Raw genomic sequence first — 57,671 nt, 5'->3', positions numbered from 1 at the left:
ATGAAGGATTGGATGAACAAGTCTGGCGGCCATGTGGGTGGGGACCCGAGCCGGAATCAGGATTTCGATTCGGACGGCAGACGATTCGGGACTGAATTGCTGCTGTCAATTCTTGAGAACGCAAGCACGCAGCAAGCGATCAGGCAGCTCATCAAGGAACTGCAGCGGTGCAAAGGTACGGTTCTGGTCGATGTCCAGGCTCAGGACGGTACGAAAGTGTTGATTAAATTGTAGGCAAAGCTTTTAATTACAGCATCATCGTGCTAGAGAGAAGTGGCCTATGCTGAATCAAAGCACGTAAGACGACATGAGCATATACGCGTAATAGCCGCGGCGCTGCGGCTTTTTGTGTTTTAACAAGATATGATTTTTCAAAACCGAAAGCAAAGAACAAATATCACGTTGACGAGAAAAAAACATGGAGCTTATTTGGTTAACCATAATTAAGTTATGTTAACTAATCACAATTAGCGAAAAAGGAATTTTAGCAAAGTGTTTTAATAAATTAATTACCTTGACAGTCACAGTAGTGAATTGTATTATGCAGATATGGAGGTGATTGTATGAGTGACAACAAAATCACATCCGACCTGCTGCGAGGCCATACCGACACGATGATTTTACGATTATTATCCGAAGCGGACCGCTACGGTTATGAAATTGTCAAGCTGATTGCCGAACGTTCGGGAGGTGAGTACGAACTAAAGGAAGCCACGATGTATTCCAGCGTCCGGAGGCTTGAAGGGGACGGAGATATCGAGTGGTATTGGGGCGATGAATCGCAGGGCGGACGGCGCAAATATTTTCGAATTACCGAGAAGGGCAAGGAAACGTACGAGCGCAACAAAAGCAACTGGGAGTACGCCAAGCGTGTGCTTGAGAACTTGTTATAAGGGGAGTCGATGGGATGAACGAGAAATTGACGAACTATCTGAATGGGGTTTTTGCACCGTACGACGGGGTGAAGAGCGTCAGCGAATTAAAGGCGGACCTGCACTCCGATTTACAGGAGCGGTTCCGTGAATTGAAAGCCGAGGGGAAGGACGATGAAACGGCATTGGAAATGACCATCGACAGCATCGGCGACATTGAACAAACCGTACTGGAGGTGGCAAACCTCTCCCGGTCGCTCGAGCGGAAGGTGCTGACGAACCTCAGTGCGAGCAACTTGAAGGATAGCGACTTTGCGGGTGTTACCGCCCATCAGGGTAATTTTACAGCAAGTGCGCTCCGGGGCTCCGACTTTACGAACGCGGACTTGACCGGCAGTTCTTTTAAAAACAGCGACGTGAGAGAAGCCCGTTTCGACGGTGCCAATCTGACCGACTGCAATTTATCCACCCTGGACCTTGCGAATGCAAGCTTCAATAAATCCATCCTCGTGCGTACGAACTTCAGCAAATCATGGCTGGCCGGAGCAAAATTCACAGGCGTTCATCTGACTGACGTCAACCTGACGATGACCGCTCTTACGAAAACCGTTTTTGAAAACTGTGTATTCGACGGGGTGGACTTCACGTCCTCCGATCTGACAGGGCAGCGCTTCGATGGTCAAATCTTCGTCGGCGTCAAGTTCGATAAAGCTGGATTGAAAGAAGTTTCATTCAAGGGCGCGACGCTCAAGAATGTATCTTTCCAAGGGTCTCTTTTGACCAAGAAGTATTATCGTGCCATCAAAACCGTTTGCTTTGACGGGGCGACGATGGATAAGCTGACCTTTGCCGCACTCAAAGGCTTCGATGCTAATTTGTCCAAGGTTACGGTGATCTAGTACATATCGCGATTGGATACCCGGAACAGGAGGTGAGCCATCTTTTACTTGCCGATATTTCGTCTCGTTGATGCAGCTAATATACCTTTTTGACAAAGGGCTTTAAAGCATGAATGACAAGAGAGAAACATAGGGCTGATAACAAGTAAAGAGAGGTCATCCAAATGGAAAAGATGATATCGGGAAAAAGCAGCAGCGGCTTCTCCGAAACCGGGCTGCAAAGAATGCGCGACGTGCTGGCGCGGCATGTTGAATCGGGGAAAATTCCCGGGCTCGTCGCCCTGGTCAGCCGGAACGGTGAAACGCACGTCGAAGCGATCGGCACGATGCGCCATGACGGAGGCGCGCCGATGCGCCGGGATACGATCTTCCGGATGGCGTCCACTTCCAAGCCGGTCACGATGGCTGCGGCGATAGTCCTGCTTGACGAGTGCAGGCTGCGGCTGGACGATGTGGTAGATCCGTGGCTGCCCGAACTCGCCGACCGGCGGGTGCTGAAGAGAGCCGACGGCCCGCTGGACGATACCGTGCCGGCGCGGCGTCCGATCACCGTAAGGGACATTTTGACTTCCACATTCGGGCTTGGTATGGATATGATGTCGCTGGGCACGCCGATCATGAACGCGATTTTCGAGCAGGGGCTCACGCCTGATCTGCCGGAACCGATGCCCGAGCCGGATGAGTGGATGCGCCGTCTTGGTGCGCTTCCACTGATGCACCAGCCCGGAGAGCGCTGGCAGTACCACATCAGCAACGATCTGCTCGGCGTACTCGTGGCCAGGGTCACGGGTCAATCATTTGAGACATTTCTGCGCGAACGCATCTTCGATCCCCTCGGCATGAAAGACACCAGCTTCCATGTGCCCGCCGACAAGATCGACCGTCTGCCGCCCCTTTATGCCCCCAACCCGCAGACCGGTGAGTTCAACGTGTGGGACGAAGCCGAAGGGGGACGCTACAGCCAGCCTCCGGCGTTCCAGGGCGGCGGAGGCGGACTTTGTTCCACTGTTGATGACTACCACGCGTACTTTCAGATGCTGCTGAATCAGGGGATGCGCGGGAACGAACGGATCCTGTCCCGGCCCGCCGTTGAGCTGATGACCACCAACCGCCTTACGCCCGAGCAGCAAGCCGCCCGACACGCCATGGCCACGAACAATGTCCACGTGTCATTCGGTCAAGGGCAGCACGGCGGCTGGGGCTTCGGGATGGCGGTGCGCACCTACCGTGGTGACTACGCGCCCATCGGCCAATTTGGCTGGGACGGCGGAAGCGGCACCTCGACCTACGCCGACCCGCACAACCAGCTCACGGGTATTCTTCTCACCCAAGTCGGGATGTCTACTCCGGATTCAGCGCGGCTTATCCACGACTTCTGGACTACGGTCTATCAGGCCATCGAAGACTGACACCTCGGTAACATTAGCCTCGATGTACCACCTCAAGAAAGGGTACAGAGCCTTTCGGAAAATTTTCCATCCATTTGAGATTCCGGGAATCGATCAGCATATTCAATAATGAAGCAGGTTAGAAGGCGGCCGTCATGATGATCGGCTGTCTTTTTATTTGCACGTACGTATCACACTTAGAAGCCGCATCATTGCGGTTATTTGTTTTTTTACGATATACGTTACCGGACAAAACCGAGGACCAGAACAAATAGACGGATGTAGGGAGTAGAGTACTTTTTGGTGCCTATAGTACTTCAAAGTGCGTACTTTCCTTCTCTGTTTAAATGCTTCATAATCTATCTTTGTCAGACGAAAAAATGACATTTGTTGATTTGAATAGGCATTAGTTTCCATATCGATGCACTATCAAATTGAATTATATATACTAGGAGGACATCTTAGATGAGAAATATACTGCAAGGAAAAATTGGATTTGGTACGGCGCCGCTAGGCAATATGTATCGCAATATCCCGGAGGAAGAAGCTATAGCCACTGTAGATGCAGCTTGGGAGAGCGGCATCCGTTACTTTGACACAGCTCCGCTGTATGGATCTGGCTTGGCGGAGATTCGTCTGGGTGAAGCACTGTCGAAAAGAAACCGGGATGAGTACGTTTTAAGTACAAAAGTAGGCCGAATTATTTCGGATGAATTGGAAGATCCATCTGCACGTGATTTAGGGGAAAAAGGGGGACTTTTCGAATTCGGCCGTAAGAATAAAATCATCAACGACTACAGTGCGGATGCGACTCTTCGCTCGATCGAGGATAGTTTGAAACGTTTAAAAACAGATCGTCTGGACTTTGTTTATATCCATGATGTGGCGCAAGACTTTTATGGTGATGAGTGGATTTCGCAATTTGAAGCGGCCCGAACCGGGGCATTCCGTGCGCTCACACGTTTACGTGAAGAAGGAGTCATTAAGGGCTGGGGACTTGGAGTAAACCGGGTAGAGTCGATCGAACTCATGCTGGAATTGGAAGAAGCCAAGCCGGATGTATCTTTGCTGGCTGGTCGGTACACCTTATTGGACCATGAGCGTGCGCTGCAACGAGTTATGCCTGCGGCAGTAAAACATCAGATGGACATTGTTGTCGGCGGACCCTATAGCTCAGGTGTTCTTGCTGGAGGTACCCACTTCGAGTATCAAAAAGCGACACCGGAAATTGTGGCAAAAGTTGAGAACATCAAAAATATTGCAGATCGTCATCAAATCAGCATCAAGGCGGCTGCTTTACAATTTTCGCTGGCTAATCCGGCGGTTGCAGCCGTCATTCCCGGTGCAAGTCGTCCTGAGCGGATTGCAGAAGACAAAGCTGCATTGAATACAGTCATTCCGGCTGCTTTCTGGGAAGAAATGCGCGAACAAAAACTGGTAGCACCCCATGCACCGCTGCCTATCGACATGAAATAAATGGGGGAGTAATGAACATGGCACATACGGCTGTCTGGCAGTTTCACCCCGGCAGGGGTCAGTGATCAAGAGGCTATTGATCTGTTCCATGGGATCTGTCAAGACGGCTTAGAGGCATTACGACAAGCATTTTTAGATTGAAGATTTAATAAGTAAAAGAGGCGTGTATCCGAGGCGAAATTTGAACTTGGATACACTCTTTTTTTGTTCGCTCAAATACAGAAGCGTTCATAAAATATGCCCAAGTATGATTTGCTGTGCTCAAGGTTCGAACTTGTGGGTCATATCATCCTTTCCATAAAAGCAGGAAAGTGCATGAAGCAAGAGGAATACATAGACAAATCATCAAGCTAAGGAGGTCATGAAGTGGCGTTTCCGACACATATCGTATCTGCAGGCGGTATTGTAGAAGATGGAAAGGGAAATATCCTATTAGTTAAAGCGCATGACGACGGTTGGGTATATCCTGGGGGAATCACTGAAGTTGGCGAAAACCTGATGGATGGCGTGATCCGTGAAATCAAAGAGGAAAGTGGAATAGACGCCACGGTTAGCCATTTAATCAGTGTGGTTTCAAATACAGCGATCCATAAGTGGTATGACGGTGTAACCGATGTTCCTACGAAGGTCATGTTTGATTTCGTGTGTACAGCTGTGGGGGGAGAGTTAGCGACTTCTGAGGAGACGAGCGAATGCCGGTGGGTACCAAAGGAAAATGTTCTGGATTTGATTACTTTACCCGCAATCCGCATGCGCTACGAGGCTTATTTGAATTTTAACGGCTCCGTGAATTATATGGAGTACGTCACTGCAACAACTTCCGAATGTCAGGTTAAACTTCAAAGAAACATTTAGTTGTACGTGCCATTAAATCCTTTCATTTGAATAGCCGCATGATTGCGGCTTTTTGAAGTTTTCCTCCTATTGTGCCGGCGCGGCGGCTAAGAACTCAAGGCTAATGTTGAAAAAAGCATCCTACTTTCTACATTCCGGAATAATAGGATTTAAACTGTGAAGGCGTCATATTCATATAGAACCTGAACCATTTGGAAAAATAACTGACATGCTGATAGCCAGACTCCAGAGCAGCCTCAAGCACATTGTACGATCCTGTGCTCAGCAAATTAGCAGCTTTGTTGATGCGGATAAAATTCAGAAATTCCATCGGCCGCATCCCGGTCTGCGTTTTGAAAAATTTGCAAAAATGGGAGCGGCTGAGAGAAACTACACCAGCCAACTGATCCAATGCTAGCTTTTCGTGAGAATGCTCTTCCATAAAAGCCAGCACTTTTTTAATTTGCTGGTTATATTCGTTTCCGGGGCTGTTTCGCGGCTCTGCTCTTTGTTCCATCATTCTGAACTGGCACATATCTGCAATCAGTTGCAGGAGAAGGCCCTTCAAGCTCAGCTCGTAAGCGGGTGAACGGTTCTCGTAACGAACAAGGATCTGTTTTATATAGCTCAACAATTCGGGAGGCGTGCCGCCTGAAACCGATAATAAGTCGGGAAGTCGGAGTTCCCCAAGCAGGATTGGCCCAAGGAACAGCTCCTGGATTCGATCCGCTTGGAGCGAAGACAACCAGGATAACTTAAATACGATCGAGTAATAGCATATCCCCATATCTTGATCGTTAATTCCCGAATGGAGTTCGCCTGGGTGAACGACGAGCGCTTCTCCTTCACGGATAGCAAACTCCCGGCTTTCGATTCGGAATGTGGCCGTTCCCTTGGACAAATAAATGATTTCCATCTCATTATGCCAATGGACGGGGAGAATGGAATGAACCCCGGCTTGATGCTCCACTTTGTATATATACAGGGGGAAGCCGGGAACTCCGTGCAGCTTGTTTTCTCGGTACCGGTGCTCGTACATTTGGGCTCTCCTAAAAATCGTAATATAGTGACGATAGTACGCGATTAAATGCTAGATCATTCAAAAACAACAATAATATCATTATATTAAATCACATCCTTAGGGAAAGGAGTAGTGATATTCATAAAATTCGGGTTTCATACATTTTTATGGTATGGATCATAACCGATGGAAAAGAGGTGACCGGTTTGTTTACCAACTTTCGCCTTGATGAAGTAAGGTTGACAGACAGTTCCTTTGCATTTCGCAGACAACTTGTAAAAAAGTATATTGTTGAATTTGATCTGAACCGGCTTATGCATACGTTCAAAATGAACGCCGGGCTTCCGTCCAACGCGGAGCCCTTGGGCGGGTGGGAAAGCGAAGATAGCGGTCTCCGAGGACATTTCGTCGGGCATTATCTGTCTGCCTGTTCCAAATTTGCCTTTGCCGATCAGGACGAAGGGTTGAAATCAAAAGCAAATGAAATCGTCGATATGATGGAGTTATGCGCTAAGCCTAACGGATATTTGAGTGCTTTCGAAGAGGAGAAGCTCGATACGCTCGAATTCGAGGAAAATCGAAATGTATGGGCGCCGTACTACACCCTGCACAAGATTATCCATGGGTTGGTCGACTGCTATGCGTATCTCGGCAGTGAAAAAGCTCTGGCTCTTTCCGTAAATCTGGCCCACTACATTCACGGACGTTTTGAAAAGCTTTCCTTCTGGAAAATCGATGGGATTCTCCGTTGTACGAAGGTGAACCCTGTAAATGAGTACGGAGGGATCGGCGATGCCCTGTACACCTTGTATGACATCACCGGCGATGCCAAAATATTTGAGCTGGCCCAACTCTTCGACAGGGATTATTTCCTGGATCATCTTGCGGACGGCAAGGATGTGCTTGAAAATCTGCACGCAAACACTCACCTGCCGATGATTATAGCGGCAATGCACCGGTTTGACCTTACGGGCGAGGAAAAATATCGAACGGCGGCCTTGAATTTTTATGATTACTTAAAGGGAAGAACTTTTGCCAATGGAAACAACAGCTCAAAGGCCACCCATTTTATCAAAGGCGGAGTTTCCGAAAAATCGGAGCACTGGGGAGGCTACGGACAGCTGGCAGATGCATTGACCGGCGGCGAAAGCGAGAGTTGCTGCGCGCATAATACGGAAAGGATTCTGGGGCGGTTGTTTGAATGGTACGGGGCGGTTGAGTATCTGGATCATATGGAATCGCTGAAATACAATGCGGTGTTGAATAGCGCCAGCGATGAAACGGGCCTTTCGCAATACCACCAGCCGATGGGCAGCTGCGCGATCAAAAAATTCAGCGATCCGTACGATTCCTTCTGGTGTTGTACCGCCTCAGGCATCGAGGCGATGAGCGAGCTGCAGAAGAATATCTGGTTTAAAAGCGGGGATGCTCTGCTGATGAATGCCTTTATTCCGTCTGCTGTGGTTTGGAGAGAAAAGCATGTCACAATCACACAGCATACGGAATTCCCCGATGGGCTTACGTCCAAGCTCGTGGTTGATGCAGCTGGACCGTCAGCTTTCAAATTAATGCTCAAGGAAAAAGCAGTTAAAGCTGTAAAAATCAATTCCGCTCCGATCGAACTTATCAGGGAAAACGGGTACGTCGGGATTCAACGTGTTTTTCAGGATCAGGATACGATTGAAATTGAAATAGAGGCTTCCCTGCATTTGGTTCCGCTCCAAGGTTCAGACCGTTTGGCAGCGGTGATGTTTGGCACCGTGTTACTGGCTCAGATCGGGCAAGGTTCGCTTTTGCAAGGGATGTCAAATGCAAATATCAACGAAAGATTCGTCAGGGCGGAAAAGAAGCAACTGGAGTTTGCCCTTGACGATGACCAAGTCAAACAAGCGAAATTCATACCGCTATTCAGAGTTGAGGAAGAAGCGTATTCGGTATATTTGGACTTAGAAGAGGATTCCAGCCTCAACCGCCGTTTTTCCTTTGCTAAAGATGGCAGCTCGGCGTATGAAGAAGCGTGAAGGCATATTTAAAGGAGTGAACGTTTATGATGAAAAAACAAGGGCTAAACCCTTATCTTCCATCGTGGGAATACATACCTGACGGGGAACCGTACGTATTTAACGACAGAGTTTATGTATACGGCTCGCATGACCGCTTTAACGGACATGTGTTTTGTTTAAACGACTACGCTTGCTGGTCGGCACCCGTGAATGATCTTGGCGACTGGCGGTACGAAGGCGTGATCTACACCAAAACGGATGACCCGCTAAATCCTGATGGCAGAATGTGTCTTTATGCGCCCGACGTCACCGTCGGACCGGATGGTCGTTATTATCTTTATTATGTCCTGGATAAGGTTCCGGTTGTATCGGTTGCCGTCTGCGAAACACCTGCTGGAAAGTATGAATTTTACGGATACGTAAGGTACGCGGACGGTACACGTTTGGGCGAAAGAGAAGGAGACGAGCCCCAGTTTGATCCGGGTGTATTGACAGAAGGGAAGAAGACGTACTTATATACCGGCTTCTGTGCACCCAAGGATAAATCCAGACATGGCGCAATGGCCACGGTGCTTGGTGAAGATATGCTTACCATTGTGGAGGAACCTGTATTTGTCGCCCCAAGTGAACCTCACAGTATGGGAAGCGGGTTTGAAGGACATGAATTTTTTGAGGCTCCCTCTATCCGTAAGAAAGGTGATACCTATTATCTTGTTTATTCATCGATTGTCATGCATGAATTATGTTATGCCACCAGTAAATATCCGACAAAAGGCTTCGTTTATCAGGGCGTCATCATAAGCAACAATGATCTTCATATCGATTCCTACAAACCGGCGGACAAGCCGATGTATTATGGCGGTAATAACCATGGCAGCATTGTGGAAATGAACGATAGATGGTTCATTTTTTATCATCGCCATACCAACGGTACGGCTTTTAGCCGGCAGGGCTGCATCGAACCGATCGTCATTCGGGAGGATGGAACGATTCCTCAAGTGGAAATGACCTCTTGCGGTCCCAATGACGGCCCGCTTTTGGGTCGCGGTGAATACCACGCCTACTTGGCATGTAATCTGTTCTGTAAAGACGAAGAATTGTATACAGGCGGTTTTGGCTCAGGGGCATGGATGGACAGCCGTTTTCCGAAGATCACGCAGGAGGGAAGAGACGGAGACGAAGAGATCGGATACATCGCTAACATGACAGACTCCGCTACTGCCGGTTTCAAGTATTTCGACTGCCAAGGAATCCGGAAGGTGAAAATCAAGGTGCGTGGTTATTGCCAGGGCAACTTTGAAATTAAAACGGCTTGGGACGGCCCGGCACTCGGAAAAATACCCGTTAACTTTACGAATATATGGACGGAATATTCAACGGATCTCGTCATTCCGGATGGCATACAGGCTTTATATTTTACGTACACAGGCAGCGGAAGCGCGGATCTGGCTTCGTTTATTTTAGAGTAAGCCGCCCGCCCGGGAACCAGCTTCCCGAAAAAAAACGCAAGCAGTTCCGAGCATTTTCCGGAACTGCTTTTTGGTTTGTGTGATCTTTTAATGATAAAGCCATGGGGGCCGAGTATTAAAAAATGACAACGCTTTCTTAAGAATGTTGGCTTACGAGCAGGTGGGTCAAGAAGATAGACTAGCAATAAAGGAGGAGCGCATATGGATTTGGATGCACAGTTTACGAGAACTGCGGATCACGGCGGCCAGCAGCACCAAATATGGAAGCGGTTCAAAAAGCAAAAAGTACTGCATGTATTTGTAGGGCTGGGTATGATCTTTCTGCTGATTTTCTCGTACACGCCGATGTTCGGTATTCTTATGGCGTTTAAAGACTACAGTATTTCAAATGGTATCAAGGGGATCTTTACCAGCGAGTGGGTCGGTTTGAAATATTTCGATGAATTCATCCATGATTATCAGTTTGCCACGATTGTACGCAACACGCTTGTCCTGAGCTTAATGAAGGTCATTTTCGCTTTTCCCGCACCGATTTTGCTTGCGATCCTGTTGAATGAAGTGAAAAATATGGCGTTCAAGCGATTCGTTCAGACGATCAGCTACCTGCCGCATTTTATTTCCTGGGTTGTTGTCGTCGGAGTATCCTACGCCTTCCTGTCTGCGGATGTTGGCATGGTAAACCGGGCCCTGGTCGAAACCGGGCTGATTGACAAACCGCTCAACATTTTGACGAGTCCGAACTATTTCTGGGGGCTTGCCGTCGGCAGTGCGATTTGGAAGGAAATGGGCTGGTGGACGATCATCTTCCTGGCCGCCATCACGGGGATTAATCCTTCGCTTTACGAAGCTGCCGAGATGGATGGTGCCGGAAGGCTGGCACGGATCCGATATATCACCCTTCCGGGAATCAGAGGAACGATCGTCGTCGTGCTGGTGTTGACCATTGGCAGTATTCTCGGAGGCGGCCTGGTCGGCTCCAACTTCGAACAAGCCTACTTATACGGCAACAGTATCAACAATCCGACATCGGAAATTGTTCAGACGTACGCATTCAAGGTTGGTCTGAGTGACGGGCGATTCTCCTACGCGGCAGCAATCGATCTCATTCAGTCCGTTATCTCCGTCATTTTGATATTTTCCAGTAACTTCATTGCCAAGCGGGTGTCGGGATCAAGCTTATTCTAAAAAGGAGGGCTGGTGGTGCTGAAGAGCCAAAGACAGAAGGATGTTATTTTTGATAGCTTCATTTATATTATGTTGTTTATATTGATGCTCATCATGCTGTATCCATTCTATTATGTATTCATCGCCTCGTTCAACAAAGGCTCCGATACGCTCCTGGGAGGCATTTATTTGTGGCCCCGAAACGTAACTCTGGAAAATTACAAAATTTTTCTGGAAGATCCGAAGTGGTATCGAGCCTTTTTGGTCACGGTTGCCCGGACGATATCGGGTACGGCATTGGGACTGCTGCTGACAAGCCTGGTCGCTTACGCCCTTTCGCACCGTGATTTGTTGTTCAGCAAAACGTATTTTACGGTCATCATTTTCGCGATGTACTTTTCCGGCGGATTGATTCCTTATTATGTCGTGCTGCGCTCGATCGGATTGCTTAATTCATTTGCAGTATACATCGTGCCGTCCATGCTCAACACGTTTTTCCTGCTCATTGCCATCTCGTTCTTCCGCGAAATCCCGGGCGAACTCAAAGAATCGGCGCATATCGACGGCGCTGGCGAACTCAAGATCTTTTTTCGGATCATCCTGCCGGTCTCGACGCCGGTACTCGCCACGATGGCATTATTTATGGGCGTCGGCCAATGGAATTCATGGCTGGACTCCGCCTATTTCGTGCAATCGGAAAACTTGCGAACGCTTACCTTCCGGATGATGGAAGTGATCAACAAGAGCAACACGCCGCTGGATTCCATCGCTGTAGCAAACAGCGCCTCGGCTTCGGCCGGCGTGACGAGCTTCTCGCTGCAGGTGACGGCGATGGTCATCTCCATCGTGCCGATCATATGCGTATACCCTTTTCTGCAAAAATATTTTGTGCATGGAATTATGTTAGGATCTGTAAAAGGGTAAATCGTTGTTTCTATATTTAACCGCTTACATTAAAATACCAGTAAATCCATTGGAGGGGTACACTTGAAAACAATGAAGAGCTATAAGCTGCTCGCTGCGGCACTGTCTGCGGTTCTTGCCTTTACAATGCTGTCTGCCTGCGGCGGCAACGGTAACGGCGGGGACTCGGCCGTGAAGCAGAACGGTGATTCGTCGGCATTATCAGGCGGCGTGAAGGAATTATCGCTGTTTATCGATGCGCCGTGGTATCCCGTTAAGGAATGGAAAGGCCCGGTAGCCGAGAAGATCACCGAAAAGACAGGAGTCAAGCTGAATGTCACGGTAGCAACCGACGATAAGCAGCTGCCGCTGATGATCGCTTCAGGAGATTTGCCCGACCTCGTCTTCACGTATGCTAACATCGATCGGCTGTCGGACTCGAAGCTGTCCTATCCCTGGAATGAGTTGATCGAAAAATATGCGCCCGATTTCAAAATCGACAAAACGAGAATCGCGATCCATACGATGGACGACGGCAATTTCTATACGGTGCGGAATTCCTTCGCTACGCAGGAGGAAATGGCTCAAAACAAATATTCGATTGGCAGCGACGGCCATCCAGGTGTTGCCGTTCGGGAAGATATTCTGAAGGAGCTCGGCAATCCGCCGATCCAATCGCTGGACGATTTTGTAAAAGTTTTAGGCATGGTCAAGCAGAAGCACCCGGAGATGGTTCCGCTGGTTCTGGATAAGGAATGGGTTGAGCAGTACTTTATGCAGCAGTTCGGCACAGAAGCGCTCATTGACGGCTGGTATGAACGAGACGGCAAAATCGATTATGCGATCAGACAACCGAAGATGCTGGAGTATTTCAAGTTTATGAACAGCTTATATCGCAACGGATACATTCTCGCGGAAAATTTTGCTTTTGCGAATGATCAGATTGACGATCAATATGTGACAAGCGGCAAAGCTTTTGCTCACGGCTACACCGTTTCCGCTGCGGAAGCGGACAACAATAAAATCAAGAGTAACGGGGGCGCCTTTACGTTGAAAATGCTTCCGAGCGCTTTGTCGAAGGATGCCAAAGCCGTGAGTACGGGCCTGGGATTTGCGGGTACCTTCATCACGAAGAAAAATAAGGATCCGGAAGCATCCATCAAGTTTATTCAATACCTGGCAAGCGACGAAGGCAAAAAATTGACCATGTTTGGTGTCGAAGGCGAACATTGGACCTGGAATGAAGCGGGTTATCCAAATCTGAAATACGACCCATCGGATGCCGATTTCGTTAACGGCAACGGAATCAAATGGTGGTACTTGTACAATGACGGGGTCACCGAAGGCATGTTGTCCTATGTTCCCGGAGCGCAGAAAACACAGGCTTTAATGGAGACGAAGGCCATCACGACCTATAAACCGGCGATCGGTCTTATCCAAACGCAGCCGGATTCCAAAGAAAAGACGCTCAAAACAAAAATCGACGAGATGATCAAGAATGAGAAGGTCAAGATTTACTTGGCGAAATCCGAAGAAGAGGCGGTTGCCAACTACGAGAACATGGTGAAGACCGCCGAGAATATGGGCTTGCAGCAGCTTGTCGATTGGGCAAATGAGACATACCAGAAGAAGAAAAGTTTGTTTGAGTAACACGATGCCATTAAAAACCGGTAGGGACGTAAAATCTCTACCGGATTTTGCTTGCTCATGGTACGTTTAGTAGAAATAAACCGGCAGCGGGGGGATTCAAGACCGTGAGTATCGTGCGCAAAATTATTATCGGATATATTTTCTTTGTCTTTATCCCGGTCGTTACGTTTGGATATTACTACTACGTACAAATCTACGGCAATCTGACCCAGCAATTCGTAGAAAGCCGGCAAAAGATCCTGGAGCAGGCCAAGGCAAATATGAAAGCGGATTTGACCCGCATCGAATCCGTCCATCGCTTGCTGCAATATAACCCGTATGTCACGGACTACCTGGGCGGAGTTTATGGATCCGACGCCGAAAGCATATATGCCTACAACCGTTATATCAGTCCGATCATGACACAATCGCTATTTGCCAATCCGGAAATCGAGTCGCTTCGAATCTATAAAACCAAGAAACAAGCGCTTCGAATTACCGACCGGTTTCTCGATATGTCCTCTCTTGATGCACAGGGCAAGAAGATAGCAAGTTCATTAAAACCCGGTCAAGGAGGATGGATTGTCCAAAGTCCGGAGGCTCAGGAACCGCGGCTTGCTTTTTATCAGAACATTTATAACCCGGAGTTTACCGAAATTGTTGGGCTTCTGGAGCTGCGCATTGGCGGCAGTCTTATGCAGAAATTTTACAAGGCTATCGGCATAGAAGGTGACTGGGAGGCGATCCTGTTACCGTTTGGTGAGGAGGCAGCGGAGGACACGGCTTCCGGAATGGATGAGGAGACGCTCAAACTGCTCGGCGGAAGTGACAATAAGCCTTATTTCATTAACCGGAAAACGATCGTGAATCAGCTCTCCTTTGAGGAGCTTGGGGTCAGAGTTGTTGTGATTGGAAAAGTAGACGTCGTGTTTCACGCGATCAAGCGCAAAGAGATGATTCTGATCTCAACCGTCATCGTTTTTTTGGCGGCATTGTCGCTAGCGTATTATGTACTCGCTTCCACAATCACCAAGCGCATTCTTCGCCTGGCCAGACACATGCGTAACCTGGACGACAACAATATGAGACCGTATATCAGCAAGCACGACAGTCCGAACCGTCTGGATGAGATTGGCTTTCTGATCATGACTTACAATTCGATGATTCAGCGGATGGACGAATTGATTAACAATGTCCACCGGGCTGAGCTGCGAAATAAAGAAGCAGCCTATAAAGTGCTTCAGGCTCAAATCAAACCGCATTTTCTTTATAATACGCTCGAAACGATCAGAATGCTGGCCGAGTCCAATAACGATAAGGAGGTAGCCGACATTTCCTTTTGGTTCGGGAAGCTGATGCGTTACAGCTTGTCCTCCAAGGAGGATCATACGGTTCTCGCCCAGGAAATCGAGACGGTCATCTTCTATCTGAAGATTCACAAGATGCGGCTCCGAAACAGACTGAGCTACGATCTGGACATCGATGTGGATGCAGATCGGATTGATTGTCCCCGGTTTATGCTCCAGCCCTTGATCGAGAACAGCATCGTCCACGGAGCTGCAGCAACACTTCGGCCCGTCTATATCAGGCTGCGTGCGTATGAAACGGCGGACGAAGTTCGGATCTCCATATCTGACAGTGGGGCAGGCATGCCGGAGGACAAGCTGTCCAGGCTACGTTCACTGCTCATGGGGGATAGTGACAACTATTCCAGCAGAGAGACCGAGGGCGGTGGTGTGGGCCTGATTAACGTCAGCGAACGGGTGAAATCCTTTTTCGGCGGTGATTCACGGCTGGTTATTGATAGTGAGCAAGGAGTGGGAACATGTCTCACAATCATCATAACGAAAGGGGCGGCGGTTAACGATGAAACTATTGATTGTAGATGATGAGCCGATTATTCTTGAGGGATTAGTCAAGGTCATCAAGGACGCGGCTCCGCTCGGTACGGAGGTGCGAGAGGCAGGCAACGCTTTTGAGGCTCTTGAAGTCATGAAGGGTTTTATGCCGGATGTCACGGTAACGGATCTTCATATGCCGGAAAAAAACGGGTTCGAGTTGATGGAGGAGGCGAAAGGGAACGGGCTATGTAAGCGGTTTATTATTCTGACTGGCTATGACGAATTTGAATACGTAAGAAGAGCACTGCGCAGCGGCGTCGTGGATTATTTACTTAAGCCGCTGGACAAAGACGAAATTGCTAAGCTGCTAGCACTTATCGATGAAGAGCTGCCTTCCGAAGCCGACTCCGACTGTGAACGGCACACGAAACGCATTCTTGCTTACACGCAAACGAATTTTATGAACGATCTTTCCTTGGATCACCTTGCCGATTTGATGAACCTTCATCCGAATTACATCAGCAGCCTGTTCAAGAAGGTGACAGGAGACACGTTTGTTAATTATTTGAACGCATTTCGGATCAAGGAAGCGCAGAAATTGCTGAGGACGCATCGGCATCTTTCCGTAAGCGAGGTCGGTCGGCGGGCGGGGTTTGAAAATAAACATTATTTCACCAAAGTCTTCAAAAAGTATACAGGGATCACACCGGGTGCCTACCGTGAAACAGATGATATGGATAATATAGAGGTGGATTCTAAGGAAAGCTGCTAAACTGGGAGATGACTCATGGTCATTAAAACGTTGATTGAACTGGATTGAACACACCATTTTTTCGCCAGTGAGGCGGATTGGAGGAAAAGCATGACGAATACGAATCCCACGGAGACCGTGGAACAGAAACAGCGATTATGGTACCTCAAGCCTGCCGCAGAGTGGAACGAGGCACTGCCGATTGGGAACGGCCGGCTCGGCGCCATGATCTTTGGTGGAATAACCGAGGAGAAGCTGCAGCTGAACGAAGATTCTGTATGGTATGGCGGTCCGCGTGATCGCAATAACGAAGACGCCCTGGCGCATCTGCCGGAAATCCGCAAACTGATTATGGAGGGACGCCTGAAGGAGGCGGAGGCACTTGCGGGGATGACGATGGCGGGGCTGCCCGAATCGCAGAGACACTACTTGCCGCTCGGCGATCTTCTGATTTCGTTCGATCATCATGAGAAGGCCGTGGATTACGTACGGGAGCTGGATTTGGAGCGCGGCGTATCCCGGGTCAGCTACCGGATCGGAGATGTCCGGTATATCCGTGAGCTGTTTGCCAGTTACCCGGATCAGGCGATCATGATGCGGATTTCCGCTGACAAGAAGGGGGCACTTTCCTTAAAGGCAAGGTTTAACCGCCGAAACTGGAGATACATGGAGAAGACGGAAAAATGGGGCCAGCAGGGACTTGTGATGCAAGGGGAATGCGGCGGCAAAGAAGGCAGCTCGTTTTGCGCCATCGTGAAGGCGCTTCCAGAAGGCGGAGTGTGCAAGACCATAGGCGAATATTTATTGGTTGAAAATGCGGATGCGGTTACGCTGATGATTGCCGCGGGTACCACCTTCCGGCATCCCGATCCGGTGCTTTACGGCAAACGACAGTTAGAGGAATTGAGCCAGGTTTCCTATGCCGAGCTGCTTGCCCGGCATGTGAAGGATTACTTTGAATTGTTCGGGCGGGTTACCCTGAGGCTGCCGGAAAGTCCAGGCAAAAACGCGCTGCCGACCGATGAAAGACTGAATCGGTTCCGGGAGGGCGAAGAGGATAACGGGCTGCTCGAAACGTATTTTCAATTTGGCCGATATTTGCTTATTTCCTCCAGCCGGCCGGGTTCCCTGCCTGCGAACCTTCAAGGGATCTGGAACGATAGCTTTACTCCGCCTTGGGACAGTAAATTCACGATCAATATTAACACGCAGATGAACTACTGGCCGGCGGAAAACTGCAATCTGTCCGAATGCCATGAGCCATTGTTCGATTTGATCGAAAGGATGCGTGAGCCCGGACGGGTCACGGCGAGCGTCATGTATGGCTGCCGGGGATTCACGGCGCATCACAATACGGATATTTGGGCGGATACGGCGCCGCAGGATACATATCTTCCGGCATCATTCTGGCCGATGGGCGCTGCCTGGCTGTGCCTGCATTTATGGGAGCATTATCGCTTCAGCCAGGATCGTTATTTTCTTGCGCGTGCCTATGAGACGATGAAAGAGGCAGCGTTGTTCCTGCTCGATTATTTAATCGAGGACAACGAGGGACGCCTGATGACTTGTCCGTCGGTCTCCCCTGAGAACAGCTACAGACTCCCCAATGGCGAAACAGGAGTTCTCTGTGCCGGGGCCACCATGGATTTTCAGATCATCGAAGCGCTGTTTGAAGCTTGCATCCGCAGCGGGGAAATCATTGAAAGAGATGAGGCGTTCCGAGAGGAGCTCGCTGCCGCCTTGAAGCGGCTGCCCAAACCGCAAATCGGCAGACATGGACAAATCCAGGAGTGGATGGAGGATTACGAGGAGGTGGAGCCGGGACACCGCCATATCTCCCATCTATTCGGGCTTTATCCGGGCGAAGGCATTAACGTGGATTCCACGCCGGAGCTGGCCGCAGCGGCCCGGACGACGCTGGAACGCAGGCTGGCTAACGGCGGTGGACACACCGGCTGGAGCCGGGCGTGGATTATCAACTTCTGGGCCCGGCTGCTGGATGCGGACAAGGCTTATGAAAATGTAAGAGCGATGCTCCGTCATTCTACGCTGCCGAACCTGTTCGACAACCATCCGCCGTTCCAGATCGATGGTAATTTCGGCGGCACGGCGGGCATTGCCGAGATGCTGCTGCAGAGCCACAACGGTTTGATCCGGCTTCTGCCCGCTTTGCCTGACAACTGGAGCGATGGGGAAGTCAGAGGGCTGCGCGCTCGGGGCGGCTTCACCGTGGATTTCACTTGGACGAAGGGCCAGGTTACCGAAGCGGTCGTAACCTGCGCGGTTTCCGGTCCATGCCGTCTGGAATCACCTGGTCTAGATCCCGTTTCATTTGAGGGAGAAGCCGGCCGTTCCTACACGTTCACCAAACGAATGAGTAATGAAGTAACACTTTAATTGCTTGTGACTGTTTAAAAACTTATGACCGGATCATAGAGGAAGCCGATTATAGGATATGATTATTGAGTTACTGATCCGGCTCATAAGCTAGAGGCTGCTGCTGGACTTGGTTTCGGTACTCGCTGGGAGCCATCCCCGTCCACCGCTTGAACTGGCGGCTGAAATGCGAATTGGTTTTATACCCGAGAATCATGGCGATGTGGTCGATCCCCAAATCGGTTTGCAGCAGCAAACGCTGTGCTTCGTTCAGCAGCGTTTCGGACATAAACTTACGCGGGGCTTTCCCGTAGATCTGCTTAAAGATGCGGTTCACTTGCGAAGGACTCATATGAACCGACTTGGCAATGTCCTGAATCCAGGTTCGTTCGTTTTCCCGAATCTCTCCGTGAAGGAGAATGTATTTTACGGAATCTTCTATTTGCTCGGCGATCTGCTGGGCAAGTGATTCCTTTTTGGATCGGGCGACGGTTGCAGTCTCTGACAGTTGGCCAACCAGGGATCCAAGAAGCTCGAAGACAGCTGCATGGACCTTCATCTGTTTGGATGTTGGGAGCGGGCTGCGCAGGTGCTCTGCCGCAAGACGGTACAGCGTCGATAGAGACGGAGACAGCCCCTGGACCAACGGCGAGTCTGACGGATAATAAAATTCCTTGCAGCGGTTGAGCTCCTTGCAAAAGGATGTATCGTCTACGCTGAAGTGAACGGAAAAGTAGGTGAAACCCTGGGATCCGGCACGGGTGCAGGAATGCGTCATACCCGGATGGATGAATAGCAGGTCCCCCCGGGACTGCCGGTATTTTCGCCCATTAATCACCATGTCCATTTCTCCCTCCACGACCCAGTGGATCTCGTACATGGGATGCTCGTGGGAAGGATAGGTCCAGCGGGAATCCACTTTTCGCGCATGCAGCCCCAACAGCTGAAATGACATACGGACATCGGGAAGACGGCCAACATAGACTCCGGGAAGCTCGGTCACGGCGATACCCTCCTCTGTATGGTACAAGTTTAGTTGTCAATTTGTTACGATTATAGCTTGATCCTTCCGGAAAAGAAATGCGTGAAAAGGGTAAATCGAAGTGAAGATTAGCGTATCGTCAAGGGTCAAAGGCGATGATATGGTAGTATTATCAACCCTTATAGGGAGAAATTGGGGGCAATATTGAATGCGAATTATTCGATATTTGGACGGACGGCAGACGAGACTCGCGGCGGTTACGGATGATGAGAGGGCTTATCCATTGCCTCACTCTGATTTGATATCGTTGATCGATGAGGCCAGGGCGAAAGGCGTTTCACCTGTCCGAATTGTTGAAAGCGCTATTACACCGCAAAATGAGCTGACTGCCGCATGGCCGTCATTGCAGCTGCTTACTCCAGTAGATGCGCCGGAGGTCTGGGCAGCCGGTGTCACCTATCAGCGCAGCCGGGAGGCGAGGAATTATGAAGCCACTGGCGGAAGAATGGATGCGGAGACGTTCTACGACAAAGTCTATGACGCCGTGAGACCAGAAATATTTTTGAAATCCACGGCAGCACGCACGGTCGGACCGAATCAGGATGTAACGCTGCGCAGTGATTCAGTATGGCAAATCCCCGAGCCGGAGCTTGGCTTGGTGCTTGCTGGCGACGGGACCATCGTGGGATACACGGCTGGCAATGACATGAGCTGCCGCGATATCGAGGGGGAGAACCCGCTTTATCTGCCGCAGGCAAAAATATGGCGGAAGTCCTGCTCGATCGGGCCCGCAATCCGGCTCGCGGATACCGTGGAAGACCCCTACGATTTCAGCATCGTTTGTCAGATTTACCGCGAAGGCCTCGTTGTGGTGGAAAGTGAGGCAAGCACAAGTCAGTTAAACCGCAAGCTGGATGAGCTGGTCCGCTTCCTGGCGGCGGACAACGATTTGTTTGACGGTACCGTTCTGTTGACGGGCACAGCTATTGTGCCGCCGGCCGACTTCACGCTTGCTCCCGGCGACCGCATCGAGATTTCGATTAGCGGGATCGGGACGTTGGTGAACCACGTTATATCAAACTAGGTATTTGGGGAGGAGATTGTAATGACAGCATTCCAGGGAGAACAGATTTATCGCAATTTCATCAATGGAGAATGGACGGAGGCTTCCACCGGACAAACGGAGCCCAGCATCAACCCCGCCAATCGCCATGAAGTGGTCGGTTATGTACCGGTTTCCACAGAAGAGGATGTGAACCGAGCCGTCGCAGCAGCTACAGCAGCCCGGCGGGCTTGGCGCAGCCTGCCCGGATCGGAACGCGGCAACATCCTGTTTCGTGCGGCCAGCGTATTGGAACGGCGGGCTGATGAGGTTGCCGAGGCAATGACAAGAGAAATGGGCAAGACGCTGACGGAAGCCAAGGGGGAGACGATGCGCGGGGTCGCTATCTTGCGGTACTACGCCGGTGAGGGGATGCGCAAGTCCGGTGACGTGATACCTTCGACGGACAGCGAGGCGCTGATGTTCACGACCCGGGTGCCGCTGGGGGTTGTCGGTGTGATCGCCCCGTGGAATTTCCCCGTAGCCATCCCCCTCTGGAAGACTGCGCCGGCTCTGATATACGGCAACACCGTTGTGTTGAAACCGGCCCAGGAAACGGCGGTGACCGCAGCCAAATTGGCCGAATGCTTCGAGGAGGCGGGAATTCCGGCGGGTGTCTTCAATCTTGTATGCGGCAGCGGTTCGGTGGTCGGTTCGGCGCTTGTGGAGCATCCGGACGTGGGCGGAATCACTTTCACGGGCTCCAACGAAGTTGGGAAGCGCGTCGGCGCGGCCGCACTGGCCCGAGGAGCCAAGTACCAGCTCGAGATGGGCGGCAAAAACCCGATTATTGTCGCCGGGGATGCAAACCTGGATTTGGCGGTGGAAGCGACGATCAGCGGCGGCTTGAAATCCACCGGTCAAAAGTGCACGGCGACCAGCCGGGTGATCGTTGTACGCGAAGTGTATGAAGCATTTAAAGCGAAGCTGCTGTCCCAAATCGAGGGCATTCGGCTTGGTGACGGCATGTTAGCCGAGACCTGGATGGGGCCCTGCGCTAATGAAAGGCAGCTGGAAACTGTGCTGCACTACATCCAAAAAGGGCTGGATGAAGGAGCCGTATTGCTGACCGGAGGGGCAAGGGCGAGCGGCCCGGCACTTGAGGACGGGTTCTATGTCCAGCCGACCGTATTTGACGGGGTGACTCCTCAGATGTCCATTGCCCGGGAGGAGATTTTTGGTCCAGTGCTTGCCCTGATTGCCGTGGACAGCCTTGAAGAAGCGATAGCGACGGCCAACGATAGCGATTATGGCTTGAGTGCCTCCATCTATACGCAAAATATAGGCGCCATGCTGTCCTTTATTCAGGACATGGATGCTGGGCTGGTCCGGGTGAATGCGGAAACAGCTGGTGTTGAGCTGCAGGCCCCGTTCGGCGGGATGAAAATGTCGAGCTCGCACTCCAGGGAACAGGGGCAGGCGGCCATCGAATTTTTCACTTCCATCAAAACGGTTTTCGTGAAGCCATAATCTTGGGGAGGGTGCCATGCACAATTCGATCAAGTCGATCATGGGGAAGGATGACCTGGCAAGCGGCGACATTACAACGCATGCCCCCGGGATGCAGGGAAGGCTGCCATTAACAGATGATCTGCTGAGAAATGCCCCAAGCGGAGACCTGTTTGGCATGTCCCAAAACGTCGGGATGGGCTGGAAGCCGGGAGAACTGAACGGAAAGCAGTTTCTGATTCTGAGCACGCAGGGAGGGATTCGCCAAGAGGACGGCAGTCCCGTGGCCCTGGGATATCACACAGGACACTGGGAGGTTGGCTTGCTGATGAAGGCTGCGGCGGAGGAAATTTCAGGCCGCGGTGGTATCCCGTTCGCCGGCTACGTGAGCGACCCCTGTGACGGCAGGTCACAGGGAACGTCGGGTATGTTCGATTCGCTCCCCTACCGGAACGACGCAGCCCTCGTGTTTCGCCGGCTTATCCGCTCGCTGCCTACGCGAAAAGGTGTTATTGGCGTTGCCACCTGTGATAAGGGGCTGCCTGCCATGATGCTTGCGCTTGCGGGCATGCCGCAGCTTCCGGGAATTATCGTTCCCGGAGGGGTAACGCTTCCGCCGACCGAAGGGGAGGATGCCGGCAAAATTCAAACGATCGGCGCCAGGTACTCAAGCGGCGAACTCACGCTGGAAGCCGCGGCGGAACTTGGCTGCCGGGCCTGCGCGACGCCTGGTGGGGGATGCCAGTTTCTCGGTACGGCGGCAACGGCCCAAGTTGTCGCCGAGGCGCTTGGCATGACGGTTCCTCATGCCGCGCTCGCGCCTTCGGGCCAGCCCATCTGGGAGGAAATGGCCCGCCAATCCTCCCGTGCGCTGATGGCGATGGAGTCTCAAGGACTACGGATGGGTGACATCCTCACAGATGCGGCAGTACGAAATGCCATGGTCGTTCATGCTGCGTTCGGAGGCTCGACCAATCTGCTGCTCCACATCCCAGCGATCGCCCACGCAGCCGGATTACAGGTGCCGGCGGTGCAGGATTGGATCCAAGTCAACCGGGATGTACCGCGCATCGTCAGCGTACTACCGAACGGCCCGGTTTTTCACCCGACCGTTCGGGTATTTCTGGCCGGAGGCGTGCCTGAAGTGATGCTGCACCTCAGACGTCTCGGCGTACTGGATGAATCGGTGCTTACAGTAACGGGCTCCTCACTGGGAGAAGTTCTTGATTGGTGGGAATCGTCGGAGCGTCGTCATCGGCTGCGCAAGCAGCTTAAGGAAAAGGACGGAATCGATCCGGACAGTGTCATTATGAGCCCGGAACAATCGAGGCTCCTTGGCATCACTTCCACCGTCACATTTCCAACCGGGAATATCGCTCCGGAAGGCTCTGTGATCAAATCCACATCGATAGACCCTTCCGTCCTGAATGAGGAAGGCATATATCATCATAAAGGCAGGGCCAAGGTGTTTACAACCGAACGCGACGCGATCCGTGCGATTAAGAACGGGGGTATTCAGGCAGGGGATATCATGGTTCTCATTGGCAGGGGACCGTCCGGAACGGGCATGGAGGAGACGTATCAGCTCACGTCCGCGCTTAAGCACCTGTCCTTCGGTAAATATGTGTCGCTTATCACTGATGCCCGTTTTTCCGGCGTTTCAACCGGCGCGTGCATCGGTCATGTCGGCCCTGAAGCGCTGGCAGGCGGACCGATCGGCAAGCTCAAGGACGGCGATTGGATTGAAATTGTCGTTGACCGGAACCGGCTGGAAGGGCGGGTTGATTTTATCGGAGAAGGGGACCAGGAGATAACGCCGGATGAAGGGGCCCGATTGTTGGCCCAGAGGCCATTCCACCCAGGAATGCGTCCCGATGATGACCTCCCGGACGACACGAAGCTATGGGCTGCTCTGCAAGCCGTCAGCGGAGGTACATGGAAAGGCAATGTTTATGATGTGGAGCGAATCGTCACAGCTATCGAAGCCGGAAAAAAGGCGCTTGGTTGGAACTAAAACCTAGTAAACCTGATCAAAATTCTGTAAGGAAATTATGGGATGATCATTGCTTTCATATCAATAGAAGGACTGCTGATTATTTCGGTGGTCCTTTTGTTATTGGAGTAAAGGGTTAAGCGTAATTTGCCCGTTGAGCTTGTTACCAATTATTACATACCGTATAATTTCAATGTGCGGCCAAGTGTGCGCAATGTGGTAAAGAACAAATTTAATAAGATAAGGAAGTCACTCATGAGAAAATGGTTAGTATGCACGTTAGCGATCATGCTGAGCTTAGGTGCATTTTCCCCCGCAATCTACGCTTCTGAAATCCGTGTATCCGTGGATGGGCGTGAAGTACAATTTCCGGACGGACACCCCTATGTCGATCAAAAATCCAGCCTGACGATGGTTCCGCTTGCTTTTGTATCCGAAAAGCTCGGAGCGACAACGAAATGGAACGGAAGTTTAAAACAAATCACGATCTCGCTTAACCGCGACATCATTATTTTGGTGATTGGCCATAATTATGCACTGGTGAATGGGAAAAGGGTGGACTTTGCAGGGGCGGCGGTGCTTAAAAATGGCCGCACGATGGTTCCGCTGCGCTTTATTAGTGAAGCTCTGCACTCCAACGTGGATTGGCAGCCTTCGAGCAATCTGGTGAGCATCATGTCTTCGGTGGCCCGGGTTCCGAAAGGAACATGGATATGGGACAGTCACATCCTCAAACAGGATCAAGATCAAATACTAAATTTCGCAAAAGTAAAAAGTGTAACATCCATTTACCTTCAAATCGACAGAGATCTTGATCCGGCAATTTATGAAGGGTTCATCCGGAAAGCGAAGAAGGAAGGAATTCAAGTGGAGGCACTTGAGGGCCGTCCCGAATGGGCGAAAAAGTCTGCTCAGGGGGATATTCAAAAATTTATAGCGTGGGTGAAAGCCTATAATTCTTCTGTTGGCCAGGAAGCAGGCTTCACGGGATTGCATTTCGATATTGAGCCTTATGGTCTTAGCGAATGGACCACGGACAATAAGACCATTCTTGAAAGCTGGATGGACAATTTGCGACTGATTGAGAAAGAAAGCAAAGGAAGCGGCTTGAACATCGCGATCGACGTTCCGTATTGGCTGAATACGATTAAATTACCGGGAAAGGATTACAGCATGAGCGCATGGATGCTGGAGAAGTTCGATTCCCTTGTTATCATGAATTATCGGAATCATGCGTTGGGCGGTAATGGCATTGTGGAAAATGCACAGGCCATGCTGAAGGAAGCTTCCACGCTGAACAAGAAGATTGTTATTGCTGTCGAAACAGTCAAAAGCAATGAGGGTCCGCGGGTCTCCTTCTATTCCATGAGCAGCGATATGATGGATAAAGAGCTGCAGTCCGCCCATAATCAATTGGCTCATTATGCAAGCTATGCCGGCTTCGCCATCCACGATTTCAAAAGCTGGCAGGACATGAAGTAAGAAGCCAATCCATTACAAAGTACACCTTATAGCTGCTGGAAAGAGAAAGGGAGCCGTTGACGGGGGGCGTTCAATGAAACTATAATGGTTTTATTGAAAGGGGATGCCGAAAATGGCTATCGTAAGCCGCTACACCGTTGCGCTTCATATATTGACTTGGCTGGCTTATTGGTCGGAGAAGGACGAATTTTTCCCTTCCGACCGGATTGCGAACAGCGTGGGAACGAGCCCGGTTTTTCTGAGACGGATTCTCGGCCAGCTCGCGAAAGCAGGCCTGGTTCTGGTGCAGCACGGAGGGACAGGGGCTGGATGGAAGCTGGCGCGCCTTCCAGAGGAGATCAGCCTGCTGGACGTGTACGAAGCCGTTGTGCAGACGCCACTATTCGAGCTGCATCACAGCCAGCCGAACCCGAGCTGTATTATCGGCCATGGCATTCAGCCGGCTCTGCAATCGGTTTACGAGGACAGCGAGGAAGCGTTGAAGCGCCGGCTGGCTCAGGAATCGATCCGTGATCTGGTCACCTCGTCGCTGGAGCAAGGGAAGCGGTGATGCCGCCGCAACGGCAGGCATTCTTCGAGAATCGCTTGCCGGAGTGGGCCAGATTAACGGCCAGCAGCTGCTGGGTCCGAGATTCCGGCCTCCGGAAACCCCGGGTGAGAAAGCTGTCCGGCCGTTTGACAAACCCGCGTGTTTTTTTTGCTCCTCAATGTAACTGATCTAGTTTCAATGAGAGGGGGTGGCAGGCGACTGCTCACGTTCATGTGAGGATGGAAGTGTGGGAAGGCCGTATAGTGAAATAACACCTGCCTGATCGCGGGCGCGAGGGAGAAGCAGGTATGATATTGGACTGTCCTTCAGCTGGTGGTTTGTCCGAGGTGTGTATCGAATCGGCTGGATGTGGGCTCATTACGGTGTTTAATGTAACCGATTCGGTTGTAATGATGATGAGAAAAATTTAAGATGTAACCGAAATTGAGCTTTTTTTGCTTCTCAATGTAACTGATTCGGTTCTATTGACAAGACGAATCTAAAAAAAAGGAGAGGGTTTTCATGGACAAACGGATTTTTTGGCTGGCGCTTGGGTCGTTTGCGGTCGGCACGGAAGGGTATATGATCGGCGGGCTGCTGCCAACACTGGCGGCGGCAATGCACGTGTCGACGGCGCTTGCCGGACAGCTGGTGACGGCGTTTGCGCTCGTGTACGCTGTATCGTCGCCGCTGTTGACGACTCTGACAGCGAGGATGGAGCGCAGGAAACTGCTATTCGGTTCGCTGCTGCTGCTCACTGTCGGAAACGTGCTGTGCGGGTTCGCCTCTTCTTATGGCCTGATGATGACCGGGCGGATTGTCGCCGCGCTGGGGGCAGGCCTGTTCTCGCCGGGGGCCGTCGCCGTCGCCTCCACGCTGGCCCCGGCTGAGAAAAGAGGGCGTGCGGTGTCGATCGTCGTTGCCGGCCAGACCGTCTCCCTGATCCTGGGCGTCCCCTTCGGGATGTGGGTCGCCCTGACGTTCGATTGGCGTACGACGTTCTGGATCGTCGGCGGGGTGGCGCTGCTCGCCGCACTTGCCATCCGGCTGCTGTTCCCGCAGGTGGCTCCGGGCGCGGCCATCGGCATACGGGAACGCCTTTCGTATCTGAAGAAGCCGGAGCTGCTATCCGCCTTGCTGATTACGCTCGCTTGGGCCACCGGTATTTTTGCGCTCTTTACGTATGTTTCCGAACTCTTTTCCGGCTATGGTGCCGGCGGCCGGACGATCAGCATGGTGCTGTGCCTCTCCGGTATCGCCAGCTTCATCGGGGTGCGGACAGGCGGCTTGGCCGCAGACCGGATCGGACCGAACCGGGCGATTCCGCTGGCGCTGACTCTGCTCACAGCCGCGCTTATCTTGATGTCGGCGTTATACGGTTTCGCCGGCCGGCCTGGTATTCTCGCCATGGCGGTGGCTGCTATGGCACTGTTCGGCTTCAGCGGCTACATGTTCAATCCTGCGCAGCAGCACCGTCTGATCGGGCTGTCGGGGCCTTCGTCCGGCATCGTCCTGTCGCTGCAGTCTTCCGTCCTGTACGTCGGCAGTGCCTTGGGCGCATCGGCCGGAGGAGCTGTTGTACGCTTCGCTACCGTCGGTGAAATTGGCTATTTCGCAGGGGCTATGACGGCGCTGTCGCTCGTCTTGTTTGCGGTTAGCCTGCGTCTGGAGCGTCGTATGAAGCGGCGGGCAGCCGTAACGGGGCATGCGCACGCTGCAGACGAGTCGGGTGCCGCCGGCTAAGCTCAGCTGGCTTTTACATCCGTCCGCATTTTGTAAATACGATGTGTCAATGGTGACGAGATGTTGTCATATTTTGAATGCTACGATGAAGAGGTGATCAGAAAATTTCGATAGGAGTGAGAAGGTTTGTTCACACACCGGGAAGTACGTGTCAAAGAAGTCCCGATCCATGTAGTCGAAGCCGGTCCCATATCAAAGCCGACTGTGTTTTTGATTCATGGTTGGCCGACCTGTTGGCTGGAATTTGAAGGCGTGATGCAAAGGCTTGCTGAAGAGTACCATGTTATCGCCATCGACATCCCCGGGATCGGGAATTCAGTCATTCCTCTGCAGTCATACAGCAAACGCAATATAGCCGAGTATGTTCGGGGAATTATGGATCATATGAATTTACAAGATGTGACGTTGGTAGGGTGTGATGCTGGGGGCCAGGTGACGTATGCTTTTCTGAAGAGCTTTCCTGACAGGTTATCGCGCGCGGTAATTATGAATGTCGCCATTCCTGGAGTTGATCCGTGGAACGAGGTGAAAAGTAATCCTTACATCTGGCATTTTGGTTTTCATAACGTGCCTGAATTGCCCGAAATACTGGTTTCAGGCAAAGAACTTCCTTACTTCTCCTTTTTCTATGACGTGCTGGCCGGAAAGGGCAAGCGAATGAGTGATGCCCGCAGAACATTATATGCCGAAGCCTATTCCCGTTTAGACGCATTGAAAGCAGGATTTGATTTATACAGAAGTTTTCATGAAGATGAACAGGATAATGCCGCGTTAAAACATGTTGCCGTGTCAACGCCAGTTCTGTACTTACGAGGATCGGATGAAAACGCAGATATTGAAAAATACCTTGCCGGATTTAGGGAAAATGGCCTGCAACATATCCAAGCCACAACCATCGAAAATTGCGGTCATTTTTCAGCAGAAGAACAGCCTGAACGAGTTGCACTGGCCATAAAGGAATTTATCCTTAGTTCTTTGTAACGTTAAATGGCTTGGCTAACAGTACGATGGTACATGGCAAAGTTGTAAGACAACCAGAACAAAAAAAATCACTTAAGAGCCGCATTGTTGCGGCTTTTTATCATTTCTCGGCCTATGATGTGACTTTACCTATAATTTTGCCGCCTCTTGAATCATAAGTTTGCCATTACTTCGCCTAGATTCTTTAGAAACGACCCCCAAGTAATCTCAATGCATCCAAAAGCCGAATACTCTCATCTAATGTTCCAAAGCACATAAATATGGTGAAAGTTAACAGGTAAATTTACTCACTGATTAATCGGGCTCAATAGGGGGAATCGTTTCCGAAGTCACATATCATTGCCTTAGATCGTTATATGTGCAAAACGAGAAGGAGCTGAGGAAAATGAGCGACTTGACTTGTATCATCATCGGAGGCGGCCATGCAGGGCTTGCAGCGCTAAAAGCAATAAAGGAAACGACCCGAGGCATGGCTAACGGGCGGCGGATTCGGTTTGTTCTATTCGACAAGCAGCCCGGTCATGTGCGCAAAATATTGTTGTTCCGACCGGCCGCGGGCGGGGAAGAGATTGTAGTTCCCTGGACGCATTATGAGTTTTCTGAAGGAGTCGAATTCGTGCACAGTACAGTTACTTCTGTGGATCGTAGGGAAAAACAGATCCGATATGAGGATGTGCAAGGAAAGGATGCTCGCATGCAGTATGACCTTTTAGTCGTGGCGGTTGGCAGCGTCGTCCGGCAACCGGGTCCTGAGCAGGGTGGTATTTCTTTAACCGATCTGCAAACCGCAGCAGTCATCCGGGAGCGCTGGCGTGCCAATTTGCGGCAAGCTGCCCATGAGAAAAATCCGAAAGAACGAAAGCGACTGATGACAGTTGCAGTTACGGGTGCGGGCATAAGCGGCATCGAGACGTCATCTGAACTGGCTCTTGAAATGCAGAAGGAAGCCTCGTCACTAGGACTGAGCCCGTCCGATATTTCTGTTTATTTAGTGAGTGGACAGGAACGATTGTTCATGGAAGGACCCAAGAAAGTTGGACGAAAATTGGATCAGATGCTCAGCGAATGTGGAGTGACGGTGGTTTACAACCGTAAGGTGATGCGGGAGGAAGCCGGAGTGGTGACGCTCAACAATGGGGATCGTCTGTCGGTCGGCCTATGCATTTGGACAATAGGTCTGATTCCGAATCCAGCCCTTCGCACGATGGGTTTGCCGCTTACTCCTGATGGCCAAGTGCTGGTGGATGAATCCTATCGCGTTCAAGGGGCGCCGGGTGTATACAGCATTGGCGACTGTGCGAGAATCGTTGACCCAAAAACCGGCAAGTCAGCTCTGATGAGGTGCGCAGAACTTGCTCTACAAGATGATCGACTGGGCAAAATCATGCTGGCAGATCTGGAGGGCCGCCCTGCGCCAGTCCACAAATCAGCGCCAATAGATCTCTACTGCATCGGGCTGGGAAAAAATGGCGGATTGGTATGGGGACGCAAATGGGGACTTAGCATGATTGTAACGGGAAAACTTGCGTGGAAATTCAGGAAAGTTGCATGGGATGCAGGCAGTAAGCTTCGATAGGAACTAGATACCAACCAACAGCTAGAAATGGCGAGACGGGGATTGGAGGAACGGCGTTTCCTTATTTCAGCTCTTATGGCTCGCATGTATCGCCTACTCGGCAATCCTTTTTATAACCGTCAGTAAATTATCGATTAAGACCCGAAGAGAGAGCCTGGTATCGAAGTTGCTGCATATCCTGATGGGCGCCGTCACAGCTCTTTTGGTTGGATTCGGACTAACCTTCCTTGCGCATGGAATGCTGGATCTAGATATTCCTAAATTTACGGATACCGCGCTGTTCTTATCCGTTACGTTTTTCAGTTTTTTCCTTATGATAACAGCTGTATTGTCTATATTGGGGATCAGTGGTGTTGCAATATTTGCCTTATTGCTTTTCTTCGGTGCACCTTTGCTGGCTTTGGCACCAGAAATGATGTCTTCTTTCTATCGCGGGTGGATTCATCCTTGGCTCCCCATGCGCTTTATGGTCGATGGTCTTCGACAATTGTTCTTCTTTGGAAAAGGATTTGGTTGGAATGCTCCCGTAGCCGCTCTTACATGGATCTCATTGGTAAGCGGCATCGTCATTCTGGGCACCGCAGTAAAGGTTCGTGTACAGAAAATCGATAGAACAGCAACGGCTTCAAGGCCATAGTAGCCAGTAAATCATATCGAAACCAAATTTCTTTGAAGATAACGACTTGTTAAGGAGATGCAGAGAGATGAACGACTTGACATGTATTATCATTGGAGGCGGCCATGCAGGGCTTGGTGCGCTCAAAGCTATAAAGAAAGAGACCCGGGGGATGGCGAACGGACGGCGCATTCGGTTTCTTCTAATCGACAAGCAGCCCGGTCATGTACGCAAAGTGATGTTGTTCCGGCAAGCCGCAGACGGGGAAGAGATTATGATTCCCTGGAGTCATTATTGTTCAGAAGGAGTCGAATTCTTGCAAGGTACAGTTACTTGCGTAGATGATGAGGCCAAACGGGTTCAATATACGGATTCACAAGGAAATGATGCCCGAATTCATTATGACCTTTTAGTAGTTGGCGTCGGAAGCATTGTTCGTCGACCTGATCCCGATAAGGGAGGGATCGCCTTGACGGACCCGCAAGCGGCGGCAGACATCCGGGAGCGCTGGCGTGCCAATCTGCGGAAGGCTGCCGTCGAGACGAACCCGGATAAACGAAAGCGACTAATGACAATCGCGGTTGCGGGAGCGGGCATCAGCGGTATCGAAACGTCCGCCGAGCTGATGCTTGCCATGCGAAAGGAAGCAGCGGCGCTGAGTCTGAATTCGTCCGATGCCTCCGTTTATTTGCTCAATGCGCAGGAACAGCTGTTCCCGGAAGGGCCGGAGAAGGTTAGACGGAAGTTGGAGCGGTTGCTCAGCGAATGTGGGGTGACAGTGCTTCACAATAGTAAGGCAATGCGGGAGCAAGCAGGAGTGTTGACGCTAAGCAATGGTGATCATCTGCCGGTTGGCCTATGTGTATGGACGATTGGTCTGATACCGAATCCGGCGCTTCATAGCATGGGCTTGCCACTATCTTCTGGAAGTCAAGTACTGGTGGATGAATGTTATCGCGTCCAAGGGATGTCGGGCGTATACAGCATTGGCGATTGTGCGAGAATCGTCGATCCAGGTACCGGCAAGGCGGATCAGATGACATGCAAAGAAGCTGGACCACAGGCTTTAAGGCTGGGGAAAATTGTAACGGCCGATCTGGAGGGCCGTTCGGCACCGGTTCACAAATCGTTTGTGGATACCTTCGGCTTCGGCCTAGGGCAAAATCGCGGGTTGATCTGGGTACGTAAATGGGGACTTGATATCATCATTACGGGGAAGCTTGCGTGGAAAGTGAAAAAGGTGGGATGGGATTTTGCGAGCTGGCTCCGATAGAAACAAAGGGATCAAGTTGTATGAAACCCGGATAATAGCTTATTGACCTTAACGTTACGTCAACCCTTAAAATGATCACAAAAGGGCGATTCAGATTTTCAGGGGTCTGTGTTCACGAAGGGAAGGTGAGTTCTATGCAAAATATAGAGCGACAAGCCCAGAAAAAGGGGATCGAGTTGAAGGATTACGGCAGATGCCAATTTTGCGGGTCGAATACCAGGGGTGGAGTATTTGAATGCTTTGATGTTTTCAACGATCTGGCAATGACCTTTATGGAAGGAAATCATCTATTCACATTTATATATGCCGATGCACATTGTTTGCAGCATTCGGAGGTTCATGGGGGATGGAACAACAATTTGCATCTCACTAGACAGTATTTAATCCTTGAACAAGCTATAGCATGGGAGTATGCAAAGACAAGCCAGCTGAGCAATATTCTGGATCAATACAAACGGACACACCCGGATATTTTGATTCCTGCATTGCCGCTGCAGCAAAGAGGACATTTAACGGTTACAGACTTAATCGGGCTAAAGCAGAAAGAACTCGAATCCATGGTATTCAATTGGGCAAATGATGTCTACCATTCATATGATCGGTACCATACAAATGCAAAAGTTGTGGGAGATCTATATATCAACAAATATGAACGATAACAATGGGGGAAGGCGAGATGAATGTAATAAATATCGGCTACGGTTCGACCAATTATTATGCGGTCGGCTTCCAGGAAAAGTACCTTCTCATTGATGTGGGGTTACCCGGTACGTTGGGGAAGATGGCCAGCCAATTGCGAAAATATAACATCCCATGGAGTAACATTCCCTATTTGATGGTTACGCATTTTCACCCTGATCATTGCGGAATCGCACAAGAGATACAATCCATGGGTGTAGAGCTTATTATCAGCCGAACGCAGTCGGATTTTCTTGAAAGTGCAAACGAGACCATGAAAAAGTTCTCCAGTTTTAAAGAAATAAAGGTGGAAGCCCATAATATTATCAATGAACATGATCAGGCCGTCCTCACTAAAAAAATGGGCATTCCAGGATATATTCTTCATACACCCGGTCACTCGGATGATTCCATTAGTATTGTTATCGAGGGGCTGGGTATTTTTACAGGGGATTTACCCTATAACCACCATATGAGTATGGAAACGAATGAAAAGGTTGATCAAAGCTGGTCACGGTTAAGAAATACAAACGAACACAAGGTATTCCCTGGGCATGGCCAGCCCCTCATGCTTTGAAATATGACAGTTAGGCGCAGTTCCAGACATTTACATGAAGTGGAGAAATCGGTAAAATAAACATATTATCGATTGTAATCTTTGGTACTGATTAGACACCGATCATATTTTTGAAAGTGAGGTCTCGAATGATGAGAAAATCTACGATTAGCTCCATGCAAAGTCTTGTACTATAAACAACGGCGGTTGTTTGTATGGAGCTCAGAATTCATTTTTACCGCCTGAATATCAGCGTTCATGATAATTGTTTATAGGATAGGCTTTGCAACCTTAAATTTTAATAAATTTTAAGGAGCAGAGCTATCATGAAGTATGTAAACGCAGATATCGTTTTTCCGGAAGAGCTTTTAAAGGAAATACAGAAATATATCCACGGAAGCATGGTTTACATCCCAACTCCTGAAGGACAACGGAAGAAATGGGGCGAAAATTCAGGAAGCCGAAAACATTTGAGCCTCAGAAACGAAACGATACGTCAGCAATATATCGATGGTGCAACGATCGATGAACTTTCTGATCAATTCTGTCTATCCATCGACAGTATTAAAAAAATCATCTATTCCAAAATATAAGCCGTAGAAATCACATCATAGGTTATGATGTGATTTTTTGTGTAACAAATGATTCTGAAAGATCTTTTATATATTTCTAAACGGGATCCTTTGCTACGATTGAAGAAACACCATTCAGAGAGGGGCATTTGGATGTCATTACAAGTTCGTCCATATCGTTCTGAATTTGAGGAAACGGTAAAAAACTTAAGTCACAAGGCATGGATCCTTTTTAAATATAATCAAGATTATGATCATCAGAGGATGAGCTGCGTATTTAACGAGGACGGGAATTTAATATGTGTGGGATATTTACGACACGGAATTGCGGATAATCATGATGTATTCGAAGTCGAAATGCCCACGAATGAATTAGCTTTAAACCGCATGGATGAAGTGAGGGCAGCTCTTTTCCCTACTTTTATGGAAACTTGTCAAAAGCTGCGTAATCCTAACAAGAAAACGAAGCTGGTTGCGTGGAAGGACTTTTATGGTGACAGAGCGTTTTACGAAGAGAAGGGTTTTAGCCCTTTTCAAACCTATTACATAGCACGGCGTTCCCTTGAAGAATCCATACCTGAAGTCAGAACGCCTGTTGGAGTGAATGTCCAATACCACCCGATGGGATCCAGAGAAAAAAGAATCCAATATACCGAGCTGGAAAATCAATTTTATCAAGGTGTAGTATACCGAAGTGTAAATATGTTGGAATGGATGATGGGTGGTCCGGAGTTACATACCATTTCTGCCTTTGAAGGTGATGAGCTGGTTGGCAGCGTAATGTGTTGGCAAACCGGGGCGGTCGAGAAGTTATTCGTCATTCCACGTTGGCGTAATAAAGGGCTGGGTAGGCTTCTGATCACGAAGGGATTTGAGTATCACCTGAAGAACGGCCGAAACGAAGTGGAGACGCTGGTTCATGAACAGAATAAGGAAGCTAAGTCGTTGTTAGAGTCAATGGGGTATACCTTTCCTGTAAAATTAGTACTTATGTCAATGGATATTTAGAAAAAGAATCTGCAGCGCCCCAGGGAATATTCGAATGTCTTAAGGGGATACTGGAAATAGGTAGGAGATCATTCATTTGGTCGATAATGATCATAGAAACACCCGCATTGATCTCCATTCCATGAAACCCTAGTATAAGCTTAACGACATAAATAGGGGGCGCTTAGCGATGTCCATGTCAATCGCAGATATCCAAATACCTGATAGCAAACTGGCCAAGGAAGCGGCCGAATTACTCCGGGAACATGGCGATGATTTGCTGTGGAACCATTCAAACCGGGTATTTCTTTTCGCAGCATTCAAAGGCAACCTGAATCAATTGAAGTATGATCCGGAATTGCTCTATATCAGTTCTCTTTTCCACGATTTAGGCCTTACGCCTGCATTCCGCAGTCCTGATAAGCGCTTTGAAGTCGACGGCGCGAATGCCGCTCGAGATTTCCTGCAAAGCCGTGGCGTGCCGGAAGAATCCATCCGATTGGTGTGGGATGCCGTCGCCCTGCATACTACGATCGGAATCGTCGAATATAAAGAAACCGAAGCGGCCCTGATGAATTTTGGCGTCGGTTACGACGTCGTGGGGAAAAACTTCGAACTGATCTCGGAAGAAATTCGCCGGCAAATCGTTGATGCGTTCCCGCGAAACCGGTTTAAGCACAACATTCTGCGCGCCTTCTTTGAAGGCTTTAAGCATAAACCGGAAACGACCTACGGCACGATTAACGCCGATATATGCGAGCTGTTTCTGCCGGGCTATAAACGGCCTAATTTTTGCCATCACGTGCTTCATTCCAGATGGGATGAATAACAACGCACGTTCAATCAGCCTAAGTCATGGACCTGGACAAGAGCATACACAATTCATAGCCGCGTAACTGCGGCTTTTTGTGTTTTAAGAAGAATGTATGCTGAAGTATGATGAAACAAATTGGAAATTTTTAACGTCTAAGCAGTGACGCTAGGATAGGAGGGGCTGGACATGAAGAGGATAGCCATGCTGATCATTTTGGCTTTTTCGTATATGACTTTAGTTGGCTGTTCGAGCACATTAACAAGCGGTAAGGACGTAGTCGTTGAAAAACAATTAACGGGGGAACCAGAACAAGTACCAGAAAAGCAACCAGAGAGAAAATCAGATTTAAAGAAACCTCCTAAGGCTGACATTGTGATAGGGGAAAGGGTATATCCGACTAAACTCGGCACCTATTGCTGGACCTCAACCAATCAAAGTATATGTGTGGATACCGCTGGACCGGTTGAACTTTTAAAAGATGTAGCTCCTGTTTCCGTACAGCCCGGTGAAGTCGTGAAGTTTGCAATGAATGTTGAGCCTAAGCCCAACAAATATCACGTCACGCAAATGACGGCGGAGGGAAGTTCAATAGACGTTGCGGTGAAAGAGAATAGTTTTCATGCCCCCGCACAAAAAGGGACTTATTATTACGCTTACGGCGTATGGTGGATGGACGAGCTTATCGAAAATCAATCGAATGGTGATGCTTTTTATTGTTTTGTCTTACAAGTCATTTAAAGAATCAGGAGACGATCGTAATCTGTATTAAGACTCCCAAATATGAATCATCGAGGAGAGAGAGAGCAAATGAATATGAAACAGATAGATATTTTTCGTATGCAATTTGACTTTGTTTGGGATACGGAGACCTGGTTTTTACCCTTAGAATCAGCTCTTGCGGGTTTAAATTCGACCGATGCAAGCTGGCAGCCCCCTGGAGGAGGGAATACCATTTGGCAAACGGTAAACCATTTAAATTATTACAACGCCCTGCTTGTCAGACAACTTCATGACACAACGCCTGGAACAGAGGCATCTGAACGCAAGCCTACATATGGAGATATCGGAGAACCCCCTGATTCTAAATGGGAGGCCGTTTTGGCAGAAGATACATTTGGAGGGCCTGGGGACCCGGCGGATTCTGACAAGTGGGCGGCAACCGTGGCAGAAACTCGCCTGATTTGTGAAGATTTGCGTCAATCGCTGGCACAAATGAACGAAAGTCAGCTGGATGAGGAGCGTGTTGGGAGGCTGGCGCGTCAAATGCTGCACAACGTATACCACATCGGACAAATCGTATTCATTCGCAAACAGCAAGGTTCTTGGCCAAAGGAACGGGAATAATTTGTATATTCGCTTAAGGGCGCTATAATGAAGTACCAAAGCCTAATTTCTCACCGAATGCCGAGAAATTAGGCTTTTTCACGCTTAATAGGCATATCTGGTTGAAGAACAAATGGAAAGTAGGGTGTATTAAAGAAGCTGTCGATAATTCCGATGATAATACCTATGGGTACTATAGAATATTGCTCTGGGCTTAAGTGCAAAGCGATTCACATACAGTTCATAAATTTACTTTACAATAAGCTGAATCGTTTGTGAGGGCCCTGAATTTACGATAAGTTGATGAATACAGATCGATAATGGAGGTAAGAATCGTTTGGAATTGTTTGAGTTTATTTTGCTAATGCTGGCAGCGGTGTCTTTATCCAATTTAGTGAACCGGTTTATCCCCTCGGTCTCCGTGCCTATTATTCAAATCGTACTGGGGATGTTGATCACTTGGCTGCCGTTACACTTTGAGCTGAAATTAAATCCAGAGCTGTTTTTGCTCCTGTTCATTGCCCCGCTGTTGTTCAATGATGGAAGGCATGCGGATAAGGAAGCGCTCTGGAAGCTGAAGAAACCAATCCTTTTGCTGGCACTGGGTCTGGTATTCATCACGGTAGCCGTGGTTGGTTATTTCCTGAATTGGCTCCTTCCGGTGATTCCGCTGGCGGCATCTTTTGCACTGGCGGCTGCATTAGCGCCTACTGATGCTGTGGCCGTGGGTGCACTGGAGCAGAAAGTAAAAATCCCTCATCAGACGATGCAAATTCTGGAGGGGGAATCCTTAATCAATGACGCATCGGGGCTGGTGTCATTCCAGTTTGCCGTAGCCGCGATGATCACCGGTGTGTTCTCTTTCAAAACGGCCAGCGTCAGCTTTATTTCCATCTCACTTGGCGGTGTGGTGCTGGGCCTTCTGCTCACGCTTGTTAAATATGGGGTGGTGAAATGGCTGCGGAGACTAGGGATGGAGAATGTCACGCTCCACATGCTGATTGAGATCCTGACCCCTTTTGTGATTTTCATGGCTGCCGAGGAACTGGGTGTTAACGGTATCCTGGCTGTCGTCGCCGCAGGAATCGCTCATTCTTTCGGTTACAAGAAAATGAATCCCGAGGTAGCCAAGCTGCGGGTTGTATCCAAAAGCACTTGGTCGGTCATTGTTTTTGTTCTGAACGGACTGGTTTTCCTGCTGCTTGGCACACAGCTTCCTGATATTATCCAGACGATTTGGAACAGCGCGGAAATCGGAAATCTGAAAGTCATCATGTACACCCTGTTATTGACCGCAGCTGTGCTTGGGCTGCGCTTCATCTGGGCGATTCTGATGGATATGGTCGAAGGGACCAAACCGCGCGGCCCTTGGCGGCTCAGGGTTAAGAAGGCGCTGATCCTAAGCCTATCAGGCGTCCGGGGGACGATCACCCTGGCGAGTACGATGTCACTGCCATTATTTCTTCGTGATGGCACCGCATTTCCGGCGAGGGATCTGATCATTTTCCTTGCGGCTGGCGTTATCGTGTGGACCCTTCTTGCGTCCAACTATCTGCTGCCGCTTTTATTGGGGAAAGAAACGCAAACGGAGCAGGAAGAGGAGGAGGTTCAGGCAAAAATTGAAATTCTGAGGAATGTGGTGAACGGATTAAACGAACTGAGCACGGATCAGAACCGGCTGGCGATTGCCCAGATCATCAATACGTATACTTCCCGAATCAAATCGCTCAGAAAAGAGGACAAGAACGATAAAGTGCAGCGAGCCTTGGGCTTGTCTATTCTGAAATGGGAAAGGGAGAACACGCTGCACGCGGTTCAGAAGAAAGAAGTGAATCCAGTCACAGCGTACCGTTACCTTAAAAGAATAAATCAGCTGTTATTCATGCACACAGGAGATGTCCGTTATAAAAAAGAGCTTTTCCCTGTGAAGCAATGGATTGAAGTGTTCGGAATGCTGCATCCGGCCCGCCTGAGTATCCGAGAGAGACGCGCCGAATTGGCCAAGCTCAGAATTCAAAATACGGCTTACGTCTTAAAGGAGCTGAACGCGCTGCTTGCAAAAGGGGAGACGGATATGGAGTCGGTCAGCTCGCTGATTTTGCAATATGAACGTACGCTGCTTCTTCTGACCCGAAACGAATCGGACACCTACAACCGGGAAGAGTTCGACATCCTGATGCAGGAGCTCGCACGGGTCGGGATTCAGCTGGAGAGAGACAACATCCAAACTATGTTCGAGACCGGACGGATATCCAGACAGGGCATGAAGGAAATGAAACGTGATATTCTCTTCATGGAGCATGACTTGAGAGAAGAGATGGGTTGAGAATCATCCTATTGATTTATGCTGCCTGTTAACGCGTTTGTAGACGCCGATGACGATTTTTTATTCAATTTTCTTACCGAGACTAGACTGCTTGCAAGCAGAACAAATGCGCCAAAAAGATAAGGCAAGTCGATATGAATTTCATATAAGATCCCTGCGAGTAACGGTCCAAAGATCGTACCAAGGCTCGTATAGGCATTATTCATCCCTGCGACGAATCCTTGGTCCTCTCCAGCTTCTTTGGATAGGAGGGTGTTGATGGTTGGACGCAAAATATTATTGAATGAAAAAAATAGCATGGTGATGATCATGACATAATAGTAATTGCCTGAGAAAAGCAAGGATGCGAGCGTGAAAGCGGATAGCAAAAGCATGGCGACGATAACCCGCTTTTCCCCGAAGCGGCGGGTGATCCGATCGGTCAGGAGCACTTGGTTCAGCGTGCCGATCAAAGAGCACACGGTAAGTAAGATGGCGATTTGCTGCGTAGTGAAACCGTAACCCTGAACGACAAAAAGCGGAAAAATGGCTTCAAAATGCGTCAGACCAAACGTCATGGCGAAAACAATAAGCAGCAGGATAAAATAACGGGATTTTACGGAAAGACCAATTTGACGAAAGATATTGTCTTTCTTGTCCTGCACAGATTGGCGAAGCCGGCGGATCTCAGGCGACAGCGGCTCGGGGAGCATCCACATACTGCATATCATAGCCAGCAGACCAACGGATGCGGAAGCGAAGAAAGGCATTTTGATGCCCCATTCCGCAAGCAATCCTCCTACACCCGGCCCGATAATAAACCCTGAAGTCATCGATGCGCCTAACCAAGACATAGCCTTGCTGCGCTGGGCATCTTCTGTAATATCCGCAACGTAAGCAATAATCGCAGGGACCAGAGCGGCTGACCCGATTCCGCCGATCAGTCTCGACACGAATAATAAGGTTAAATCGCCTGCAAACGCCGCCAGTAAATTAGATATGGCAAATAAAATCAACCCTGTAATGATCATCGGTTTACGACCGTACCTATCGGACAAATTTCCTGCGAAGGGTGAGAATAGAAACTGTGTCAAACCGAAGCAAGAGACGAGATAGCCGGCGGCTTGGCCGCTTGCTGAAAACATTTCGAGCAGTTCCGGCACGATCGGAATGACGAGGCCCATGCTCAGATTGGCGAGAAACATATTCAATAGAAGTAATGGGAATGCGGATTTTGGTAACATCAATGATCTCCTCATGTAGTCAATATATAACGATGGAAACAGGATAAACGGATCCTTTCATTAATGTTAGCATGCATCAGTCCGCTTGAATAATATGAATAATATTTACGACAGGAATCATTTCTATATAGATGGCTATCCGTTTCCGATGAACAAAAGAGGCATACCAAGCGAATAACGATACCCTTTACTGCAAATAAAAAGGGTGTCCCTAGCCAATTAAGGCTTGGGACACCCTCCTATTTTATGCAAAATAATGCCCTTCCTTGAGATCGGCGATGAGTCCGGGCTGCATCGGTTTCCAGCCCAGAAGCTCCCGTGTTGCCTGACTCGCTTGTGCAGTATTATACAAGCTTGTAATGTCAAGGGCGGCAATGGCACCGAGAAAACCGAAATGGGCGGCAGCTTCTTCAGATGTGATGCTGACCGCCGGCACGTTCAATTGCCGTCCGATGACCTCGGCGATCTCGCGGAGCGGAATGCCTTCATCGCCGGCGCCAAGCAGCCGTGAGCCCGCCGGGGCGGATTCCAGCGCCAGACGGTACAGAACTGCAGCATCCAGGCGGTGAACCGCCGGCCATCGGTTCGTTCCATCACCGATGTAGGCGGCGAAGCCCTTCGACCGGGCGATGCTGATCATCATCGGGACAAAGCCCTTATCGCCTTCGCCGTGTACGGACGGTGCAAGCGAGACGATCGATGCCCGAATACCCCGCTTCGCCATCGCGAGCACGGCTTGATCCACGGCATGTCCATTGGCGTGTGCTGTAGTAATGAACGGCTTCCCGGAGCCTTCGAGCGCCGCTCCCATGACTTCTACGGCCCGCAAATCCAGAGCCAGCGCACCTTCAAAGTCGGAAAAATCGTTGGTGAACGCCAGATGAATCACGCCGTCCGCAGCCGCGGCGGCGCTGCTTAGCGTATCGAGATCGTCCAGCGTGCCGTACAGCGGTTCGGCTCCCGCTGCCTTTAATCCCGCGGCTTTCTCTTCAGAGCGGCAAAGACCCGATACGGTATGTCCCGCACCGATCAGTTCTTTGACAACCGCGGAACCGACATAGCCTGTTGCTCCTGTAACAAAAACATGCATCTTGAAATCCTCCTTCATGAGTTGACTGCTTGATCATGTTAAGCATAAACTATGAAGTGAACTCTAGGGCAAGCGGTCCAAAGGAGAAAAGACGATCAAAATTCAGGAACTGGCGGATAAGATGGGATTAACGATTCATACGATCCGCTATTATGAAAAGGAAGGCTTACTGGATGATCGGCATGTCCGCCGAGAAAGCAACAATTACCGCAACTATTCGGATGAGGCTGTCGAGCGGTTGAAGCTCATCAAGAAGTTCCAGTCCATCGGCTGTTCACTGGCTGAACTGAAGGAAGTGCTGCAGGACCACGACGCCAACACGCACACGAACCAGCAGATTATCGATTGGATTCGTGGCAAGAAAAAGGAGATCGAAGGCAAGAAGGAAGAATATGACCATATGCTGGTCACTCTTAACTGGATGCTGGAGTATCGGACTCTGCTCATGGTCGATCCGCAAAAAGCACAAGAGATGCTAAAGGCTTGGCATGCCGGCTCATCCGATTGAGCTGCTGACGCGTTTCGTCTCCTTTTGGCAGCCATTTAGGAATATTGATTCACCATTTCAAGTAAATAATTTCGAAATTGTTCAGCATACGATGGGGGCTCCACGACTTTTAGGTTTGTGCCGAAGCTTGCTAAAAATTGAAATCCGATGTGGCTTTGAGGAACGTGGATGGTTGCCAAGAATAAGTCAGAACTATAATTTTCAATACTTTTACGGCCATACCGTTCAATGAATTGATCCTTTACGCTGGGCGAAATCAACGCTCTTACAGCGACCAGTTCCGGTTGGTAACTTGGCTCATATTCTTGATCTAAGGAATAATCTCTAGGGTTAAACGTTTTTTCATCCACTTGAAGATGGTCGATCCGGGATAATTTAAACGTTCTATACCTCATGCGATGCAGACAGAATCCTTTCAAATACCAACTCGTTTCGCTAAAATGAAGCTGATACGGCTCGACCATTCTGTCCGTGATCATGCCGTTTTTATCAATATACTCAAATGAAATCAACCTTCTTGCTAATATTGCTTCCTCACACTTCTTCAAGGTTTGACGAATTTCAGACCTGCCCTCCCAATCATAAAAAGACAGTTGAACTGAACTTTTGGGAGCCAACGGGCTAACCATGGCCTCTATTTTTTTTATAGTCACATCCACTTCTTCGCTGATCAGAATTTGTTCCAATCCACTGAGTGCCGTTAAAATATTCTCCAAATCGGTGCTGCTTAAAAGGCGTTTATCAACCTTATACTCGTCCATAATACCGTAGCCGCCATGAACTCCGTTGACCGAATAGATGGGGATGTTGGATACACTCAATGTTTCCATATCACGCAGAATCGTTCTTTTGGTAACGTTGAACAATTGTGCGAATTCTGTGGTTGAAACGACATCCTTTTTCAGCAGGATCATGATGATCGATATTAATCTCTCAACCTTTTCCATTTGTACTCCTTCTTTTAGATCGTTGATTTATAAATGGTGACATCATACTGTCACCTCTTTGTCATTATACTATATACAAGAAGGAGGTTTTACTACATGTCGGCGATTGTCTATTGTTGACAAAAAAATGGAGCAAAGGAAAATTAAAAGATCAAGAACGGATCAGGCCATCCAAAGCGGACAGCCCTTATCCGAGGTTTATCATTTAAGCGTTAATTAAACTGTCTTTTAAAAAATCCGAAAAATTTACTGGTGATCTGCCAATCAGATGTTCCAATGCGGGATTGGTTTGCGAAAAATCTCCGAGTCGACTTGCCTGAAACATCCCCGTAAGCATGTCGACCATCGCTTTCGGCAGTCCCCGGGACACCAAGTGGATCCGATATTCATCATCCGACACGACAATTCGCCGAATGGGTCGATCCAAAGCCTTGGAAGCTATCGATGCGATTCCACTCATGTCCATCGCTTCAGAAGCCGTAAGGGGAGGAGTGATACCGTCATATCTCTGCTCTGTCAGGATGACCGCTGCGGCTTCAGCCAGGTCGGAATGGGTGGTCCAGGCGACTGGACCATCTTCGGGAGCAATCAATTCGCCTGTTTCCAAGGCATCACCCATCCACATGATCGCTGATGCGGCATAAAATCCGTTTCGGAGCGACGTGAATGCCATTCCTGAAGATTGTAACATCTCTTCTGTAGCAGCATGAACGTTCATGGGAGAAAAGTGTGATGTTGCCGATGAAAACATTTGGCTTGTATACAGCAATCGACCAACTCCAGCCTTCTTTGCCGCGTCGATTGCGGTTTGATGCTGACGAACAGCAGCTTCTCCAAGGGAGTGGGACGAGATCATGAGAACTTGAGATGCTTCCTCAAAAGCGTAAAGAAGACTTTCGGAATCATCGAAATTTCCTTGCCGAACACGGACTCCGCGTTCTTGTAGATCACGAACCTTGTCCACATCCCGGACACTGACACCAACATCCCCGGCAGGAAGACGCTTCAGAAGTTCCTCTACGACCTTACGGCCCAATTTTCCATTCGCTCCAGTAACGACAATCATTTCTAACTCATCCTTTCGTCTGCAAATCAGATTAAGCGTTTCTTGCCATACGATTTTGCATGTGCAATCATAATCGTATAAGTTTAGTTAAAAGGAATGAGCCCGTGCGAACAACCTGCAAATCGCTGTTTTTGTCCTGTTCCCAACATAGTTGTCCTTTTGTCTGTTATTTGAGTTCAAGAGAAAGAGGGGGTACACATGTCTGTAAATCCCGAAGATCCGCGTGTTATAAGGACCCGTCAATTGTTCGTGCAGGCATTTAACGATTTGGTTGAGAAAAAGAAAAACCTCTATTCCATATCTGTGCAAGATATCACGAAACAAGCAGCTGTAAATCGAACAACATTTTATGCGCATTTTCAGGACAAATATGACTTTCTTGAATATTGGATGAAGGATAAATTCCAAATGGCACTAAGGGATAGACTCCCGGAAGAAACAAGATGCAATGCGAACAATTTGCGAACCCTTCTTCAAACCCTATTCGAGTTTCTTTTGCGGTTTCAACAATGTAGTACGCCGGGAGACAAACCGTTTGAAGCGATGCTTGAAAATGTGATACATCAGGATCTTCATCGACTCCTGCTTAAACGGGTCAATGAAATGGATATACAGGGCTTTTCGCCAGAAAAATTAGAAGCTGCAGCACTCGTTATCAGTTGGGGCATGTTCGGAACGGTTTTGCTGTGGAGCCGGAACCCTCAAGATCACTCAGTGGAAACGATGTTTGAAGAGGTTGTTGAGGTTTTATCCGTCAATTTGGCTCCATTTTGGGAGCAAACAGCCAGCTGAAGAGAACCAAAAAGTCATAATCACATCATTGTGTTTATGACTTTTTAGTGTATAGGAGGGTATTCAAATGTCCGGATCGTCAAAATGGAGACGGCTTAGTAGAGAATATTTGGACTTTTGTAGGAGGGGAAGAGTATCTTCCATTTGCCATTAAACTTTTTCAGCGTGAAAGTAATATCTCTGGGGTTTGGTTTATTTTGCCCGGTTAATGCAACTAAGGCAACGTAACTGTCTTTTCCTAAAACAAAGAACTTTTTAATGGAGTAGCTCACAATTTGGTTTGAAATCGCATTTCGTTTATAACTTTCGAATGGCTCAGCAAATCCATTTTCAAAAACAATACATTGATAAGCTTCTTCGATATGTAATTGTTTCAGACTTCTAAGGTAGAAATCTAGGGACTTTTCTGGATCAGACTTATGAATATAATCAAAGAATATAAACGCTATTGCAATAACAATGATGACTCCAATGACTCTTTTCGTTGTCACAACCACCTCCGTTTCAGTGATATCGCCCCATGTGATTATACATAATTTCTTGCATAACTTGTATAAAACTAGAGAAGAGATTGCAAAGAATGGAATACCACTTGAATTCGGCCACACGTTGGAGCAGCAATTGCAGGGTCAAATCGATGCCGGTTTTGTCATTGCCGGGTTTTACGCAGATACCTTCGGAGGGGAAAAGCTCTTGGACCGCTATACGAACAGCTTTATTGCAACACGAGCCGTAAAACCTAAAGAATAATGGGTGTTTCTATATGTTGTTATAGGGCTAATTGGTGGGCTTTGTTTACGATTACAAGAACCGGATTCTCCTAGGGATCCGGTTCTTTTCTTTTTGTATTTCCTTGTATTTGCGATCATTCAAACTCTATCTTTTCCGAATTTTTAATCGGGCGAGTCCCTTGCCGTTTTCTTTGCGTGCCCAGTAAAAACAGTCCCAGCAGGATGGCGAGTGCAAGAAAGGCTGCGAACAACCGAAAACCAACATTCGTCGCATGAATAAAGGCATCCCTTGATGAAATCATGTCATGATTCTGGGCCCCCGACAACAAATGAGAAGCAACATCAGACTCCGCCACCCATTGAATGATGACGAGAACAAGCGCTTGGCTGATCGCACGGCACATATTGTAAACGGTCCAGAACACTCCTGATGCAGGTCCGGCTTGATTTTGTGGAGCCGCTGACAGCACAGCTTTCGCAAGCGATGGCCAGGAGAGCCCGGTTGCTGCAGATATAATCATAAGCGGAATGATGACAGCTGCTCTCGACATCTCGGGGCCGAGCTGTCCGAGTAATAGGATGGAAAGACCGATTAGAAACGAACCAAGCAATATCATTCTTGCCGGGCCGAAACGGTCCGCAAGTTTGCCTCCTAATGGAGCCGTGAACAGTTGGGGTACGGATAAAGGGATCAGCATGAGCCCTGCTTCCAAGGGGCTGAGGTGTTGAGCACCTTGCAAATACAGTGTCAATAAAATGGAAACAGCAAAATAACCGATGCAATAGCTCGCCGTGATTCCAAGCCCAATTGTATAATCCCGATAGCCGAGGAGACCCAGATCAAACAAAGGGTGTCGGACTTTTTTCTCAATGAAAACGAATGCGGTCCAAAGGAGAATTCCAAGCGCGAGCAGCCCAAGCGTTATAATCGTTGCCCAACCCCAGGATTGCGCTTCGGACAAGACAATGAGAAAAGCGGTTAATCCTGTCCCATAGGTAAGTAAGCCTGGCCAGTCCGTCCTGGCTTTTTGCAATTCGGCAGATTCTCTTAAAATAAAAAATCCGGCGATCAAGCCCAAGATTCCGAGCGGAACGATAACGTAGAACATAGAGCGCCAGCCGAACCCGCCGATGAGTGCCCCTCCGACAACAGGGCCGAGAAGAGAACCGGTCACCCATGCGATGTTGTTGATGCCAAGGGCTCTTCCAAGTTCTTGGGGAGGAAAGGTCCGCATCAGAATCGGGGTGGATGCTGCCATCGCCATAGCGGCCCCTGCTCCTTGCAGCAGACGAGCGAGGATCAACATCGTACCGGAACCTGCCATACCACAAAGAGCGGTAGCTACAGTGAATAAAGCAAATCCCCATAGAAAAATCCGTTTCGTTCCAAACATGTCTGACCAACGGCCGGAAGGAAGCAAAAATACAGTACTTGTGATGTAGAACGAGGTAAGCGTCCACATTCCAAGTTCCAGCGAAAGATGCAAATCCTCCATGAGTGGTGGGAGACCATTGACCACAATCGTCGCATCCAGATTCGTGATAAAGGACACCAGCGTGACGACAAACAATACGGACCATTTACCCGATTTCCCACGTGTGATCATAAAGGCACCTCCTCATTGGAATTGTTCCTCGCATGGTCCAGCAGCCAGGATTTTTTTCGATTAGCACTTGATCATACGTATGTTTCAAGTCAGCCGATATCATGCTACTCCTCCTAAACGCTTTTTTCATCTTGCTTGAGGCTTTGCACAATTTTAACACTTCAGAAAATGAATGCCGCCGAAAAAGGAGCATCTATTTTTGAGCTGTCTACACGCATTAGCTATTGACTCTCTCGCAAGGTGAAGGTTTATCATTACGGAGAAAGAAGAAGTCAGCGGCATCTAATAATATGATTTGAAAAAATAAGGATTAGAAAGACGCTTAACATTTAGGGGTTATTAATGCGAGTGGATGAGGAGAAAAATACATGCCGAATACTTGTGTTTTATGCAACGCCGTTCTGCCTCAGGGGATCACCTGCGAATCGATTTTCAACGAATTTTTGGCACTTGAATTCAACGATCCCAGCTATGGACGGGTTCACTTTCTCACCGTTGCCTCCTACATGGTTCAACACCAAGGTTATAGCGATGAGATGTACGCTTGGGTCCAATCCGCATTACAGAAGCATTTGGAGGAAGGCTACGCTACGGAGTTGATTCGCCAAGATATGGCCAAAGGACCCGGAAGCACGAAGGGGATTCGAAGGCCATTGGATGCGCAGCCTCTCCCCAAAATATATTGGACCATGACGATCGCTGACGTGGCGGCGCAGATGTATGACGCCGAAAGCTATTGCAAGCTCATCGAGCAGTGGGGACGTGCTACGCTGAAAGAGATGGGACCCCTTGTTTTGAAAAAGATTTAAAACTTTTAATCATGAGCTAAGGAAAGCATCTAATTGTCGACATATCTTTTCCCTGTCCAGGACAGCTCCTGTCAGTTCCTGAGCGTATTTACCCCTGACCTGAAGGACGACTCGGTGGAGCGTCTGGCCATTTTGGCGGATCAGTCGTTGAAGCAAACACCTGCCGTCTTGAAAGGGTAGGAATAAACCGAAAAGAACATCCCTGGTACTGCAAAGTTTTAAGTGAGCCAGAGAACGATAAATTGCTTTTTAAGATCAGGGTATGAAGAAAGACCAGTTCACAGTTCACGCTGTGAAACTGGTTTTTTTGTTCTGAGATTGCAGGCTAAGAGAGCAGCATCAGAGGACAAGAGCATGTAGGTTATCTGAAATCAACATAGTAAAAATTTTATCAACTTTTTAAATAAAAATGTTTAATAAGTGTTCGGAATCATATAATCTGTATACAACGAAAGCAAATGAATTCAAAAATGGAGGCGTTTTCATGAATGGTTGGATTCAGGTGGGTTCGATAGAAGAGCTTCGAAATCAAGGGCCGAAGTTGATCAAAGGGGGCATCGTCGTTTTTTATCACGAAGATCAAGTGCATGCGCTCGATAACCGATGTCCACACCTCGGTTTTCCTCTCCATATGGGCAGTTTGTGCAATGGAATTTTGACATGCCACTGGCATCATGCAAGGTTTGATGTATGCAGCGGGGGAACGCTCGACCCTTGGGCGGACGATGTTCCTGTACATGATCTTACCGTTCATGACGGATTGATTTGGGTCAATCCAAGTTCCCGAAACGGCAATCAAGTACAACTGTATAAGGATCGGCTTCTAAGCGGACTTGAGCAAAATATCGGTCTTGTCATCGCGAAGGCCATCGTCGGATTAATGGAGGCGGGCGTTCCGGGGAAGGAAATCGCAGCGGTCGGGATCGAATTTGGAGCCAAACAGCGCAGGGAAGGGTGGGGCTCCGGATTAACGATTCTGACTGCGATGACCAACATTCTGCCTAAGCTGGATAAGCAAGGCCAGATCCTTGCGTTGTTTCAAGGATTGCTGCACACGGCGCGCGATTCAGCCGGAAGCGGAACGCGCTTCTTGCTCGATCCGCTTCCGAATACAGACGTCTCCATTGAACGGTTAACAGAGTGGTACTGCGAGTGCATCGAGGTTCGGGATACGCGCGGCGCGGAACGGGTGCTTCTGACCGCCGTTCAGGCGGGGGCGGATGAGAGCCGGTTATTCTCCATGATGAGCATGGCGGCAACGGACCATTTTTATATTAATGGAGGCCACACACTGGATTTCCACAATAAAGCTTTTGAGAGCTTGAAGTATGTCGGACACGAACAGCGTGCGGATGTCCTCGCTTCGCTCGTTCCGATGTTTGGGAACGCATCGCGCAGTGAGGAGCTTCATAGCTGGCAATCTCCAGTCAATTTGGTTCAGCCGTTGAAGGAAGCGTTCGAGGAGTTATCCAGTAAGGGAATTTCATCTGGAAAAGGGGGCCCCGGCATTGGCGAGGAGGAACTGCTTCAAGCGCTGCTCGGAGACGATCCGCTTCGGACGATTCGCTTGTTAAAGGAGGCTTTGCTCGGTGGCGCCTCTCCGGTGCGTATATCACAAATTGCCGCATTGGCTGCGGCTGAACGGATCGTCCGCTTCCATATCCATAACGATTTCGGAGACTGGATTTCGGTACTGCACACGTTCACGCATGCTCACGCGGTTCATGAAGGCTTGATTCGTTCCGCCGATCCAGGGCTGGTTCGGGGGATTTTTCATACGGCGGTTACCATTTACCTCGACCGGTTTTTGAATATCCCGGCTGCCCCGAGATTAAGTGAAGTTAGCGCGAGCGAAGAAGTGCCGCAGCCCTTGGAACTGTTGGAGATTCTCAATAAGCAGCAGCAAGTGGCGCCGGCTGCGGCATGGGTGATCCGTTACCTGCACAGCGGCGGTAAGCCGGAGCCATTATTCAACGTCCTGGGTCATGCACTGCTGCGAGAGGATGCGGAATTCCACTCCTTCCAGATGTACGAGGCAGCCGTAGCGGAATATGACCGTTGGGCATCCGGGTCTGGGCCGTTTGCTGAGAAGGCGTGCGAAACGCTGATCCTTGCAGCTACCCGTTATTTGGCAGCGCATGCTCCTACTTCCCGTGAGCTGCCTCATACAGCGAAAATTGCATGGCGGCTCCATCGTGGAGAGAAATTGTTCGAGGAAGAATAGGTGATTCGGTGACGATGTCATTCCTATAATGTAGAATGAATGGTGCTGAAAATAGGCTTTCGATATCATCGGTGGCCTATTTTCTTTTGTATAGGAAAGAGATCATGTACTATTGAGAGCTGATTTAAGCTGTAAAAGATATAGCGATGTAATTACATAATATTTTTTTGTAATGTACGTGGCTTTTTGGCTCCCTCTGGTGTCTAATTCATTGTAAATCAAGAGGAGGTTCTCATCATGTCAGGAGCTCACGACACAAAACCTGTTTATCCGGATGAACAGGCGATCATCACAAGCTTTGAAAGGGCGTATGAGCAGTATCGTCAAAGAATCCGCAACTATTTCTCGCTGAAATTAAACCCGATGGTTGCGGATGACTTGACTCAACAGGTATTTTTGAAAGCTGTCGAAAACATTCAGAGCTTTAAAGGCAGCTCTAATTTGTTCACGTGGATATTTAAGATTGCTCAGAATACGGTCAAAAACGAATACCGGAGGTTGTCACGAAAAAAAGAATCTCCTTTTGATTTTACAGAGTATGAGTCACAGTCGATCTCCCTTGAGTTTACAAAATTTGTTGATTTTCGGATGGATATTGGGGCTGCGCTAAAAGAATTAGATGAGGTTGACCAAGAAATAATTTCACTACGTTTTTTTGTGGATTGCACCTTATCTGAAATCTCCAAAATCGTTGGAATGCGTGAGAGTGCCGTAAAGAACAGATTGTACAGATCACTGGAAAGACTAAAAAAGGAATTGAAAGAATGGGGGGAAATTACCATCATGTCTATTCAAGATTTGATTTCCTTTGTAGATAAGGGTGGCAGTGATAGCACGAGCAAACGTTTGAAAAAGGTTCAACAAGATTTGTTTGCTGAACTCAGCAATAATGTAGAGCGTATCTCGACAAAATACAACCACCATCCATCACAAAAGATAGTGATTGAAATATACCCGGATCTTCCAACGTTTCATCGAGCTGTAGGCGAAGCCGATGCACCCAATTGGTTTATGGGCACATATGAAGGACATATTCTTAAAATCGTATCACCGTTGAATCCAGGACCTGAGCATACGTATCAATCCATCCTGAAAAGCACGGTCCATCTGTTCACCATGTGGTTAATCAATGAAATTAATCCAGCGGCTCCGAAATGGATCAGGCAGGGGATAGGCGGATACGAAGCGAAACAAATGACTCAAGACTTTATTAAAGGCTCGACAGAAGATGCAATCCGCAATTTGGCGATCCCGTCATTTGATGAGTTAAATAACGATACTTGGGATTTTGAAACGATGAAAGGATTCCAGTTCTCCTATATGTTCGTCGAATTTGTTGTTGAGCAATATGGAATGGATACATTAAACAAAGTGATCCGTTATCCGCATGATTTTAACGGAATCTTTCAATGTTCTGAATTGGAACTGCATAAGAAAATGGTTGAGTATATCAGTGGATGATTGCCTGTATAAGGGGACCATCTGAGGTTGAAAATCACCGGCACGCATGCCGGTGATTTTTTTGTTGAGCGTTCTATTTTACAAACCATTAAAGCGCTTAAGCATCTGAATAAAAGCCTCCAGACTGGAGTCGTCCCAGCCCGAAATGCGGTCATAAAATTCAGCGCCTTTTTCATTCATGGCCAGTACGGCTTTGTCGCGTCCCAAATCAGTTACAGACAGCACGACGCCGCGGCGATCATGGGGGTCAGGTTCACTATGAACATAACCTGCTTTTTTGAGCTGGGCGACGAGTCTGCTTACGGAGCTGCGGTCCATAGCCAAGGAATCAGCCAATGAGGTAGCGCTGGACGGACCGTAGGCTAGAAGCCATCGAACCAGCAGGAACGCAGCGGGCTGCAAATTCGGATCAAATACAGCCGCTGTTTTTACATGAAGGGCATGGGATGCGCTTAACAGGGCATTCAACTGCTGACCAAGATAGATTTCCAGCTGCGCTCTCCCGGTTTCGTGATTGTTGTTGTCCATAATAAACTCCCATCGATTCCAAAATAGTTGACATATATCAAACAAATAAATATAGTTGAGATATATCAATTATATGAAAGAAATACGCACTCATCAAGTTCAATGCATCCAAGTAAGGAATCGGGGAGGAATCTATCATGTCAGATCCCATTATTGCGATAACAGGGGCAACGAGAGGCTTAGGACAATTGGCAGCCATTAGCCTGGCTAAGCAAGGCGCCCATCTCATATTAACGGCGAGGAGCGAAAGGGCAGCGGAAATAACGAGAGATATACTTAGCCAGCATGCCCCCAACGCAAAGGTAGGCTTTTTTTTCGGTGATCTTTCACTCATGGACCAAGTTAGACAGGTTGGGAATGAAATACGCTCGGCTTATCCTAAAATTGATGTATTGGTAAACAATGCGGGCTTGCATGGTTTCGAACAACGTATTACCAAGGATGGATACCCGGAGATGGTAGCGGTCAACTATTTAGCGCCTTGGCTGCTGACGCACTTGCTGCTTCCTTCGCTGAAGAATGCTGAGCAAGCAAGAATTATTAATGTAGCTTCCGAAGCCTTCCGCCATCACGGGGAACTTAAGCTGCCCCAAGACCTTACGGACACCGCGGAGTTTTCGCGATGGGGTTCCTCCAAAATCTATGGAAAAACGAAGCTGTTGAATATCATGTTTACGGGTGAAATGTCGCGGCGGTTGGACGGAACAAGCATCACGGTGAATGCGCTTAATCCCGGTTTCAACGTAACGGGTCTGGGACGTGAGCTAGCGTTTTCGTCGGTTCTCGAGAAAGCATTGCGATTTTTAAAAATTGGGGATCCGCGGAGAGGTGCGGAGATCATCGTTCAATTAGTCACGGATTCAAGGTATCGGGGCGTTACTGGCGGGTATTTTAATGTCGGTACCGGGAAAGCGATCACTCCAGTACATCCTGGCGGGGATTCCAACACGCAGAGTCTGTTATGGAATGCCACTGAGACATTGTTAAAGCCCTATTTATAAAAAACTTTGAGATCATCTTGCTGAGATGGTGCGTTTTACAATTACGATGAAAAGGGGAAGGGCATCATTAAGAAAGATGAAAACCCTGCCGGCTATGTGCTGGCAGGGTTTGATTGAATCTAATTCTTTTGCTCGGTCAATATGATCGGTCCATCCGCAGTGATGGCGATCGTATGCTCGTACTGCGCAGAAAGTGAGCCGTCGGCGGTTCTTGCAGTCCATCCGTCGGCGTCAACCGTCATGAATGCTTTTCCGGCATTGATCATCGGCTCAATCGTCATAACCATTCCTTCTTTCAAGCGGAACCCTTTGCCCGGCTTCCCGACATGGGGATAATTAGGTTCCTCGTGCATCTCACGTCCCACGCCGTGACCGAGCAGATCCCGCACCACCGAGTAGCCGTTGCGCTCCGCATGGCTTTGAACCGCGTGCATCACATCGCCGATCCGGTTTCCGACGACGGCTTTTTCGATACCAAGGTATAAGCACTCCTTCGTTACCCGCATTAAATTACGGGCTTCTTCCGATACCTCGCCAACTGCATAGCTCCAAGCTGAATCGCCGATCCAGCCATCCGCTTCCGCGACAATATCGATGGTGACGATGTCGCCTTCCTTGAGCGGCCTAGGGCTCGGAAAACCGTGCGCAATGACGTCGTTGACAGACGCACAAGTCGCATACGGATATCCGTTGTAGCCGACCGTATATGCCCTGGCGTTATTCTCCTTCAGGAACCGCACAGCGAACAACTCAATGTCGAGCGTTGAGACTCCCGGCCGGATCATTCCTGCGATGGCTTGATGAAAAGCAGCGACAATTCGGCCGGCTTTTCTCATTTGTTCAATTTCCGCTTTCGATTTCAGGGTGATCATTCCGTTTATCTCTCCTTTGCCTGTATGCCTGAAAAAATCACGTCAATGATTCCTTCGACATCCATCTCGTTGCGCATATTGTGGTGGATGTTCAATGCTGCACAGCCAACCAGCGAGCCAAATATCAGATTAGCTGTCTTCTCCGATGACTTGGAACCGATTCCTTCACGGATCATTTCCGCAAACGGCATATAGATCCGCTCCTGAAAATGGTCAGACAGCTTGATAAACCGGTTACCAGGGAAGTGATGAAAATTATCCGCAACCGTCTTAAGCAATATAAATACGGAGGGATCTTGAATGCATTCCTTCAGAAGCAGCCTCGAGAACGATTCCGCTTTATGCAAACTGCTGCCGTCTCCGGTCAAAACGGGCTGTACTGCCGACTCCGTTCGATATAGGGCATCCCATAATAAATCTTCCAAAAGCATGTGCTTATTTTTGTAGTAATGATACACGGTTCCGTAGCCGAGCTCAGCCTTAACCGCAACATCGCGTATTTCCAATTGGAAACCCTTCTCCAAATATACTTCCGCCGCTGCCTGCATAATTTGGTTCATCCGCATTTCCCGGATCGCGTCATTCTGTTCTTTGGTACGAGGTGACATGGCTCCTCCTTTTTTAGACCTGCAGTAATGTCAATGTAAAAACAATATACATCATGTGACGGATTTGCGCAATCAGAAAGAAATGCTCACAAAGTCTATTCTGACAACAGACGGCCATAGAAATTCACATCATCTCATGGTACATTGTAAGACGACGAGAACATGAACAGCAGTGCAAGCAGGAGGTCAAATGTGAATATATTAATGGATTCCTATACGGAAGAAAAATTAGCGCAAAGCTTAGCAGGACGTCCCGGTTTTTTTAAGCTTTTTTATGATACCGAGGACTGCGGGTGTAACGGGGTGCTGGCCATCGAGATTCTTGAGCAGCCGCTTGACACCGATATTAAGGTTACAGTAGAAAAATTTACTTTTCTGGTCGACAGGCAGCAGGAAAGCTTATTCGACAACGTGTTGAAGCTGGAAGCGGACCGAGCATATCCGTCGTTTAAGGTGTCCAGCGATTCGGCATTGTACAGTACCAATGTCAGAATCAGAGACGCCAGGGACAGTGCTGCAAAGTAGTTTTTTGTAGTCTGGATTCAAAAAATGTAAGACGACAAGAACATACACAGAGAATAGCCGCATAACTGCGGCTTTTTTTGTTTTTAACAATGCCTGGAATACAGGGCGTTGTTTCAGCATCCAGAATACCCGACAATAAGAGGCTTCACAGCTTGTGATGGAAAATCAAATGTAAGCCTATTTTTTATAGTGCGACGAGAAACGCCGTTGACAAAACCAGCTACTACGTGTTAATTTATAGCGGTAGTAAGTATTACTTCATACCAGTCACACAGAATAGCAAGGAGCGATTGTGTTGGAAAATTTAACGGAAATGCTTAAAGGCGTGCTTGAAGGCTGCGTCCTTGAAATCATAAGCCGCCAAGAAACCTACGGCTACGAAATTACGCGGCAGCTGAACGCCCTCGGCTTCACAGATGTAGTGGAAGGAACGGTATACACCATTCTGATCCGGCTTGAAAAAAACAAGTTGGTGGAGATCACCAAGAAACCTTCCGACATGGGGCCACCGCGAAAGTTTTTCGCGATCAACGACGAGGGGCGTGAAGAGCTGCGGAAGTTCTGGGAAAAATGGGAGTTTGTATCATCCAAAATAAACGAGTTAAAGGAGAAGGAATAATGAATTTTTGGGAAAAAATTACCGGCAGCGACATGACCAAAGAAATGAAAGCCTTTGAATCGCGGGCCCAAAAGCTGCCTGCTGATTATCAAGCGGCGTGGAAAAAAATCAATGCCAACCTATGGGTGCATTCCGACTTCACCGGCCGCAACCTTATGCCGATTCTTGACGGTGTGCTAGGCCTGCTTGAAGAAACTGCGGCGGACGGCCAGAGTGTTCAAGAGGTTTTGGGTGACGATATCCAAGGCTTCTGTTCAGCGCTGGCCGGCGAAGAAGGGGCAAAATCTTTTCGTGACAAGTGGCGTGAGCAGCTCAACCACAACGTCGCCAAAAAATTAGGCAAATAGGAGGAGGATCACATGAGTATACGAGATATCATCGAAGGCAAAAAAGAGTGGCGGGCGCACGTGGCGCGAGTCAAAGCGCTCCCGCGGGATTATCAGATTGTGTATAAGGAGATTCAAAAATATCTCTTTAAAGTAGGCCCTGTGGAGCTAACCGAAGGGACCGGTTTACTCTCGGGAATTGTCGATCTTTTTGAAGAGGGCGCAGCTTTGGGGAAAGGCGTGCTCGAAGTAACGGGAAGAGACGTAGCGGCTTTCTGCGACGATCTCATCAAAGATTCAAAAACTTACGCTGACATCTACCAGGAAGCGGTTGCCCGAGAAAGTAACAAGGCCATAAAAAAGGTAACGGATAAAACAAAGTAAAAGAGGGATATCCGAATGGAAAAACCAATTGAAGTGAAAGGTCTGCGAAAATCTTTTAAGGACACAGAAGTTCTAAAAGGCGTCGATCTTGAAGTGGGGCGAGGTGAGATTTTCGCCCTGCTTGGCTCTAACGGGGCGGGCAAGACGACGATGGTCAGAATCCTCACCACGCTCCTCAAACCGGACGGAGGGACCGCCACCGTAAACGGCTGTGACGTCGCATCAAAGCCCGACCGGGTACGACAATCGATCAGCCTGACCGGACAGTTTGCCGCCGTGGACGAAATATTGACGGGACGGGAAAATCTGATCATGATCGCCAAGCTGCGGCACCTCAAAAATCCGCGCCAGGTCGCGGATAGTATGCTGCAACGCTTCGGCTTGACGGACGCCGCTGACCGCAAGGCATCTACTTATTCGGGAGGGATGCGCCGCAGGCTCGACATCGCCTTGAGCCTTGTGGGCAATCCGCAGATCATTTTCCTCGACGAGCCGACTACCGGGCTTGACCCCGAGGCCCGCATCGAGGTTTGGAAGACCGTCAAGGAACTTGCCGGCGGCGGCACGACGATCTTCCTGACCACGCAGTATTTGGAGGAAGCTGAGCAGCTCGCCGACCGTATAGCCATTCTGCATGAAGGCCGGATTATTGCGAGCGGCACGCTCTCTGAGCTGAAAAAGCTGTTCCCATCCGCAAAGGTGGAGTATGTAGAAAAACAGCCGACATTAGAAGAGATATTCC

56 protein-coding genes and 1 pseudogene (2 of these 57 only partly in view) are annotated in these 57,671 nt (G+C 49.0%); 46 read left to right on the top strand and 11 right to left on the bottom strand.

All coding sequences use genetic code 11. The annotated features are described in order from the left end of the window. From BCV73_RS14315 to BCV73_RS14285, 7 genes and pseudogenes are all read left to right on the top strand, one after another. On the top strand, positions 1-234 hold the 3' portion of the coding sequence (locus BCV73_RS14315) for a hypothetical protein (protein ID WP_089547630.1). The gene continues 111 nt to the left of window position 1, outside the view; the window shows 234 of its 345 coding nt (coding positions 112-345); the start codon falls outside the window, past its left edge; its stop codon occupies positions 232-234. Between the two features lie 329 nt (positions 235-563). Then, positions 564-893, top strand: a complete 330-nt coding sequence (locus BCV73_RS14310) for a PadR family transcriptional regulator (protein WP_076164694.1) — start codon at positions 564-566, stop codon at positions 891-893. 14 nt (positions 894-907) lie between these two features. Then, positions 908-1,771 carry a pentapeptide repeat-containing protein gene (locus tag BCV73_RS14305; RefSeq protein ID WP_089547629.1) on the top strand — a complete coding sequence of 288 codons (864 nt, stop codon included), beginning with the start codon at positions 908-910 and terminating at the stop codon, positions 1,769-1,771. A 164-nt stretch (positions 1,772-1,935) separates the two neighbouring features. Next, positions 1,936-3,180, top strand: a complete 1,245-nt coding sequence (locus tag BCV73_RS14300; protein ID WP_481855793.1) for a serine hydrolase domain-containing protein — start codon at positions 1,936-1,938, stop codon at positions 3,178-3,180. A gap of 444 nt (positions 3,181-3,624) precedes the next feature. After that, entirely contained in the window at positions 3,625-4,635 is a 1,011-nt protein-coding gene (locus BCV73_RS14295) for an aldo/keto reductase (protein ID WP_076164699.1), read from the top strand. Positions 4,636-4,659: 24 nt separating this feature from the next. Further along, positions 4,660-4,776, top strand: a pseudogene (locus BCV73_RS14290) (SRPBCC family protein); the annotation flags it as partial. 225 nt (positions 4,777-5,001) lie between these two features. Further along, a complete protein-coding gene (locus tag BCV73_RS14285; RefSeq protein ID WP_089547628.1) occupies positions 5,002-5,490 on the top strand; it encodes an NUDIX hydrolase in 489 nt (162 codons plus the stop codon). A gap of 127 nt (positions 5,491-5,617) precedes the next feature. Here the strand turns inward: BCV73_RS14285 and BCV73_RS14280 are convergent, their stop codons facing one another. Next, on the bottom strand, positions 5,618-6,508 hold the full coding sequence (locus BCV73_RS14280) for a helix-turn-helix transcriptional regulator (protein WP_089547627.1): 891 nt from the start codon (positions 6,506-6,508) through the stop codon (positions 5,618-5,620). 179 nt (positions 6,509-6,687) lie between these two features. Here BCV73_RS14280 and BCV73_RS14275 point away from each other — a divergent pair, with 179 nt between their 5' ends. The 8 genes from BCV73_RS14275 to BCV73_RS14240 all read left to right on the top strand — a co-directional run bounded on the left by BCV73_RS14275 (position 6,688) and on the right by BCV73_RS14240 (position 18,647). Continuing rightward, positions 6,688-8,511 carry a glycoside hydrolase family 127 protein gene (locus BCV73_RS14275; RefSeq protein WP_256993145.1) on the top strand — a complete coding sequence of 608 codons (1,824 nt, stop codon included), beginning with the start codon at positions 6,688-6,690 and terminating at the stop codon, positions 8,509-8,511. Between the two features lie 29 nt (positions 8,512-8,540). Beyond that, positions 8,541-9,962, top strand: coding sequence for a family 43 glycosylhydrolase (locus BCV73_RS14270; protein WP_089550252.1), 1,422 nt, complete (start codon positions 8,541-8,543; stop codon positions 9,960-9,962). A 201-nt stretch (positions 9,963-10,163) separates the two neighbouring features. After that, positions 10,164-11,147 carry an ABC transporter permease gene (locus tag BCV73_RS14265; RefSeq protein WP_089547625.1) on the top strand — a complete coding sequence of 328 codons (984 nt, stop codon included), beginning with the start codon at positions 10,164-10,166 and terminating at the stop codon, positions 11,145-11,147. Between the two features lie 15 nt (positions 11,148-11,162). Next, positions 11,163-12,050 (top strand): carbohydrate ABC transporter permease, encoded by an 888-nt coding sequence (locus BCV73_RS14260; RefSeq protein WP_240913115.1) that lies wholly within the window; start codon positions 11,163-11,165, stop codon positions 12,048-12,050. Positions 12,051-12,122: 72 nt separating this feature from the next. Continuing rightward, complete coding sequence (locus BCV73_RS14255; protein ID WP_256993144.1) at positions 12,123-13,679, top strand: extracellular solute-binding protein; 1,557 nt, start codon at positions 12,123-12,125, stop codon at positions 13,677-13,679. 104 nt (positions 13,680-13,783) lie between these two features. Then, on the top strand, positions 13,784-15,547 hold the full coding sequence (locus tag BCV73_RS14250) for a sensor histidine kinase (RefSeq protein WP_089547622.1): 1,764 nt from the start codon (positions 13,784-13,786) through the stop codon (positions 15,545-15,547). Further along, positions 15,525-16,271, top strand: coding sequence for a response regulator transcription factor (locus tag BCV73_RS14245; protein WP_089547621.1), 747 nt, complete (start codon positions 15,525-15,527; stop codon positions 16,269-16,271). The genes BCV73_RS14250 and BCV73_RS14245 overlap by 23 nt, the downstream gene beginning before the upstream one ends. 90 nt (positions 16,272-16,361) lie before the next feature. Next, on the top strand, positions 16,362-18,647 hold the full coding sequence (locus BCV73_RS14240) for a glycoside hydrolase family 95 protein (RefSeq protein WP_089547620.1): 2,286 nt from the start codon (positions 16,362-16,364) through the stop codon (positions 18,645-18,647). A 70-nt stretch (positions 18,648-18,717) separates the two neighbouring features. Here BCV73_RS14240 and BCV73_RS14235 read toward each other — a convergent pair whose 3' ends face one another. Then, positions 18,718-19,581, bottom strand: a complete 864-nt coding sequence (locus BCV73_RS14235; RefSeq protein WP_089550251.1) for an AraC family transcriptional regulator — start codon at positions 19,579-19,581, stop codon at positions 18,718-18,720. A gap of 235 nt (positions 19,582-19,816) precedes the next feature. Between BCV73_RS14235 and BCV73_RS14230 the strand changes: the two genes are divergently transcribed. From BCV73_RS14230 to BCV73_RS14145, 18 genes are all read left to right on the top strand, one after another. Next, positions 19,817-20,692 (top strand): fumarylacetoacetate hydrolase family protein, encoded by an 876-nt coding sequence (locus tag BCV73_RS14230; protein ID WP_089547619.1) that lies wholly within the window; start codon positions 19,817-19,819, stop codon positions 20,690-20,692. Positions 20,693-20,713: 21 nt separating this feature from the next. Further along, positions 20,714-22,180, top strand: a complete 1,467-nt coding sequence (gene gucD / locus BCV73_RS14225; protein WP_089547618.1) for an alpha-ketoglutaric semialdehyde dehydrogenase GucD — start codon at positions 20,714-20,716, stop codon at positions 22,178-22,180. Between the two features lie 16 nt (positions 22,181-22,196). Continuing rightward, positions 22,197-24,173 carry a YjhG/YagF family D-xylonate dehydratase gene (locus BCV73_RS14220; protein WP_089547617.1) on the top strand — a complete coding sequence of 659 codons (1,977 nt, stop codon included), beginning with the start codon at positions 22,197-22,199 and terminating at the stop codon, positions 24,171-24,173. A gap of 234 nt (positions 24,174-24,407) precedes the next feature. After that, a complete protein-coding gene (locus BCV73_RS14215) occupies positions 24,408-25,634 on the top strand; it encodes a copper amine oxidase N-terminal domain-containing protein (RefSeq protein ID WP_089547616.1) in 1,227 nt (408 codons plus the stop codon). A gap of 112 nt (positions 25,635-25,746) precedes the next feature. After that, on the top strand, positions 25,747-26,184 hold the full coding sequence (locus BCV73_RS14210; protein WP_076164724.1) for an Rrf2 family transcriptional regulator: 438 nt from the start codon (positions 25,747-25,749) through the stop codon (positions 26,182-26,184). Positions 26,185-26,685: 501 nt separating this feature from the next. Further along, a complete protein-coding gene (locus tag BCV73_RS14205; protein WP_076164726.1) occupies positions 26,686-27,906 on the top strand; it encodes an MFS transporter in 1,221 nt (406 codons plus the stop codon). A gap of 126 nt (positions 27,907-28,032) precedes the next feature. After that, positions 28,033-28,887: an alpha/beta fold hydrolase gene (locus tag BCV73_RS14200; RefSeq protein ID WP_089547615.1), complete on the top strand. Its 855-nt coding sequence runs from the start codon at positions 28,033-28,035 to the stop codon at positions 28,885-28,887. Positions 28,888-29,272: 385 nt separating this feature from the next. Next, positions 29,273-30,463, top strand: a complete 1,191-nt coding sequence (locus BCV73_RS14195) for an NAD(P)/FAD-dependent oxidoreductase (protein WP_089547614.1) — start codon at positions 29,273-29,275, stop codon at positions 30,461-30,463. 181 nt (positions 30,464-30,644) lie between these two features. Beyond that, on the top strand, positions 30,645-31,100 hold the full coding sequence (locus BCV73_RS14190) for an ABC-2 transporter permease (protein ID WP_089547613.1): 456 nt from the start codon (positions 30,645-30,647) through the stop codon (positions 31,098-31,100). A gap of 67 nt (positions 31,101-31,167) precedes the next feature. Continuing rightward, entirely contained in the window at positions 31,168-32,352 is a 1,185-nt protein-coding gene (locus tag BCV73_RS14185; protein WP_076164735.1) for an NAD(P)/FAD-dependent oxidoreductase, read from the top strand. A 134-nt stretch (positions 32,353-32,486) separates the two neighbouring features. Then, entirely contained in the window at positions 32,487-33,011 is a 525-nt protein-coding gene (locus BCV73_RS14180; RefSeq protein WP_089547612.1) for a DUF5946 family protein, read from the top strand. A 17-nt stretch (positions 33,012-33,028) separates the two neighbouring features. Continuing rightward, entirely contained in the window at positions 33,029-33,607 is a 579-nt protein-coding gene (locus BCV73_RS14175) for an MBL fold metallo-hydrolase (protein ID WP_179232000.1), read from the top strand. 305 nt (positions 33,608-33,912) lie between these two features. Then, positions 33,913-34,179 carry a CD3324 family protein gene (locus BCV73_RS14170; RefSeq protein WP_076164741.1) on the top strand — a complete coding sequence of 89 codons (267 nt, stop codon included), beginning with the start codon at positions 33,913-33,915 and terminating at the stop codon, positions 34,177-34,179. A 132-nt stretch (positions 34,180-34,311) separates the two neighbouring features. Further along, positions 34,312-35,166 (top strand): GNAT family N-acetyltransferase, encoded by an 855-nt coding sequence (locus tag BCV73_RS14165; protein ID WP_179231999.1) that lies wholly within the window; start codon positions 34,312-34,314, stop codon positions 35,164-35,166. A 169-nt stretch (positions 35,167-35,335) separates the two neighbouring features. Next, positions 35,336-35,974, top strand: coding sequence for an HD domain-containing protein (locus BCV73_RS14160; RefSeq protein WP_076164746.1), 639 nt, complete (start codon positions 35,336-35,338; stop codon positions 35,972-35,974). A gap of 171 nt (positions 35,975-36,145) precedes the next feature. Further along, positions 36,146-36,697 (top strand): hypothetical protein, encoded by a 552-nt coding sequence (locus BCV73_RS14155; RefSeq protein ID WP_256992858.1) that lies wholly within the window; start codon positions 36,146-36,148, stop codon positions 36,695-36,697. Between the two features lie 69 nt (positions 36,698-36,766). Further along, on the top strand, positions 36,767-37,303 hold the full coding sequence (locus tag BCV73_RS14150; RefSeq protein WP_212984018.1) for a DinB family protein: 537 nt from the start codon (positions 36,767-36,769) through the stop codon (positions 37,301-37,303). A gap of 316 nt (positions 37,304-37,619) precedes the next feature. Then, complete coding sequence (locus BCV73_RS14145; protein ID WP_089547609.1) at positions 37,620-39,608, top strand: Na+/H+ antiporter; 1,989 nt, start codon at positions 37,620-37,622, stop codon at positions 39,606-39,608. Positions 39,609-39,616: 8 nt separating this feature from the next. Here the strand turns inward: BCV73_RS14145 and BCV73_RS14140 are convergent, their stop codons facing one another. Together BCV73_RS14140 and BCV73_RS14135 are read right to left on the bottom strand one after the other, a co-directional pair. Beyond that, positions 39,617-40,831 (bottom strand): MFS transporter, encoded by a 1,215-nt coding sequence (locus tag BCV73_RS14140; RefSeq protein ID WP_089547608.1) that lies wholly within the window; start codon positions 40,829-40,831, stop codon positions 39,617-39,619. A 244-nt stretch (positions 40,832-41,075) separates the two neighbouring features. After that, on the bottom strand, positions 41,076-41,921 hold the full coding sequence (locus BCV73_RS14135; protein ID WP_089547607.1) for an SDR family oxidoreductase: 846 nt from the start codon (positions 41,919-41,921) through the stop codon (positions 41,076-41,078). A gap of 94 nt (positions 41,922-42,015) precedes the next feature. On the opposite strand from BCV73_RS14135, the gene BCV73_RS14130 reads away from it, so the two are divergent. Beyond that, a complete protein-coding gene (locus BCV73_RS14130) occupies positions 42,016-42,429 on the top strand; it encodes a MerR family transcriptional regulator (protein WP_089547606.1) in 414 nt (137 codons plus the stop codon). Positions 42,430-42,464: 35 nt separating this feature from the next. Here the strand turns inward: BCV73_RS14130 and BCV73_RS14125 are convergent, their stop codons facing one another. Then, on the bottom strand, positions 42,465-43,376 hold the full coding sequence (locus BCV73_RS14125; protein WP_089547605.1) for a helix-turn-helix transcriptional regulator: 912 nt from the start codon (positions 43,374-43,376) through the stop codon (positions 42,465-42,467). 205 nt (positions 43,377-43,581) lie between these two features. Next, positions 43,582-44,442 carry an SDR family oxidoreductase gene (locus BCV73_RS14120; RefSeq protein WP_089547604.1) on the bottom strand — a complete coding sequence of 287 codons (861 nt, stop codon included), beginning with the start codon at positions 44,440-44,442 and terminating at the stop codon, positions 43,582-43,584. A 198-nt stretch (positions 44,443-44,640) separates the two neighbouring features. On the opposite strand from BCV73_RS14120, the gene BCV73_RS14115 reads away from it, so the two are divergent. After that, positions 44,641-45,234 carry a TetR family transcriptional regulator gene (locus tag BCV73_RS14115; RefSeq protein ID WP_089547603.1) on the top strand — a complete coding sequence of 198 codons (594 nt, stop codon included), beginning with the start codon at positions 44,641-44,643 and terminating at the stop codon, positions 45,232-45,234. Between the two features lie 95 nt (positions 45,235-45,329). Here BCV73_RS14115 and BCV73_RS14110 read toward each other — a convergent pair whose 3' ends face one another. Then, positions 45,330-45,842 (bottom strand): hypothetical protein, encoded by a 513-nt coding sequence (locus tag BCV73_RS14110; protein WP_218828239.1) that lies wholly within the window; start codon positions 45,840-45,842, stop codon positions 45,330-45,332. Between the two features lies 1 nt (position 45,843). Here BCV73_RS14110 and BCV73_RS35435 point away from each other — a divergent pair, with 1 nt between their 5' ends. Then, positions 45,844-45,984 (top strand): hypothetical protein, encoded by a 141-nt coding sequence (locus BCV73_RS35435; protein ID WP_256992857.1) that lies wholly within the window; start codon positions 45,844-45,846, stop codon positions 45,982-45,984. A gap of 115 nt (positions 45,985-46,099) precedes the next feature. Here BCV73_RS35435 and BCV73_RS14100 read toward each other — a convergent pair whose 3' ends face one another. Further along, positions 46,100-47,572 carry an MFS transporter gene (locus tag BCV73_RS14100; protein WP_089547601.1) on the bottom strand — a complete coding sequence of 491 codons (1,473 nt, stop codon included), beginning with the start codon at positions 47,570-47,572 and terminating at the stop codon, positions 46,100-46,102. Positions 47,573-47,940: 368 nt separating this feature from the next. On the opposite strand from BCV73_RS14100, the gene BCV73_RS14095 reads away from it, so the two are divergent. The 4 genes from BCV73_RS14095 (at position 47,941) to BCV73_RS14085 (ending at position 52,066) form a co-directional block, all read left to right on the top strand. After that, a complete protein-coding gene (locus BCV73_RS14095; RefSeq protein ID WP_089547600.1) occupies positions 47,941-48,381 on the top strand; it encodes a DUF5946 family protein in 441 nt (146 codons plus the stop codon). 33 nt (positions 48,382-48,414) lie between these two features. Next, on the top strand, positions 48,415-48,561 hold the full coding sequence (locus BCV73_RS35055; RefSeq protein ID WP_179231998.1) for a hypothetical protein: 147 nt from the start codon (positions 48,415-48,417) through the stop codon (positions 48,559-48,561). Between the two features lie 304 nt (positions 48,562-48,865). After that, complete coding sequence (locus tag BCV73_RS14090; protein WP_089547599.1) at positions 48,866-50,605, top strand: Rieske (2Fe-2S) protein; 1,740 nt, start codon at positions 48,866-48,868, stop codon at positions 50,603-50,605. Between the two features lie 237 nt (positions 50,606-50,842). Further along, positions 50,843-52,066, top strand: coding sequence for an RNA polymerase sigma factor (locus tag BCV73_RS14085; protein ID WP_089547598.1), 1,224 nt, complete (start codon positions 50,843-50,845; stop codon positions 52,064-52,066). A 78-nt stretch (positions 52,067-52,144) separates the two neighbouring features. On the opposite strand, the gene BCV73_RS14080 is transcribed toward BCV73_RS14085, so the two are convergent. Then, positions 52,145-52,594, bottom strand: coding sequence for a MarR family winged helix-turn-helix transcriptional regulator (locus BCV73_RS14080; protein ID WP_089547597.1), 450 nt, complete (start codon positions 52,592-52,594; stop codon positions 52,145-52,147). A 134-nt stretch (positions 52,595-52,728) separates the two neighbouring features. Between BCV73_RS14080 and BCV73_RS14075 the strand changes: the two genes are divergently transcribed. After that, positions 52,729-53,595 carry an SDR family NAD(P)-dependent oxidoreductase gene (locus tag BCV73_RS14075; protein ID WP_481855837.1) on the top strand — a complete coding sequence of 289 codons (867 nt, stop codon included), beginning with the start codon at positions 52,729-52,731 and terminating at the stop codon, positions 53,593-53,595. 119 nt (positions 53,596-53,714) lie between these two features. Here the strand turns inward: BCV73_RS14075 and map are convergent, their stop codons facing one another. Both map and BCV73_RS14065 read right to left on the bottom strand, forming a co-directional pair. After that, positions 53,715-54,467 carry a type I methionyl aminopeptidase gene (gene map, locus BCV73_RS14070; RefSeq protein WP_089547595.1) on the bottom strand — a complete coding sequence of 251 codons (753 nt, stop codon included), beginning with the start codon at positions 54,465-54,467 and terminating at the stop codon, positions 53,715-53,717. A gap of 5 nt (positions 54,468-54,472) precedes the next feature. Next, on the bottom strand, positions 54,473-55,075 hold the full coding sequence (locus BCV73_RS14065) for a TetR/AcrR family transcriptional regulator (RefSeq protein WP_089547594.1): 603 nt from the start codon (positions 55,073-55,075) through the stop codon (positions 54,473-54,475). 192 nt (positions 55,076-55,267) lie between these two features. Between BCV73_RS14065 and BCV73_RS14060 the strand changes: the two genes are divergently transcribed. The 5 genes from BCV73_RS14060 to BCV73_RS14040 all read left to right on the top strand — a co-directional run. After that, positions 55,268-55,600, top strand: a complete 333-nt coding sequence (locus BCV73_RS14060) for an iron-sulfur cluster biosynthesis family protein (protein WP_256992856.1) — start codon at positions 55,268-55,270, stop codon at positions 55,598-55,600. A 313-nt stretch (positions 55,601-55,913) separates the two neighbouring features. Continuing rightward, positions 55,914-56,219 carry a PadR family transcriptional regulator gene (locus BCV73_RS14055; protein ID WP_275541929.1) on the top strand — a complete coding sequence of 102 codons (306 nt, stop codon included), beginning with the start codon at positions 55,914-55,916 and terminating at the stop codon, positions 56,217-56,219. Next, positions 56,219-56,566, top strand: coding sequence for a DUF1048 domain-containing protein (locus tag BCV73_RS14050; protein ID WP_089547591.1), 348 nt, complete (start codon positions 56,219-56,221; stop codon positions 56,564-56,566). The genes BCV73_RS14055 and BCV73_RS14050 overlap by 1 nt, the downstream gene beginning before the upstream one ends. A 12-nt stretch (positions 56,567-56,578) precedes the next feature. Beyond that, positions 56,579-56,929 (top strand): DUF1048 domain-containing protein, encoded by a 351-nt coding sequence (locus BCV73_RS14045; RefSeq protein ID WP_089547590.1) that lies wholly within the window; start codon positions 56,579-56,581, stop codon positions 56,927-56,929. A 15-nt stretch (positions 56,930-56,944) separates the two neighbouring features. After that, positions 56,945-57,671, top strand: the 5' portion of a protein-coding gene (locus BCV73_RS14040) for an ABC transporter ATP-binding protein (protein ID WP_076164790.1). Its footprint extends 32 nt past the window's final position; 727 of the gene's 759 nt are visible here — the first part of the coding sequence; its start codon is at positions 56,945-56,947; its stop codon lies beyond the right edge, outside the window.

The organism is Paenibacillus sp. SSG-1 (assembly GCF_002224835.1).
In the GTDB taxonomy this organism is placed as follows: Bacteria; Bacillota; Bacilli; order Paenibacillales; family Paenibacillaceae; genus Paenibacillus_AQ; species Paenibacillus_AQ favisporus.
Note: the sequence above shows the minus strand (reverse complement) of the source record. Positions and strands in the feature narration are given on the sequence as shown.

What these genes read in the sequence shown, in the direction of transcription:
- BCV73_RS14310 (WP_076164694.1), top strand. Translation starts at nt 564, where the DNA reads ATGAGTGACAACAAAATCACATCCGACCTGCTGCGAGGCCATACCGAC.
- BCV73_RS14305 (WP_089547629.1), top strand. Translation starts at nt 908, where the DNA reads ATGAACGAGAAATTGACGAACTATCTGAATGGGGTTTTTGCACCGTAC.
- BCV73_RS14300 (WP_481855793.1), top strand. Translation starts at nt 1,936, where the DNA reads ATGGAAAAGATGATATCGGGAAAAAGCAGCAGCGGCTTCTCCGAAACC.
- BCV73_RS14295 (WP_076164699.1), top strand. Translation starts at nt 3,625, where the DNA reads ATGAGAAATATACTGCAAGGAAAAATTGGATTTGGTACGGCGCCGCTA.
- BCV73_RS14280 (WP_089547627.1), bottom strand. Translation starts at nt 6,508, where the DNA reads ATGTACGAGCACCGGTACCGAGAAAACAAGCTGCACGGAGTTCCCGGC.
- BCV73_RS14270 (WP_089550252.1), top strand. Translation starts at nt 8,541, where the DNA reads ATGAAAAAACAAGGGCTAAACCCTTATCTTCCATCGTGGGAATACATA.
- BCV73_RS14265 (WP_089547625.1), top strand. Translation starts at nt 10,164, where the DNA reads ATGGATTTGGATGCACAGTTTACGAGAACTGCGGATCACGGCGGCCAG.
- BCV73_RS14255 (WP_256993144.1), top strand. Translation starts at nt 12,123, where the DNA reads ATGAAGAGCTATAAGCTGCTCGCTGCGGCACTGTCTGCGGTTCTTGCC.
- BCV73_RS14245 (WP_089547621.1), top strand. Translation starts at nt 15,525, where the DNA reads ATGAAACTATTGATTGTAGATGATGAGCCGATTATTCTTGAGGGATTA.
- BCV73_RS14240 (WP_089547620.1), top strand. Translation starts at nt 16,362, where the DNA reads ATGACGAATACGAATCCCACGGAGACCGTGGAACAGAAACAGCGATTA.
- BCV73_RS14235 (WP_089550251.1), bottom strand. Translation starts at nt 19,581, where the DNA reads ATGTCATTTCAGCTGTTGGGGCTGCATGCGCGAAAAGTGGATTCCCGC.
- BCV73_RS14230 (WP_089547619.1), top strand. Translation starts at nt 19,817, where the DNA reads ATGCGAATTATTCGATATTTGGACGGACGGCAGACGAGACTCGCGGCG.
- gucD (WP_089547618.1), top strand. Translation starts at nt 20,714, where the DNA reads ATGACAGCATTCCAGGGAGAACAGATTTATCGCAATTTCATCAATGGA.
- BCV73_RS14220 (WP_089547617.1), top strand. Translation starts at nt 22,197, where the DNA reads ATGCACAATTCGATCAAGTCGATCATGGGGAAGGATGACCTGGCAAGC.
- BCV73_RS14215 (WP_089547616.1), top strand. Translation starts at nt 24,408, where the DNA reads ATGAGAAAATGGTTAGTATGCACGTTAGCGATCATGCTGAGCTTAGGT.
- BCV73_RS14210 (WP_076164724.1), top strand. Translation starts at nt 25,747, where the DNA reads ATGGCTATCGTAAGCCGCTACACCGTTGCGCTTCATATATTGACTTGG.
- BCV73_RS14205 (WP_076164726.1), top strand. Translation starts at nt 26,686, where the DNA reads ATGGACAAACGGATTTTTTGGCTGGCGCTTGGGTCGTTTGCGGTCGGC.
- BCV73_RS14195 (WP_089547614.1), top strand. Translation starts at nt 29,273, where the DNA reads ATGAGCGACTTGACTTGTATCATCATCGGAGGCGGCCATGCAGGGCTT.
- BCV73_RS14190 (WP_089547613.1), top strand. Translation starts at nt 30,645, where the DNA reads ATGGGCGCCGTCACAGCTCTTTTGGTTGGATTCGGACTAACCTTCCTT.
- BCV73_RS14185 (WP_076164735.1), top strand. Translation starts at nt 31,168, where the DNA reads ATGAACGACTTGACATGTATTATCATTGGAGGCGGCCATGCAGGGCTT.
- BCV73_RS14180 (WP_089547612.1), top strand. Translation starts at nt 32,487, where the DNA reads ATGCAAAATATAGAGCGACAAGCCCAGAAAAAGGGGATCGAGTTGAAG.
- BCV73_RS14175 (WP_179232000.1), top strand. Translation starts at nt 33,029, where the DNA reads ATGAATGTAATAAATATCGGCTACGGTTCGACCAATTATTATGCGGTC.
- BCV73_RS14170 (WP_076164741.1), top strand. Translation starts at nt 33,913, where the DNA reads ATGAAGTATGTAAACGCAGATATCGTTTTTCCGGAAGAGCTTTTAAAG.
- BCV73_RS14165 (WP_179231999.1), top strand. Translation starts at nt 34,312, where the DNA reads ATGTCATTACAAGTTCGTCCATATCGTTCTGAATTTGAGGAAACGGTA.
- BCV73_RS14160 (WP_076164746.1), top strand. Translation starts at nt 35,336, where the DNA reads ATGTCCATGTCAATCGCAGATATCCAAATACCTGATAGCAAACTGGCC.
- BCV73_RS14155 (WP_256992858.1), top strand. Translation starts at nt 36,146, where the DNA reads ATGAAGAGGATAGCCATGCTGATCATTTTGGCTTTTTCGTATATGACT.
- BCV73_RS14150 (WP_212984018.1), top strand. Translation starts at nt 36,767, where the DNA reads ATGAATATGAAACAGATAGATATTTTTCGTATGCAATTTGACTTTGTT.
- BCV73_RS14140 (WP_089547608.1), bottom strand. Translation starts at nt 40,831, where the DNA reads ATGTTACCAAAATCCGCATTCCCATTACTTCTATTGAATATGTTTCTC.
- BCV73_RS14135 (WP_089547607.1), bottom strand. Translation starts at nt 41,921, where the DNA reads ATGCATGTTTTTGTTACAGGAGCAACAGGCTATGTCGGTTCCGCGGTT.
- BCV73_RS14125 (WP_089547605.1), bottom strand. Translation starts at nt 43,376, where the DNA reads ATGGAAAAGGTTGAGAGATTAATATCGATCATCATGATCCTGCTGAAA.
- BCV73_RS14120 (WP_089547604.1), bottom strand. Translation starts at nt 44,442, where the DNA reads ATGATTGTCGTTACTGGAGCGAATGGAAAATTGGGCCGTAAGGTCGTA.
- BCV73_RS14115 (WP_089547603.1), top strand. Translation starts at nt 44,641, where the DNA reads ATGTCTGTAAATCCCGAAGATCCGCGTGTTATAAGGACCCGTCAATTG.
- BCV73_RS14100 (WP_089547601.1), bottom strand. Translation starts at nt 47,572, where the DNA reads ATGATCACACGTGGGAAATCGGGTAAATGGTCCGTATTGTTTGTCGTC.
- BCV73_RS14095 (WP_089547600.1), top strand. Translation starts at nt 47,941, where the DNA reads ATGCCGAATACTTGTGTTTTATGCAACGCCGTTCTGCCTCAGGGGATC.
- BCV73_RS14090 (WP_089547599.1), top strand. Translation starts at nt 48,866, where the DNA reads ATGAATGGTTGGATTCAGGTGGGTTCGATAGAAGAGCTTCGAAATCAA.
- BCV73_RS14085 (WP_089547598.1), top strand. Translation starts at nt 50,843, where the DNA reads ATGTCAGGAGCTCACGACACAAAACCTGTTTATCCGGATGAACAGGCG.
- BCV73_RS14080 (WP_089547597.1), bottom strand. Translation starts at nt 52,594, where the DNA reads ATGGACAACAACAATCACGAAACCGGGAGAGCGCAGCTGGAAATCTAT.
- map (WP_089547595.1), bottom strand. Translation starts at nt 54,467, where the DNA reads ATGATCACCCTGAAATCGAAAGCGGAAATTGAACAAATGAGAAAAGCC.
- BCV73_RS14065 (WP_089547594.1), bottom strand. Translation starts at nt 55,075, where the DNA reads ATGTCACCTCGTACCAAAGAACAGAATGACGCGATCCGGGAAATGCGG.
- BCV73_RS14055 (WP_275541929.1), top strand. Translation starts at nt 55,914, where the DNA reads ATGCTTAAAGGCGTGCTTGAAGGCTGCGTCCTTGAAATCATAAGCCGC.
- BCV73_RS14050 (WP_089547591.1), top strand. Translation starts at nt 56,219, where the DNA reads ATGAATTTTTGGGAAAAAATTACCGGCAGCGACATGACCAAAGAAATG.
- BCV73_RS14045 (WP_089547590.1), top strand. Translation starts at nt 56,579, where the DNA reads ATGAGTATACGAGATATCATCGAAGGCAAAAAAGAGTGGCGGGCGCAC.